This is a genomic window from Rhodopseudomonas palustris (assembly GCF_013415845.1).
In the GTDB taxonomy this organism is placed as follows: domain Bacteria; phylum Pseudomonadota; class Alphaproteobacteria; order Rhizobiales; family Xanthobacteraceae; genus Rhodopseudomonas; species Rhodopseudomonas palustris_F.
In genome coordinates, this window is record NZ_CP058907.1 from 4152615 (window position 1) to 4209695 (window position 57081).

Annotated in this window: 49 protein-coding genes and 2 pseudogenes (2 of these 51 running past the window's edge); 15 read left to right on the forward strand and 36 right to left on the reverse strand. The window is 65.9% G+C overall.

The annotated features are described in order from the left end of the window. The 10 genes from hpnP to hpaR all read right to left on the reverse strand — a co-directional run. Positions 1-1212 carry the 5' portion of a hopanoid C-2 methylase gene (gene hpnP / locus HZF03_RS18955; RefSeq protein WP_119018024.1) on the reverse strand. Its footprint begins 372 nt before the window's first position, so the window shows 1212 of its 1584 coding nt (coding positions 1-1212); its start codon is at positions 1210-1212; its stop codon lies off the left edge, out of view. Between the two features lie 227 nt (positions 1213-1439). Further along, complete coding sequence (locus HZF03_RS18960; protein ID WP_119018025.1) at positions 1440-2822, reverse strand: ethanolamine ammonia-lyase subunit EutB; 1383 nt, start codon at positions 2820-2822, stop codon at positions 1440-1442. A gap of 61 nt (positions 2823-2883) precedes the next feature. Further along, on the reverse strand, positions 2884-4587 hold the full coding sequence (locus tag HZF03_RS18965; RefSeq protein ID WP_119018026.1) for a methyl-accepting chemotaxis protein: 1704 nt from the start codon (positions 4585-4587) through the stop codon (positions 2884-2886). A gap of 53 nt (positions 4588-4640) precedes the next feature. Continuing rightward, positions 4641-5096: a cache domain-containing protein gene (locus HZF03_RS18970; protein ID WP_119018027.1), complete on the reverse strand. Its 456-nt coding sequence runs from the start codon at positions 5094-5096 to the stop codon at positions 4641-4643. A 203-nt stretch (positions 5097-5299) separates the two neighbouring features. Beyond that, the gene (locus HZF03_RS18975; RefSeq protein WP_011159290.1) at positions 5300-6178 is read right to left on the reverse strand and encodes a transglutaminase family protein; all 879 of its coding nucleotides are present in this window, start codon (positions 6176-6178) and stop codon (positions 5300-5302) included. Next, entirely contained in the window at positions 6175-8676 is a 2502-nt protein-coding gene (locus tag HZF03_RS18980) for a circularly permuted type 2 ATP-grasp protein (protein WP_119018028.1), read from the reverse strand. Before HZF03_RS18980 ends, HZF03_RS18975 begins: the two co-directional genes overlap by 4 nt. Positions 8677-8701: 25 nt before the next feature. After that, the gene (locus HZF03_RS18985) at positions 8702-12043 is read right to left on the reverse strand and encodes a transglutaminase family protein (protein ID WP_119018058.1); all 3342 of its coding nucleotides are present in this window, start codon (positions 12041-12043) and stop codon (positions 8702-8704) included. 305 nt (positions 12044-12348) lie between these two features. Then, entirely contained in the window at positions 12349-13125 is a 777-nt protein-coding gene (locus HZF03_RS18990) for an HpcH/HpaI aldolase family protein (RefSeq protein WP_104512650.1), read from the reverse strand. Between the two features lie 183 nt (positions 13126-13308). Further along, positions 13309-14394: a malate/lactate/ureidoglycolate dehydrogenase gene (locus HZF03_RS18995; protein ID WP_119018029.1), complete on the reverse strand. Its 1086-nt coding sequence runs from the start codon at positions 14392-14394 to the stop codon at positions 13309-13311. Positions 14395-14434: 40 nt separating this feature from the next. Next, positions 14435-14974: a homoprotocatechuate degradation operon regulator HpaR gene (gene hpaR, locus HZF03_RS19000; RefSeq protein ID WP_119018059.1), complete on the reverse strand. Its 540-nt coding sequence runs from the start codon at positions 14972-14974 to the stop codon at positions 14435-14437. Between the two features lie 245 nt (positions 14975-15219). Here hpaR and hpaH point away from each other — a divergent pair, with 245 nt between their 5' ends. From hpaH to HZF03_RS19030, 6 genes and pseudogenes are all read left to right on the forward strand, one after another. Next, the gene (gene hpaH, locus HZF03_RS19005) at positions 15220-16026 is read left to right on the forward strand and encodes a 2-oxo-hept-4-ene-1,7-dioate hydratase (RefSeq protein WP_104512652.1); all 807 of its coding nucleotides are present in this window, start codon (positions 15220-15222) and stop codon (positions 16024-16026) included. A gap of 20 nt (positions 16027-16046) precedes the next feature. Beyond that, positions 16047-16445, forward strand: coding sequence for a 5-carboxymethyl-2-hydroxymuconate Delta-isomerase (locus HZF03_RS19010; RefSeq protein WP_011159297.1), 399 nt, complete (start codon positions 16047-16049; stop codon positions 16443-16445). After that, positions 16438-17979 carry a 5-carboxymethyl-2-hydroxymuconate semialdehyde dehydrogenase gene (hpaE, locus tag HZF03_RS19015; RefSeq protein ID WP_119018030.1) on the forward strand — a complete coding sequence of 514 codons (1542 nt, stop codon included), beginning with the start codon at positions 16438-16440 and terminating at the stop codon, positions 17977-17979. The genes HZF03_RS19010 and hpaE overlap by 8 nt, the downstream gene beginning before the upstream one ends. A gap of 195 nt (positions 17980-18174) precedes the next feature. After that, positions 18175-19152, forward strand: coding sequence for a 3,4-dihydroxyphenylacetate 2,3-dioxygenase (gene hpaD, locus HZF03_RS19020; RefSeq protein WP_119018031.1), 978 nt, complete (start codon positions 18175-18177; stop codon positions 19150-19152). A gap of 154 nt (positions 19153-19306) precedes the next feature. Continuing rightward, positions 19307-20179, forward strand: a pseudogene (locus HZF03_RS19025) (fumarylacetoacetate hydrolase family protein). Positions 20180-20207: 28 nt separating this feature from the next. Further along, positions 20208-21833: a thiamine pyrophosphate-dependent enzyme gene (locus HZF03_RS19030; protein WP_119018033.1), complete on the forward strand. Its 1626-nt coding sequence runs from the start codon at positions 20208-20210 to the stop codon at positions 21831-21833. A 190-nt stretch (positions 21834-22023) separates the two neighbouring features. On the opposite strand, the gene paaE is transcribed toward HZF03_RS19030, so the two are convergent. The 5 genes from paaE to paaA all read right to left on the reverse strand — a co-directional run bounded on the left by paaE (position 22024) and on the right by paaA (position 25954). Continuing rightward, a complete protein-coding gene (gene paaE, locus HZF03_RS19035; protein WP_119018034.1) occupies positions 22024-23112 on the reverse strand; it encodes a 1,2-phenylacetyl-CoA epoxidase subunit PaaE in 1089 nt (362 codons plus the stop codon). A gap of 8 nt (positions 23113-23120) precedes the next feature. After that, positions 23121-23624, reverse strand: a complete 504-nt coding sequence (paaD, locus tag HZF03_RS19040; RefSeq protein WP_119018035.1) for a 1,2-phenylacetyl-CoA epoxidase subunit PaaD — start codon at positions 23622-23624, stop codon at positions 23121-23123. Continuing rightward, on the reverse strand, positions 23618-24394 hold the full coding sequence (gene paaC, locus HZF03_RS19045) for a 1,2-phenylacetyl-CoA epoxidase subunit PaaC (RefSeq protein ID WP_119018036.1): 777 nt from the start codon (positions 24392-24394) through the stop codon (positions 23618-23620). Before paaC ends, paaD begins: the two co-directional genes overlap by 7 nt. Positions 24395-24509: 115 nt before the next feature. Next, positions 24510-24797 (reverse strand): 1,2-phenylacetyl-CoA epoxidase subunit PaaB, encoded by a 288-nt coding sequence (gene paaB, locus HZF03_RS19050; protein ID WP_011159305.1) that lies wholly within the window; start codon positions 24795-24797, stop codon positions 24510-24512. Between the two features lie 173 nt (positions 24798-24970). Next, positions 24971-25954, reverse strand: a complete 984-nt coding sequence (gene paaA / locus HZF03_RS19055; RefSeq protein ID WP_104512658.1) for a 1,2-phenylacetyl-CoA epoxidase subunit PaaA — start codon at positions 25952-25954, stop codon at positions 24971-24973. A 122-nt stretch (positions 25955-26076) separates the two neighbouring features. On the opposite strand from paaA, the gene HZF03_RS19060 reads away from it, so the two are divergent. Beyond that, on the forward strand, positions 26077-26757 hold the full coding sequence (locus tag HZF03_RS19060; protein ID WP_119018037.1) for a TetR/AcrR family transcriptional regulator: 681 nt from the start codon (positions 26077-26079) through the stop codon (positions 26755-26757). A gap of 235 nt (positions 26758-26992) precedes the next feature. Here the strand turns inward: HZF03_RS19060 and HZF03_RS19065 are convergent, their stop codons facing one another. From HZF03_RS19065 to HZF03_RS19100, 8 genes are all read right to left on the reverse strand, one after another. Further along, a complete protein-coding gene (locus HZF03_RS19065) occupies positions 26993-27496 on the reverse strand; it encodes a phasin (protein ID WP_012497157.1) in 504 nt (167 codons plus the stop codon). 211 nt (positions 27497-27707) lie between these two features. Beyond that, complete coding sequence (locus HZF03_RS19070) at positions 27708-28028, reverse strand: hypothetical protein (protein WP_119018038.1); 321 nt, start codon at positions 28026-28028, stop codon at positions 27708-27710. A gap of 48 nt (positions 28029-28076) precedes the next feature. Next, positions 28077-28868, reverse strand: a complete 792-nt coding sequence (locus tag HZF03_RS19075; RefSeq protein WP_119018039.1) for an esterase/lipase family protein — start codon at positions 28866-28868, stop codon at positions 28077-28079. Between the two features lie 18 nt (positions 28869-28886). Beyond that, the gene (locus tag HZF03_RS19080) at positions 28887-29141 is read right to left on the reverse strand and encodes a DUF6489 family protein (RefSeq protein WP_011159311.1); all 255 of its coding nucleotides are present in this window, start codon (positions 29139-29141) and stop codon (positions 28887-28889) included. A gap of 90 nt (positions 29142-29231) precedes the next feature. After that, positions 29232-30485 carry an FAD-dependent oxidoreductase gene (locus HZF03_RS19085; RefSeq protein ID WP_104512661.1) on the reverse strand — a complete coding sequence of 418 codons (1254 nt, stop codon included), beginning with the start codon at positions 30483-30485 and terminating at the stop codon, positions 29232-29234. A 278-nt stretch (positions 30486-30763) separates the two neighbouring features. Beyond that, on the reverse strand, positions 30764-33868 hold the full coding sequence (locus tag HZF03_RS19090) for a MexW/MexI family multidrug efflux RND transporter permease subunit (RefSeq protein ID WP_011159313.1): 3105 nt from the start codon (positions 33866-33868) through the stop codon (positions 30764-30766). Between the two features lie 141 nt (positions 33869-34009). Continuing rightward, the gene (locus HZF03_RS19095) at positions 34010-35203 is read right to left on the reverse strand and encodes an efflux RND transporter periplasmic adaptor subunit (protein WP_011159314.1); all 1194 of its coding nucleotides are present in this window, start codon (positions 35201-35203) and stop codon (positions 34010-34012) included. A gap of 1 nt (position 35204) precedes the next feature. Continuing rightward, positions 35205-35906 (reverse strand): TetR/AcrR family transcriptional regulator, encoded by a 702-nt coding sequence (locus tag HZF03_RS19100; RefSeq protein ID WP_011159315.1) that lies wholly within the window; start codon positions 35904-35906, stop codon positions 35205-35207. A 219-nt stretch (positions 35907-36125) separates the two neighbouring features. Here HZF03_RS19100 and HZF03_RS19105 point away from each other — a divergent pair, with 219 nt between their 5' ends. Together HZF03_RS19105 and HZF03_RS19110 are read left to right on the forward strand one after the other, a co-directional pair. Then, entirely contained in the window at positions 36126-37346 is a 1221-nt protein-coding gene (locus HZF03_RS19105) for a cytochrome P450 (RefSeq protein WP_119018040.1), read from the forward strand. 171 nt (positions 37347-37517) lie between these two features. After that, positions 37518-39077, forward strand: a complete 1560-nt coding sequence (locus HZF03_RS19110) for a L,D-transpeptidase (protein WP_119018041.1) — start codon at positions 37518-37520, stop codon at positions 39075-39077. Positions 39078-39088: 11 nt separating this feature from the next. On the opposite strand, the gene HZF03_RS19115 is transcribed toward HZF03_RS19110, so the two are convergent. Beyond that, a complete protein-coding gene (locus HZF03_RS19115) occupies positions 39089-39961 on the reverse strand; it encodes a VOC family protein (RefSeq protein ID WP_119018042.1) in 873 nt (290 codons plus the stop codon). 334 nt (positions 39962-40295) lie between these two features. On the opposite strand from HZF03_RS19115, the gene HZF03_RS19120 reads away from it, so the two are divergent. Further along, entirely contained in the window at positions 40296-41189 is an 894-nt protein-coding gene (locus HZF03_RS19120) for a sugar kinase (RefSeq protein ID WP_119018043.1), read from the forward strand. A 103-nt stretch (positions 41190-41292) separates the two neighbouring features. Here HZF03_RS19120 and HZF03_RS19125 read toward each other — a convergent pair whose 3' ends face one another. The 3 genes from HZF03_RS19125 to HZF03_RS19135 all read right to left on the reverse strand — a co-directional run bounded on the left by HZF03_RS19125 (position 41293) and on the right by HZF03_RS19135 (position 45275). After that, positions 41293-42510, reverse strand: coding sequence for an NAD(P)/FAD-dependent oxidoreductase (locus tag HZF03_RS19125; protein WP_119018045.1), 1218 nt, complete (start codon positions 42508-42510; stop codon positions 41293-41295). 124 nt (positions 42511-42634) lie between these two features. Continuing rightward, positions 42635-44131, reverse strand: a complete 1497-nt coding sequence (locus HZF03_RS19130; RefSeq protein ID WP_119018046.1) for a glycosyltransferase family 39 protein — start codon at positions 44129-44131, stop codon at positions 42635-42637. A 7-nt stretch (positions 44132-44138) separates the two neighbouring features. Continuing rightward, positions 44139-45275, reverse strand: a complete 1137-nt coding sequence (locus HZF03_RS19135; RefSeq protein WP_119018060.1) for a glycosyltransferase — start codon at positions 45273-45275, stop codon at positions 44139-44141. A 252-nt stretch (positions 45276-45527) separates the two neighbouring features. Between HZF03_RS19135 and HZF03_RS19140 the strand changes: the two genes are divergently transcribed. The 3 genes from HZF03_RS19140 (at position 45528) to bcsS (ending at position 47738) form a co-directional block, all read left to right on the forward strand. Further along, positions 45528-46334, forward strand: coding sequence for a DUF72 domain-containing protein (locus HZF03_RS19140; protein WP_119018047.1), 807 nt, complete (start codon positions 45528-45530; stop codon positions 46332-46334). Positions 46335-46479: 145 nt separating this feature from the next. After that, a complete protein-coding gene (locus HZF03_RS19145; protein ID WP_011159324.1) occupies positions 46480-46737 on the forward strand; it encodes a hypothetical protein in 258 nt (85 codons plus the stop codon). A 143-nt stretch (positions 46738-46880) separates the two neighbouring features. Continuing rightward, a complete protein-coding gene (bcsS, locus tag HZF03_RS19150; protein ID WP_234832205.1) occupies positions 46881-47738 on the forward strand; it encodes a cellulose biosynthesis protein BcsS in 858 nt (285 codons plus the stop codon). A 32-nt stretch (positions 47739-47770) separates the two neighbouring features. Here bcsS and HZF03_RS19155 read toward each other — a convergent pair whose 3' ends face one another. From HZF03_RS19155 to HZF03_RS19175, 5 genes are all read right to left on the reverse strand, one after another. Continuing rightward, the gene (locus tag HZF03_RS19155; RefSeq protein ID WP_011159326.1) at positions 47771-48943 is read right to left on the reverse strand and encodes an ABC transporter permease; all 1173 of its coding nucleotides are present in this window, start codon (positions 48941-48943) and stop codon (positions 47771-47773) included. Beyond that, positions 48940-49893 carry an ABC transporter ATP-binding protein gene (locus tag HZF03_RS19160; RefSeq protein ID WP_119018049.1) on the reverse strand — a complete coding sequence of 318 codons (954 nt, stop codon included), beginning with the start codon at positions 49891-49893 and terminating at the stop codon, positions 48940-48942. The genes HZF03_RS19155 and HZF03_RS19160 overlap by 4 nt, the downstream gene beginning before the upstream one ends. After that, complete coding sequence (locus HZF03_RS19165; RefSeq protein WP_011159328.1) at positions 49890-50693, reverse strand: HlyD family secretion protein; 804 nt, start codon at positions 50691-50693, stop codon at positions 49890-49892. The genes HZF03_RS19160 and HZF03_RS19165 overlap by 4 nt, the downstream gene beginning before the upstream one ends. Beyond that, positions 50690-51406 carry a TetR/AcrR family transcriptional regulator gene (locus HZF03_RS19170; protein ID WP_119018050.1) on the reverse strand — a complete coding sequence of 239 codons (717 nt, stop codon included), beginning with the start codon at positions 51404-51406 and terminating at the stop codon, positions 50690-50692. The genes HZF03_RS19165 and HZF03_RS19170 overlap by 4 nt, the downstream gene beginning before the upstream one ends. A gap of 70 nt (positions 51407-51476) precedes the next feature. Next, entirely contained in the window at positions 51477-52616 is a 1140-nt protein-coding gene (locus HZF03_RS19175; protein ID WP_119018051.1) for a GGDEF domain-containing protein, read from the reverse strand. Positions 52617-52821: 205 nt separating this feature from the next. Here HZF03_RS19175 and HZF03_RS19180 point away from each other — a divergent pair, with 205 nt between their 5' ends. After that, entirely contained in the window at positions 52822-52998 is a 177-nt protein-coding gene (locus tag HZF03_RS19180) for a hypothetical protein (RefSeq protein ID WP_012497174.1), read from the forward strand. Positions 52999-53003: 5 nt separating this feature from the next. On the opposite strand, the pseudogene HZF03_RS19185 reads toward HZF03_RS19180, so the two are convergent. The 3 genes and pseudogenes from HZF03_RS19185 to HZF03_RS19195 all read right to left on the reverse strand — a co-directional run bounded on the left by HZF03_RS19185 (position 53004) and on the right by HZF03_RS19195 (position 54722). Next, positions 53004-53415, reverse strand: a pseudogene (locus HZF03_RS19185) (DUF2000 family protein). Positions 53416-53476: 61 nt separating this feature from the next. Further along, positions 53477-53821: a DUF4189 domain-containing protein gene (locus HZF03_RS19190; RefSeq protein WP_119018061.1), complete on the reverse strand. Its 345-nt coding sequence runs from the start codon at positions 53819-53821 to the stop codon at positions 53477-53479. A gap of 148 nt (positions 53822-53969) precedes the next feature. Beyond that, positions 53970-54722 (reverse strand): enoyl-CoA hydratase-related protein, encoded by a 753-nt coding sequence (locus HZF03_RS19195; protein ID WP_119018062.1) that lies wholly within the window; start codon positions 54720-54722, stop codon positions 53970-53972. Between the two features lie 99 nt (positions 54723-54821). On the opposite strand from HZF03_RS19195, the gene HZF03_RS19200 reads away from it, so the two are divergent. Then, positions 54822-55652, forward strand: coding sequence for a LysR family transcriptional regulator (locus HZF03_RS19200; RefSeq protein ID WP_119018052.1), 831 nt, complete (start codon positions 54822-54824; stop codon positions 55650-55652). An 11-nt stretch (positions 55653-55663) separates the two neighbouring features. On the opposite strand, the gene HZF03_RS19205 is transcribed toward HZF03_RS19200, so the two are convergent. Further along, positions 55664-57081, reverse strand: partial view of an NTP transferase domain-containing protein gene (locus tag HZF03_RS19205; protein WP_119018053.1) — the 3' portion only. 184 nt of this gene lie beyond the right edge of the window; only the last 1418 of its 1602 coding nucleotides appear in the window; its start codon lies beyond the right edge, outside the window; its stop codon occupies positions 55664-55666.

Consider the following 57081-nt stretch of genomic DNA (forward strand, 5'->3'; position numbering starts at 1 on the left):
CGCCACGACCTGGTCGTGCGGCAGCAGGAAGTCGACATTGGATTCGCGGCTGTCGTCGTGCACCAGCCGGCCTTCGCGTTGCAAGCGATCCCACAGCGGCGTCTTCGGCAGCGCCTGCAGCAGGTTGATGGTGAGCAGCGGAATCTGCGACTGCTCGATGAACTGCATCAAGAACTCACCGGTCTCCGGCGTATCGGTGTCCAGGCCGAGAATGATGCCCGACACCACTTCGATGCCGTAGCTCGATATCGTCCGCACGCCCTCGAGGATTGGGACCATCATGTTGTGGTCCTTATGCATCGCCTTCAGCGCGGTCGGGTCCGGCGTCTCGATGCCGACGAAGATCGTGCAGAAATACGCCTCGCGCATCAATTCGAGGATCTCGGGACGCTTGGCGATGTTCAGCGTCGCCTCGCAGGCGAGCTGCAGCTGAAAGCCAGTGCGCTTCTGCCATTCGACCAGATGCGGCAACAGGTCGAGCGCCGCCTTGCGGTTGCCGATGAAATTGTCGTCGACGAAATATACCGATCCGCGGATGCCGCATTCGATCATGCGGTCCAGCTCGGTGATGATCTGCTCCGGCGTTTTCAGCCGCGGGTTGCGGCCGTACAGGCCGGGGATATCGCAAAATTCGCACTGATACGGGCAACCCGAGGAGTACTGGATGCTGCCGAGCAGATATTTGCTGCATTCCGCTAGCTCGTAAGCCGGAATCGGAAACAGCGTCATGTCGAGGCGGTCTTCGGTGGTGAACACGACCTGTCGCTTCGGCCGCGTCACGTCGTGTGTCAGCTTCGCGATCAATTGATCGGTAGCGTCGCCGAGCTCGCCGACATGCAGATAGTCGAAATTCGGATAGTAGTCCGGGCAGGCGCTGACCGAGGGCCCGCCGAGCGCGACCGGCAGATCGAAATCATGCGCGCGCCGGCAAATGTCGTTCATCTGCTGCCGCTGGATGTGCATGCCGCTGACGAACACCGCGTCCGCCCAAGTGAAATCGTCCGCAGTGGCGGGGCGGATATTCTCGTCGACGAAGCGGACCGACCATTCGTCCGGCAAATAGGCGGCGATCACCAGCAGCCCCTGCGGCGGCATGAAGGCGGCAACGTCGTCCATCAATGGATAGGAGTGCTGAAAAGTACCGAAGGACTTGGTGTAGCGCGGGAAGACACACAGAATACGACGACTGGTCTGCCCGGATTCGGCTTTCATCGAACTTTCCCCGCGAACGTCACGCTGTCCGAGTTCGTTGCGGCGATCGCCCGCAGGGTTCGATCACCGGCCCCAAAAACGGCAAGTTCAATACAACTTCGCGACTCGCGACCGGTTCCCCACGGCTGCAAAAATCCCGCCCGATCGCGACCGTGATCCGCGATCTAATCACGACCACACTGGAGCGGCCAGAGTTTCTTTGATGGGTTTTCGCATCGAAGGGACGGTCAGGCGATCAGCCGCGCCGCGATTTCCGGCAGCAGGGCACCATCCGTCAGCGGGCGGTGATCGGAACCGGAAAAACCGGCACGGACAAGCCAATCGTCGAACTCCGGCGCGCGCTTCAGGCCGAACAGATCGCGGACGTACAACGCATCGTGAAACGAGGTCGACTGGTAGTTCAGCATCACGTCGTCGGCGCCCGGCACACCCATGATGAAATTGACGCCGGCAGCTGCGAGCAGCGTGAGCAGCGTGTCCATGTCGTCCTGATCCGCTTCGGCATGGTTGGTGTAGCAGATGTCGACCCCGAGCGGCAGGCCAAGCAGCTTGCCGCAGAAATGATCCTCGAGGCCAGCGCGCACGATCTGCTTGCCGTCGTACAGATATTCCGGACCGATGAAGCCGACCACGCTGTTGACCAGCAACGGAGAGAATGCCCGCGCCACCGCATAGGCCCGTGCCTCGCAGGTCTGCTGATCGACGCCGTGATGCGCATTCGCCGACAGCGCCGAGCCCTGCCCGGTCTCGAAATACATCACGTTGTCGCCGACCGTGCCGCGCTTCTGCGCCAGCGTCGCCTGATGGGCTTCGGCGAGCAGCGCCAGATCGATGCCGAAGCTGCGGTTGGCGGCTTCTGTGCCGGCGATCGACTGGAACGTCAGATCGACCGGCGCGCCCTGCTCGATCAGGCGCAGCGTGGTGGTGACGTGGGTCAGCACGCAACCCTGGGTCGGAATTGCCAGGTGCGCGATGATGTCGTCGAGCAGCCGCACCAATTGGCCGAGCACCGCCGGATCGTCGCTCGCCGGATTGATGCCGATGCAGGCGTCGCCGGCACCAAGCAGCAGGCCATCGATAATCGACGCGGTGATACCGCGGGCATCATCGAAAGGATGGTTGGGCTGCAGCCGCACACTCATCCGCCCAGGCAATCCGATGGTGTTGCGGAAGCGGGTGACCACGCTGCACTTCTTCGCCACCAGGATCAGATCCTGATTGCGCATCAGCTTCGACACCGCGGCGACCATCTCGGGCGTCAGGCCCGGCGCCAGCGCAGCCAGCGCCACAGGCGTCGCGGCGTCCGACAGCAGCCAGTCGCGGAAGCCGCCGACGGTGAGCGAGGCCACAGGCGCGAACGCCGCTGCGTCATGACGGTCCGCGATCAGCCGCGTCACCTCGTCGGCTTCGTACGGGATCACCATTTCGGAGAGAAATTGCCGCAGCGGCAGGTTCGCCAGCGCCATCCGCGCCGCCACCATCTGCTCGGCGCTGTCAGCCGCGATTCCGGCGAGGCGATCGCCGGAGCGCGGCGGGCTCGCCTTGGCGAGCAGGTCGCGCAGGTCATCGAACACGAACGAGACGTTGCCGATGCTGTGGCGATAGATCATGGCGTCCCCGGCACGGTGCTGCGATCGCAGAGCAGGCCGGAGGGTAGCAAAGGCGTGCGCGTCAGGCGACCCGCACGGTTGCGAGAAATTTAGCCACCTCGGCGCGCAGCCGGTTGTTTTCCTGGGACAGCAACTGCGCCGAGGTCAGGACCTCGTCCGACGCCGCGCCGGTGTCGGCGGCGCCGCGATTGACGTTGCCGATGCTGGCCGCAACCTGATTGGTGCCGATCGCCGCCTGCTGCACGCTGCGGGCGATCTCCTGGGTGGCGCTACCCTGCTCGCCGACAGACGCCGCGATGGTCGACGAGATATGAGCGATCTTGCCGATGGTACCGCCGATCTCCTTGATGGCGTCCACCGACTCCCGGGTCGCGGCCTGCATCTCGGCAATCTGCGCGCTGATTTCGTCAGTGGCTTTCGCGGTCTGCTCCGCCAGTGCCTTGACCTCCTGCGCCACCACGGCGAAACCGCGCCCCGCCTCGCCGGCACGGGCGGACTCGATGGTGGCGTTGAGTGCGAGCAGATTGGTCTGACCGGCAATGGTGGTGATCAACTGGGTCACGTCGCCGATCCGGTTGGCGGCCTGCGCCAACTTGGCGATCCGCGCGTCGGTCTGTTCGGCCTGCTGCACCGCTTCGTCCGCGATCTTGCGCGACTCGCTGACCTGGCGGCCGATCTCTTCGACCGACGCGGACATCTGCTCGGTTGCAGACGCCACCGATTGTACATTGGTTGAGGTCTGCGATGAGGCTGCCGCCACCATGGTGGCGAGCTGCTGGGTCTCAGCGCTGCCCTTGGCGAGCGCGCCGGCGGAGGCTTCGAGCGCTTGCGAGGCAACGCCGACCTGTTCGACGATCTGACCGACCGCGGCCTCGAAACCATCGGCAAGCTGATGCAGCTCGGCGCGGCGCGATTCAGCGGCGATCTGCTCCTGGCGCTGGCGTTCGGCCTGCTCGCGTTCGGCCTTGGCCACCGCCTGCACTTTGAACTCTTCGACCGCACGCGCCATCTGGCCGACCTCGTCGCCGCGGTCGAGCCCCGGCAACTGCACCCCGAAATTGCCGGCCGCAAGATCACGCATTGCGCCGGACATCGCCACCACCGGGCGGGCGATGCCGCGGCCGATCAGAAACGAGAACGCGATGCCGACCAGCGCGGCGGCCGCCACGATGCCGCCGAGCATCCATTGCTCGCGTTCAAGCGCAATGCCGGTGTGGGCGATCTCGCGATCGCGGCTGTCGTTGGTCGCCAGGATCAGGTCGCTCACCAATGAGTCGATATCGGTAAAACTCTTCTCGGCGCTCTTGATGAACAGGAGCGCCGAGCCGGCGTCGCCATCGGCCATCTCGACCGCGTTCTTGGCCTGCTTCTGATAGCCTACGACCGCGGCCTTGAGCTTCTGGAACGGCGGCTTGGCGGCGTCGGCGCCGAGCGCCTTTTCGACTTCGCCGAGCGAGGCCGGGATCTGCGCCAACGCCGCGGTAGTTTCCTTCATCACCTTGGTGAGCTTGGCCGCATCGGTCTCGTTGGCGGCAGTCGCCGCCATCCGATACAGCTTGGCGTGCGCGGTCCAGGCGGCGTTGTTGAGGTCGGAGGCGAGTTCAGAGAGCCGCACCGGCCCCGACACGAGCTTGTCGACGTTCTGCTGATTGTCGCGCAGCGACACCAGCGCGAAGGCGCCGATGCCGATCATCACCAGAACGAGGAATGCAGGGGCGAGCTGGACCTTCCACGACAATCCGAGTTTTTTGATCCAGCTTCCCATCTGCAACGTCCTGATTTCCACTCAACAGCGTTCGACGGTGCGACGCGCTGCCGTCAGAGTTTGTAGACGCCGGCGCAAACTGCGGTGTTGTCGAGCCGCTCGCAGTACATTTCCTTCGGTTCGACCTTCTTGCTGACCGGATTGACGAACTTGTAGTCCTGCCAGAACGACGGCTGCTTGGCGGCCATCTCGACCCGCTCCTTGACGTAGAGCTTGCCGTCGACGTCCTGCGCGTCGATCATGTCCTTGCCGATGAACTTGGCGTTGGCGCCGTGCGCAAGGACCTTGCCGTCGAGCTGATAGACCACGACGTAGAGGTCGTCTTTCACGAACGGGCCGGTCTTGTCGCTGATCACCACATAGGTCTTGTCGGCGCCATCGGCCTTGATCGCCTCGACGGCCTTCTTGACCATCGCGACGGCATCGTCCTTGCTGGCGCCGGCAAGCGCCGGGGCAGCAGCGAACGCCAGCGCGGCGGCAACCGCGACGGCGATCATCTTGTGGCTCATGGGAAATCTCCTCCTCGGAAAATGCTTCAGGCTCGGGAGCGCCGCCACGTTGACGAGCAAACGCGAATGTTGAGTTAAGCACCGCCCTAGGGTTGTTACCAGGCATCCAACTGGTGAACTGATAACTAAACGGCTGGAACTAATTCTCGGCTTGCGCAGCTCCGCAGACGGACGCCAGAGGCGCTCTGCGGCTGTCCGGTACGCTACTCGACCGGAATGACGTCGACCGCCACCGAGAGTTTCTGCCGGCGGGAACCGACGATGACGCCGTCGACCGGAGAAACGTCCGAGAAATCCCGGCCGACCGCCAGGACGATATGGTCGGTTCCGACCAGCAGGTCATTGGTGGGGTCGAAGCCGATCCAGCCGAGTTCGTTGCCGCACCACACCGAGACCCAGGCGTGGGTCGCATCGGCGCCCTGTAGCCGTTCCTGCCCCTCGGGCGGATAGGTCCGCAAATAACCGCTGACATAGGCAGCAGGCAGACCGAGACCGCGCAGGCCGGCGATCATCACATGCGCAAAGTCCTGGCAAACCCCGTGGCGCTTCTCGAACACTTCGGCCAGCGGAGTCGAAATCACCGTCGCCTTGGGATCGTAGCGGAATTCGGTGCGGATCCGCCGCATCAGTTCGGCGGTGCCGGCGAGCACGCCACGGCCGTGCGGGAAGCTCTGCGCCGCGTAGCGGGTCACCGCCGGCAGGATCGGCACCAGCGGGCTGGAAAACACGTAGCCGACCGGAGAGGACGCGCCGAGGCTCGGGCTGGTGAGCGCCGCATCACGGACCGGTTCCCAGGGCTGGCTGCCGGAGTCGCGCGGCGGCGGCTGCCGCGTCACTTCGACCCGTGACCGGCTGTCGATCCGCAGCAGCTTGTGTGGTGCCTCGATCACGATGCTCTCGGTGACCGTGCCGAAGAAGTCGGTGCGGGCGGTGCGGGCCGCCGGCCTCGGCTTGATCTCGATTGCATGCGACAGCAGCGACTGGCCGGGCTCTGAGATCGGCTTCAGCCGCAGCGAGCAGCGGGCGAAACTCACCTGGCTGCCGTAAGAATAGGTCGTGACGTGGCGAATGTCGTAGATCACGCCAGCCCCATCAGCTTTTCCGGCCGCATCGCGCTGGCGCCGTGCGGGAAGTAGTGCGAACCGACGGCCTCGGCGAGGCTGAGCAGATCCTGTTCCAGCGCGAACAACCACGACGCATCGATCGTCTCGACTTCAGCCGCTGTCAGTTTGGCCAAAGTGGAGACCGCCAGCCGCTGCGGCCGCTCGATCAGGCCGCCCTCATGCAGCGCCGGCAGGCTGGCGACGTGATCGCTGAGCTCTTCGACCTGGAACGCCACCGAGCGCGGATTGTAAGGATCGAGCACAGCGAGATCGCGCACCGGCGCCAGCAGCGGCGCCAACAGATAGCGCGACCGATAGGTGATCTGCGAATCCACCAGCGTCAGCAGCACGTCGAGGTCTTCGGCGGTGGCGCCGTCGCAGGAGAACTGCCGGGCGAAGCGTGCGGTGTTGACGGCGCGCTCGACACGGCGACCGATCCGCAGGAAGCGCCAGCCGGCGGCGCGGTTCATGTTTTCGTTCGACAGGCCGGAGAAGCTTGCCAACTCCTGAAGCGCGACTTCCGCAGCCTGAACCACCGCTTCTTCGCCCTCGACCGGGACGGCGAGCCTCGCCTCCATCTGGGTGATGACGTGCCAGGCATCCGGCGACAGCCGTTCGCGCAGCGACGAAGCGTTGCGCTGGGCGGCGCGGATCAGCGACAGCGCCGAGCCGAATTCATCCGGGCTTTGCAGCGCATCGGCGGCGATCTTGGCGGTCTGCGCACGCGGGCCGAGCGAGGTCGCGCCCCAGGCGATCAGCAGCCGCTGGATCTTCTCGATGGCGTGGTGCAGCGGCCCCTTGCCGGGATCGCGCTGCGGCGCGCTGAGCGCGCGCAGCAGCCGCAGCGTCGCCTCGGCGCGTTCGAGATAGCGGCCGAGCCAGAACAGATTGTCGGCGGCGCGGCTCGGCAGCACGCCGGTGATGCGCCGGATACGCACGCTGTCAACCGCAGGCAGCAGCGACGACGGCGCCACCGCATGATCGGCCACCACCCAGACGTCAGCGGCCCGGGCGCCCTCGCCCATCGACACCGCGCGCGAGTCGAGCCTGTCGGCGATCCGGCAGAAGCCGCCGGGCATCACCGCCCAGCCGTTTTCGGTCGCGGCGGCGAACACGCGCAGCACGAACGGCCGTGGCGCCAGCTTGCCGTCGTCCCACACCGGCGTGGTCGACAGCCGGACCTGCTCCTGCGCGACGTAATCGAGCCCGCGCGCCGCGATCGCATCGCGCAAATGATCGCGCACCACCGGCGGCAATTCGCCGGGCAGCACCGGGCCGTGATGCGAGAAGCCCGGCACGTTCTGGCCGTACGCGCCTTCGATGACGAACTCATCGAGCCGGTCGAGCACTTCCTCGCGCGCCGCCGTTTGGCCGCACCACCAGGTGGCGATGTGCGGCATCTTGAGGTCTTCGCCGAGCAGCCGGCGCGCCAGCGGCGGCAGGAAGCCGAGCAGCGAGCGCGCTTCGAGCACGCCGGAGCCCGGCATGTTGGCAACCACGACGCCGCTCTTGCGGATCACGTCGATCAGGCCGGCGACGCCGAGCTGCGACGAAGCATCGAGCTCCAGCGGATCGAGCGAATTGGCATCGACCCGGCGCAGCAGCACGTCGATCCGCTTCAGGCCGGCGACGGTGCGGATATGCAGACGATCATCGGCGACCGCGAGGTCGTCGCCTTCCACCAGCAGGAAGCCGAGATAGCGCGCCAATGTTGCGTGCTCGAAATACGTCTCGCTGAACCGGCCCGGCGTCAGCAAGCCAATGCGCGGTTCGTCGCGATCGGCCGTGGCGCGCAGGCTGTCGCGGAACGCTTCGAAGAACGAGGCGACGCGCTCGACATTCATCGATTTGTAGAGATCGTTGAAGGCGCGCGACAGCACCAGGCGGTTTTCCAGCGCGTAGCCGGCGCCGGACGGCGCCTGGGTGCGATCGCCGAGCACCCACCACTGCCCGTCCGGGCCGCGGCCGATGTCGGCGGCATAGAAGTGCAGATAGCGGCCGCCGGGCGGCTTCACTCCGACCATCGGCCGCAAGTAATCGGCGCTGCCGGCGATCGCGGCGGCCGGCAGCGCGCCGTCAGCGATCAATCGGCCGTCGCCGTAGATGTCCTGCAGCACGCCTTCCAGCAGCGTCGCGCGCTGGGCGATGCCGGCGGCGATCTGTTGCCACTCGCTCTCGCCGATCAGCAGCGGGACGTGGCTGAGCGGCCAGGCACGATCCACGGCGTCGCCCGGCGCCCGATAGGTGACGCCGGCATCGCGCAGATGCCGGTCGGCGGCGGCGAAGCGGCGCTCGATCTCGTCGGTCGACAAAGCTGCGAACGCGTCGAAATAACGACTCCACACCGCGCGCGGCTGGCCGTCGGCGCCGATGAATTCATCGGGGATACCGGGCAGGCGCACATAATCCCGGCTCCATTGCGCAACCTTGCGGTCACGCGGTCGAGCCTTCCGGGCCGGGCCGCCTTGCTGCGCCATTATCTCATCCCCCATACGGAATGATTCAATGCAGCAGTGGCGTGCGCAAGTCGAGGGTCAGCGGGAATTCAAGTGTGCGTTCTTCATGCGGCGGATCGATCCGGCCCGGGGTGTGGCCGTGATCCTGGAACCGGGCCAGCCGCCGGGCCTCGGCTTCGTACGAGTTCACCGGCTTGGTCTCGTAGGCGCGGCCGCCCGGATGGGCGACGTGATAGACGCAGCCGCCGAGCGAGCGGCCGTTCCAGGTGTCGACGATGTCGAACACCAGCGGCGCGTGCACCGGAATGGTCGGATGCAGCCCTGAGGCCGGCTGCCACGCCTTGAACCGCACCGCCGCCACCGCTTCGCCGGAGCGCGCGGTCGCCGTCATCGGCAGCCGGCGGCCGTTGCAGGTGATGACGTGGCGGCCCTCGACGAAGCCCTCGGCCTTGACCTGTAGCCGCTCGACCGAGGAATCGACAAAGCGCACCGTACCGCCCGCGGTCCCCTCTTCGCCCAGCACGTGCCACGGCTCCAACGCCTGCCGCACCTCCAATGTGACACCGCCGTGATACACGCTGCCGAACACGGGAAAACGAAACTCGAGCTGCGCGGTGAACCATTCCGGCTCGAACGCATAGCCGGCGCGCGCCAACTCGCCGAGCACGTCGCGAAAATCCTCCCACAAATAATGCGGCAGCATGAAGCGGTCGTGCAGCGCCGTGCCCCAGCGGACGAACTTGCCGGAGAGCGGCTCGCGCCACAGCATCGCGATCAGCGCGCGGATCAGAAGCTGCTGCGCGAGCGACATCCGCGGATCGGGCGGCATCTCGAGCGCGCGGAATTCGACCAGGCCGAGACGCCCGGTCGGACTATCCGGCGAGTACATCTTGTCGATGCAGATCTCGGCGCGATGGGTGTTGCCGGTGATATCGACCAGGATGTTGCGGAACAGCCGGTCGGCGAGCCACAGCGGGCCCTTGACGCCCGGCGGCGGCACCTGGTTCAGCGCGATTTCGAGTTCATACAGCGAATCGTGCCGCGCCTCGTCGATCCGCGGCGCCTGGCTGGTCGGGCCGATGAACATCCCGGAGAACAGATAGGACAGCGACGGATGCCGCTGCCAGAACAGCACCAGACTCTTGAGCAGATCCGGCCTTCTCAAGAACGGAGAGTCCGCGGGGCTGGCGCCGCCGACCACGACGTGGTTGCCGCCGCCGGTGCCGGTGTGGCGGCCGTCGATCAGGAAGCGGTTGGCGCCGAGCCGCACCTGCGCGGCGTCCTCATACAGGCCGAAGGTTGTCCGCACAGCCTCGCGCCAGCTCGAGGCCGGCTGAATGTTGACTTCGATCACGCCGGGGTCGGGCGTCACCTTGATGACATCGATGCGCGGATCGTAAGGCGGCGGATAGCCTTCGATGTGGACCCGGATCTGCATCTCTTCGGCGGTGGCTTCGACCGCGGCAATCAGTTCGAGATAATCCTCGATGGTTTCGGTCGGCGGCATGAAGGCGCAGAGCACGCCCTCGCGCAGCTCGATCGACATCGCGGTGCGCACGCCTCCTTTGCGCAGCTTCTGCTCCTCGACCGGCTGACTTGTCGTCGCCTCGCCCGCCGACTGTTCGAACACCGGCATCTGCTCGCGCTCGGGATCGGCATCGTTCGCCGGCGGCGGCGCGAACAGCGGCAGCGCGCCGCGCGGCTCCAAGGGATCGCGCGGCACGATGAACGGATAGTCGTCTTCCGGAATGTGCGGCAGCGACGAAATCGGCAGCCGGAAGCCGAGCGGCGAGTCGCCCGGCAGCAGGAACAGATTGCCTCGCCGCAGTTTCCAGCGCTCGCTGCGCCAACGCTTCTTCTGCGCCGGCGTCGCTTCCGCATTCCACGCCTGGATCGGCAGCACGAAACCGCGCGGCGTATTCAACCCAGTGTCGAACACCCGCGCCATCCGGGCACGCTCTTCCGGATCGGACAGCTTGTTATCCTGCGGATCGACATTCGGCGGCAGCGCGGCTTCCTTCTGCAGCCAGTGGTTCGGATCCTCATAGGCCGGCAGCACGTAGTCGGTGTCGATGCCGAGCCGCTTCGCGGTGCCGATCGCGAACTGCTCGGCTTCCTCGACCTTCGCCGGCCGCTGGCCGACCACCGGCGCGATCAGATCCGCATTGTTCCAGATCGGCACGCCGTCCTTGCGCCAATACAGACCGAAGGCCCAGCGCGGCAGGCTTTCGCCCGGATACCATTTGCCCTGGCCGAAATGCAGCAGGCCGCCGGGTGCGAACCGCGTGCGCAGGCGCCGGATCAGATCGTCCGCCAGCATCCGCTTGGCGCCGCCGACCGCGGCGACGTTCCACTCCGGCGATTCCAGATCGTCGATCGACACGAAGGTCGGCTCGCCGCCCATCGTCAGCCGCACGTCGTGCGCGACCAGATCGGCATCGACCTTTTCGCCGAGCGCATCCAGCCTCGCCCAGGATTCGTCGGAGAACGGCATGGTGATCCGCGGCGCTTCGCGGATGCGCTCGACCCGCATGTCGAATTTGAAATCGACATTGGCGAAGCCGACCACACCGGATATCGGCGCCGCCGTGCGATAATGCGGCGTGGCGGCGACCGGGATGTGGCCCTCGCCCGCAAGCAATCCCGAAGTCACGTCGAAGCCGACCCAGCCGGCGCCGGGCAGGTACACTTCGGCCCAGGCGTGCAGATCGGTGAAGTCGTGCGTGGCGCCCTTCGGGCCGTCGAGCGACTCGATGTCGGGGCGAAGCTGGATCAAGTAACCGGACACGAACCGCGCCGCGAGACCGAGATGCCGCAGCGTCTGGATCAGCAGCCACGCCGAGTCGCGGCACGAGCCGGCGCCTTTGGCCAGCGTCTCCTCTGGCGTCTGCACCCCCGGTTCCATCCGGATGATGTAGTTGACCCGCTCGCGCAGTTTGGCGTTGAGGTCGACCAGGAAGTTGACGGTGCTTTCCGCTTCACGCGGAATCGAATCGAGATAGGCTTTGAACAGCGGCCCCGGCTCGGTCGTCGCCAGATATGGCGCCAGCTCGTGCTGCAGGTCGCCGGTATATGAGAACGGGAAGCTCTCGGCGTAGCTCTCGACGAAGAAGTCGAACGGGTTGATCACCGTCATCGCCGCGGTGAAATCGACCTCGATCTTGAGTTCGTCCGCCTTCTCAGGAAACACGAACCGCGCCAGCCAGTTGCCCTGCGGGTCCTGCTGCCAATTGATGAAGTGGTTCGCCGGCGTGACCTTCAGCGAATACGACAGAATCGGCGTCCGCGTATGCGGCGCCGGACGCAGCCGGATGGTCTGAGGACCGATGTCGACCAGACGGTCGTATTTGTAATGCGTGACGTGATGAAGGGCGACATAGATCGACACAAGGGCAGCTCCGGCATTGAATTTGAGCAGAACACCGGAGCTCGGGGCGATCAAGCGCTAACAAAGGGCAAGGGCTGCTTAAGTATGGGGCGGAGCCCGGCTGCGTAGAGGGTCGTCATCGCCCGCGCAGACGGGCGACCCAGTCTCGCACCGAATCGAAGCTTTCTCTGCAACGCTCCTTGCAGAATCTCTCGTTCGTCATTCCGGGATGCGCCCTCTTGGGCGCAGGCCCGGAATCCATATTCCCGGCGGAGGTTATGGATTCCGGGCTCGCGCTTCGCGCGCCCCGGAATGACGACGGTTCTTCACGCCTTGCCGCCCGAGTTTTTCCGCGTCTCGGCGACCCAGCTGCGGGCGCCGATCGCCATGATGCCGCTGTCGTTGAGCAGCGTCACCAGTTTGAAGCCGAGCGCGATGTTGCGGGCGGCGCCTTCCGGGCCGGAGCAATGGATGCCCGGATACAGGCCGCGCTTGTCGCATTCCTTGAGCAGCTTGTCGTAGATCTTCAGGATCTCCGGCTCGTCGCGGTCGAGCTTCGGCACCAGGCCGTAGGAGAAGCCGAGATCGCTGGGCCCGATATACACGCCGGCAATGCCTTCGACGTCGAGGATCGCCTCCATGTTCTCGACCGCGGTGCGGGTCTCGATCATCGGGATGCACAGCGTCTCGTCGTTCGCGGTCGCCTGATAGTTTCCGGACGAGCCGTAGAGACCGGCACGGATCGGACCGTTACTGCGGGTGCCGCGCGGCGGGTACTTGCAATACTGGACGAAGTTTTCAGCTTCCTCCTTGGTATTCACCATCGGGCAGATCACCCCGTAGGCGCCGCCGTCCAGCACCTTGCCGATGATGCCCGGCTCGTTCCACGGCACCCGCACCATCGGCGTCACCGGATGCGCCTGCATCGCCTGGAAACAGGTGACCATCGATTGATAGTCCTGCACGCCGTGCTGGATATCGACCGTGACGCTGTCGAACCCGCACTGTGCCATCACCTCGGCCGAGAACCCCGACGGAATCGCCAGCCAGCCATTGACCACGACTTTGCCGTCGGCCCAGAGTTGTTTCACCTTGTTTGCCATTGTCAGTCCTTGCGCGCTATCAGATTGACTAAATTACTAGTACACGGCGTCATCGCCGGGCTTGCCCCGCCTGCGGGGCCGAAGCCCCTTCGGCGCGGCGAAGGCCCGGCGATCCATCGTCACGAAGAAGGATGGATGCGCGGGTCAAGCCCGCGCATGACGATCGGAATTGTTGCGATCGCCTCACGCCGTCGCCGCCTGGATCGCGGCTTCGTCGACGCCGACTTCGCGCGCGGTGGCGACGATGGCGGCCCAGGTGTCATCGGGGAGCGGAACGCCGTTCCTGGTCCGCTCGGCGCGGGTGGCGGTTTCGGGATCGCCGGGGATCAACACCTGATCGACGCCGGCGACCGTCTTGGAGCTTTTGAAGAAGTCGATGTAGCGGGTGACTTCGGCATCGAAGACGTGCGCCGGATCGATGCGCTTCGGATCGACATAGATCGAGAACATGCCGTTGGCGAATGGCCGGTCTGGGCCGGTGGCGCCGTTGCCGGTGAGCGCGCCGCCGAGCAGTTCGCAGATCAGCGCCAGCCCCGAGCCCTTGTGTTCGCCGAAAGCGCGGATCGCCCCTCGGCCGTTGGCGTGGTTGATCGGGCCGTCCTTCTCGTGCGGGCCGTACAGCGTCGCCGGATCTTCGCTCAAAGAGCCGTCGGCATTGATCAGCGCGCCTTGCGGCAGCTTCTTGCCGCCGCGCGCCGCGACCAGCACCTTGCCTTCGGCGACGATCGAGGTGGCAAGATCGAGCACCACCGGCGGCGCGTCCGGGCGCGGGATGCCGACGCAATAAGGCGCAGTGGACAATCGGCGTTCAACGCCGCCGAACGGCGCGACCAGGATCGAGCCCGCCGCGGTGACGAAGTGAATCGAGACCAAGCCTTCAGCGGCGGCCATCTCGGCCCAGTCTCCGATCCGGCCGATGTGACCGGCGTTCTTCAGCGCCACCGCCGACAGCCCCTGCGCCTTGCACTTGTCGATGCCGATCCGCACCGCCTGCGGGCCCACAGTCTGGCCGTAGCCGAACTTGCCGTCGACCACTGCGAGCGACGGCAGATCGACCGGGACGTCGACGGTCTGGTCCGGATGCACCGCGCCGGCGTTGCGCCAGCGGATGTAGACCGGCACGCGGATGACGCCGTGGCTGTCGTGGCCTGTGAGATTAGCGGTGGTGAGATACGAGCCGATCCGCCGCGCCTCTTCCTTGGACGAGCCCGCACGCTCAAACACCTGGGCGACGAAATCGATCAGCCGATCGACCTGCACCGTCACCATGTCGGCGCACTCCTGCGGCCAGCGGTCATCTGCTGTTGGGTCATTCGTCGTCTCCTCCCGGCACCGCGGCCTTCGCCTGCGGTCGAACTTTGCGGCCGCGAGTTGAGCGAGATTCCTGATCGCTGTCCACCGCGCTTCCGGCATGGCGCACCGGCATCGCCATCAGGCTCGCCTCCAACGCGCGCAGCAGTTCCTGCAGTTCGGCGAGCCTGGCACCGCCGGTCCGCCGCGTGATTTCGGCGTAGATTGCTTCCGAGAACGGCGCGACCGTCTCGATCAGCTTCAACCCCTTGGCGGTGATCGACACCATGCTACGGCGCTGGTCGTCCTTGGCGAGTTTACGTGCCACCAGCTTGCGGGCCTCGAGATCACGCAGCATCCGCGACAGGCTGGGGCCGAGCAGGAAGGCGCTGTGCGCCAGCTCGGTGACTTCGATCGCATCGACCGCCGTGAGCGCGCGCAGGATGCGCCATTGCTGCTCGCTGAGACCGTGGGCGCGCAGCAGCGGGCGGAAGTGCCGCATCACCGCCTCGCGGCCACGCAGCAGCAGCATCGGCAGCGAGCGCGAGAACTCGCGCATCGGCAGTTCTTTGTTCTGCGCCGCCCCTTCACCGTCCTCGCGAAGCACCTCGCGCCGAAGCGATCCCGCCTTGGGGCCTGCCGCAGGCTTGCTGCGCTTCGCTCGTAATGAGGGGGGAGAAGTCTTTTGCATCGCAATAAGCACGGTTTGGATTTGAGCCTCATCATTTAACATGTTAATCAGTTTACGCGCGAGCGTTTTTGTCGGCGCCGACGCAGGGATGGAAATCAAGGCGGAAGCCCAACATGGCGTTGTCGAACAACGAAATTCGCGCCGCGGCCGAGCGGCTGCAGCAGGCCGAGACAACCAAGGTGCAGATCCGCCAGCTGTCGCTGGATCATCCGGCGATCACGATTCCCGACGCCTACGCAATCCAGGGCGCCTGGATCGAGATCAAGCAGGCTGCGGGCCGACGCGTGCGCGGCCACAAGATCGGGCTGACCTCGAAGGCGATGCAGGGCCAGCTCGGCATCGATGAGCCGGACAGCGGCATTCTGCTCGACGACATGTTCTTTGGTGACGGCGGCATCGTGCCGACCGATCGCTTCATCGCGACGCGCGTCGAAGCCGAACTCGCCTTCGTCATCAAGCATCGCCTCGCCGGTCCGCATTGCACGATCTTCGACGTGCTGAACGCCACTGATTTCGTGGTGCCGGCACTGGAGATCCTCGATACCCGCGTACAGCGCGTCGATCCTGAGACCAAGGCGACGCGGAAGATCTATGACACCATCGCCGACAACGCGGCGAATGCCGGCATCGTGCTCGGCGGCCGGCCGATCCGGCCGCTCGACACCGACCTGCGCTGGATCGGCGCGCTCGCTTACAAGAACGGTCAGCTCGAGGAGACCGGCCTCGCCGCAGGCGTGCTCAACCATCCGGCGACCGCGGTGGCGTGGCTCGCCAACAAAATCGCGCCGCAGGGCCTGGCGCTGGAGCCAGGCCAGATCGTGCTGGCCGGCTCGTTCATTCGCGCGATCGAGACGGCGAAGGGTGATACGATCCAGGCCGACTACGGGCCCTACGGCACCGTGAGTTGTTACTTCGGGTAACGAGCCGAAGCGAGGGATCCATGCCGCATTTCACCATCGAATATTCCGCCAATCTCGACGACAAGCTCGACATCGCCGAGGTCGTCGAACTTGTTCGCAGCACCGCGATTGAAACCGGGATCTTTCCGGTTGGCGGGGTGCGGGTCCGCGCGATCCGCTGCGAGCATTATGCGATCGCCGACGGCCGGCCGGGCTTCGCCTTCATGGCGATGCTGCTGCGGCTCGGCGAAGGCCGCGACCTCGCCGCCCGCAAGCGCGCCGGCGATCACATCTTCGCCCAGCTCTCGCACTACCTTGATCCGCTGTTCGGCGACGAGGGCTTCGCGCTGTCGTTCGACATGGTGGTCAACGACAACGAGACGAGCTGGAAGCGCAACTCGATCCACGACCTGTTGATCGCCGAGGCCCGCCATGGCTGATGCCGCTACGCCCCCTTCCGGATTTCAGGCCAATCTCGACCGTGCCGCGCCGCTGCTGAAGCAGCTCAAGGCCGATGGCATCGGCCATCTGATCGGCGGCGAGATCGTCGCAGCCTCATCCGGCGAAGTGTTCGAGACGGCCTCGCCGATCGACAATTCGGTGCTGGCGCAGGTGGCGCGCGGCACGGCGGCGGACATCGACCGCGCCGCCAAGGCAGCTAAGGCTGCGTTTCCGGCGTGGCGTGACATGGCGCCCGCCAAGCGGCGCAAGCTGCTACACACAATCGCTGATGCGATCGAGGCGCGCGCCGACGACATCGCCGTGCTGGAATGCATCGACACCGGTCAGGCGCATCGCTTCATGGCCAAGGCCGCGATCCGCGCCGCCGAAAACTTCCGGTTCTTCGCCGACAAATGCGCTGAGGCGCGCGACGGCCTGAACACGCCGAGCGACGAGCATTGGAACGTCTCGACCCGGGTGCCGATCGGTCCGGTCGGCGTGATCACGCCGTGGAATACGCCGTTCATGCTGTCGACCTGGAAGATCGCCCCCGCGCTCGCTGCCGGCTGCACCGTGGTGCACAAGCCGGCCGAGTGGTCGCCGGTGACCGCCGACATGCTGGCGCGCATCTGCAAGGACGCCGGGCTGCCGGACGGCGTGCTCAACACCGTGCACGGTTTCGGCGAAGAGGCCGGCAAGGCGCTGACCGAACATCCAGCCATCAAGGCGATCGCCTTCGTCGGCGAAACCGCCACCGGCGCCGCGATCATGGCGCAGGGCGCGCCGACGCTGAAGCGGGTGCATTTCGAGCTCGGCGGCAAGAACCCGGTGATCGTGTTTGGCGACGCCGATCTCGATCGCGCGCTCGATGCCGTGGTGTTCATGATCTACTCGCTGAACGGCGAGCGCTGCACCTCGTCGAGCCGGCTGCTGGTGCAATCCTCGATCGCCGACAGCTTCATCGAAAAGCTGGCCGCACGTGTACGCGCCCTCAAGGTCGGCCACCCGCTCGATCCGGCCACCGAAGTCGGTCCGCTGATCCATCAGCGCCATCTCGACAAGGTCTGCTCCTATGTCGACGTCGCCCGGAAGGACGGCGCCACCATCGCGGTCGGCGGCGAACCGTTCGATGGCCCCGGCGGCGGGCACTATGTAAAGCCGACACTGGTGACCAATGCGCGCAGCGACATGCAGGTGGCACAGGACGAAGTATTTGGCCCATTCCTCACCGTGATCCCGTTCAAGGATGAAGCCGAGGCGATTCAAATCGCCAACGACGTCCGCTACGGACTCACCGGCTATGTCTGGACCGCCGACATGGGCCGCGCCTTGCGCGTCGCCGAGGCGCTCGAAGCCGGGATGATCTGGCTGAACTCGGAAAACGTCCGCCATTTGCCGACCCCGTTCGGCGGCATGAAGCAGTCCGGCATCGGCCGCGACGGCGGCGACTACTCGTTCGAGTTCTACATGGAGACCAAGCACGTCTCTCTGGCCCGCGGCACGCACAAGATTCAGAAGCTGGGGGCGGTGTAGTGCAAAGCTTTCCCACGCGTCATTCCGGGGCGCTCGCGCAGCGAGCGAACCCGGAATCCATACTCCCTGTGAACGCTGTCGTGCACAGTCGCGGACACAGGGGTTATGGATTCCGGGTTCGCGCCTGACGGTGCGCCCCGGAATGACGAGATTTGATGCTGTGAACGAACAACAGGACGATCCGAGGACTCGCCAATGCCGGTGCCGCAACACGTGTTCGATCCGCCGTTCAACATCGTCCGCGCCAGCCATGTGGTGCTCGACGTCGTCGATCTGAACAAAAGCGTCGAGTTCTACGACAACATCATCGGCCTGCATGTCGAAGATCGCGACGACACCACCGCTTACTTGCGCGGCTGTGAGGAGCATCAGCATCATTCGTTGGTGCTGCGCAAAGCGGACGCGCCGGCCGCGGCACGGCTCGGCTTCAAGGTCGGCAATGAAGACGACCTCGACAAGGCCGGCAGCTTCTTTGCCGAGAACGGGCTGATCTACAGCTTCGTCGATCGCCCGTTCCAGGGCCGCACCCTGCACGTCACCGATCCGTTCGGCTATCGGCTCGAACTGTACGCAACAATGGAAAAGCGGCCGCATCTGCTCCGCCGCTACGAGCGTTACAAGGGCTGCCATCCGCAGCGGCTCGACCATTTCAACGTGTTCGCGGCCGAAACCCAGGATACGGTCGACTTCTATGCCCGGCTCGGCTTCCGCCTCACCGAATACGCCGAGGAAGACGGCGACAGCGGGCGCATCGCCGCCGCGTGGATGCACCGCAAAGGCAACGTTCACGACTTCGCACTGACCAACGGAAGCGGCCCGCGGCTGCACCATTTCGCCTATTGGGTGCCCGGCCCGCTCAACATCATCCATCTCTGCGACGTGATGGCGTCGAGCGGCCTGGCGCTGGAGCGCGGCCCCGGTCGCCACGGCATCTCCAACGCCTTCTTCCTCTATGTTCGCGATCCGGACGGCCACCGCATCGAGCTGTACTGCAGCGACTACCAGACCATGGACCACGACCACGAGCCGCTCCGCTGGTCGCTGCGCGACCCGCGCCGCCAGACCCTATGGGGCGCGCCTGCGCCGAGGTCCTGGTTCGAGCAGGGCTCGCCGTTCCTCGGCCAGGAGGTCCGCGAACCGGCCTTCGTAGCCGATGTGGTGATTGCGGATTGAGCCTCGGATGCGCACACTCAAACCATGAAACTCGTCATTCCGGGGCGCTCGCGAAAGCGAGCGAACCCGGAATCCAGAAGTTCAGAGCACCTCGGGATTCCGGGTTCGCGCCGGACGGCGCGCCCCGGAATGACGGCATCAAAGGCTGATCACCATGCCCACTCCTCGCCTCGCCACCTTCACCGTCAACGGCCTCACCCGCTACGGCGCGGTGTGTGATCATGGGGTGGTCGATCTGTCGGCCCGCCATGCCAACGACTATCCGACCCTGCGCGAGGTGATCGCGGCCGGCGCGCTGCAGCGGATCGTTGACGAGGCCGACCACACCGCACCCGACTTCGCGCGCGACGCGGTGAAGCTTCAGCCGCCGATCCCGCAGCCGGAAAAGATCATCTGCGTCGGCGTCAACTATCCGGACCGCAACGCCGAATATAAGGACGGCAGCGAGACGCCGAAGTTTCCGTCGATGTTCATGCGCACGCCGCGCTCTTTCGTCGGCCACGGCACGCCGCTGGTGCGGCCGAAGGCGTCGAAGCTGCTGGACTACGAGGGCGAGCTGACGCTGGTGATCGGCCAGGGCGGCCGGCACATCGCCGAGGCCGACGCACTGAATCATGTCGCCGCGATCACGCTGTGCAACGAGGGCACGATCCGCGACTGAGTGCGGCACGCCAAGTTCAACGTGACCCAAGGCAAGAACTTCGACCACACCGGCAGCCTGGGACCGTGGCTGGTGCCCTACACGAATGAAGCGCAGATCGCCGACATCCGCCTCACCACGCGCGTCAACGGCGAGACGCGACAGGACGATCGCACCTCGCGGATGATCTTCAGCTTCCGCTATCTGATCGCCTACATCTCGACCTTCACCACGCTGGTGCCGGGCGATCTGATCGTCACCGGCACGCCGGCCGGCGCCGGCGCCCGCGCCGAACCGCCGGTGTATCTGAAGCCCGGCGATATCATCGAGGTCGAGGCCGACGGCATCGGCACCTTGCGCAACGGCGTGATCGACGAAGCCGAGTAATTCCTCCCAGCAAGCAGCGGATATCCAGATGAGCATCATGACCGGCGGCGAAGCCATCGTGCAGGGCCTCGTCGCGCACGGCGTCGACACCGTGTTCGGCCTGCCCGGCGCGCAGATCTACGGCCTGTTCGACGGCTTCGCCAAGGCGCAACTGAAGGTGATCGGCGCGCGGCACGAGCAGGCCTGCGGCTATATGGCATTCGGCTACGCCCGCGCCTCCGGCAAACCCGGCGTGTTCAGCGTCGTGCCCGGCCCCGGCGTGCTCAACGCCGGCGCAGCGCTGCTCACCGCGTTCGGCTGCAACGAGCCGGTGATGTGCCTCACCGGCCAGGTGCCGAGCGCATATCTCGGCAAGGGCCGCGGCCATCTGCACGAGATGCCGGATCAACTGGCGACGCTGCGCAGCTTCATCAAATGGGCCGAGCGGATCGAATATCCGGGCAACGCGCCAGCGCTGGTGGCGCGCGCCTTCCAGGAGATGATGAGCGGCCGCCGCGGACCTGTGGCGCTGGAAATGCCGTGGGAGGTGTTCACGCAAACCGCCGAGACCGGCGCGGCGCAGAAGCTCGATCCGATCGCACCACCCGCCCCCGATCCGGATCGCATCGCCGCCGCGGCGAAGCTGATCACGGCCAGCAAGACACCGATGATCTTCGTCGGCTCCGGCGCGCTGGAGGCCGGCGACGAGATCCTCGAACTCGCCGAGATGATCGACGCGCCGGTGGTGGCGTTCCGCTCCGGCCGCGGCATCGTCAGCAACCGGCACGAACTCGGGCTGACGTTCGCAGCGGCCTACCAGCTGTGGCCGCACACCGACCTGATCATCGGCATCGGCACCCGCATGGAGCTGCCGACCACCTTCCGCTGGCCGTTCCGCCCCGAGGGGCTGAAGTCGGTGCGGATCGACATCGATCCGGCGGAGATGCGGCGGTTCGCGCCGGACGCGGCGATCGTGTCGGATTCGAAAGCTGGCGCCCGCGCGCTGGCCGATGCGGTGAGCAAGGCGGGCTATTCAAAGACGAAAGGCCGCCGCGAGGCGATCCGCGCCGCCACGGCGAAGACGCAGCAGGACATCCAGGCGATCCAGCCGCAGATGTCGTACTTGAAGATCCTGCGCGAGGTGCTGCCGGACGATGCGATCGTCACCGACGAGCTGTCGCAGGTCGGCTTCGCCTCCTGGTACGGTTTCCCGATCTATCAACCGCGCACCTTCCTCACTTCCGGCTATCAGGGCACGCTCGGCTCGGGCTTTCCGACCGCGCTCGGCGCCAAGGTGGCGTGCCCGGACAAACCGGTGGTGGCGATCACCGGCGACGGCGGCTTCATGTTCGGCGTGCAAGAGCTTGCCACCGCGGTCCAATACAACATCGGCGTGGTGACGCTGGTGTTCGACAATTCCGCCTACGGCAACGTCCGCCGCGACCAGGTCAATCTGTTCGACGGCCGCGTGGTGGCGTCCGATCTGGTCAATCCGGATTTCGTCAAGCTCGCCGATTCGTTCGGCGTCGGCGCCGCGCGCGTGACCTCGCCCGACCATTTCCGGCCCGCGCTGGAAAAAGCGCTCGCCGCCGGCGGCCCGCAGCTGATCGCGATCGACGTCCCGCGCGACAGCGAAGCCAGCCCGTGGCCGTTCATTCATCCGGCGAAGCCGTAGGAAGCCCCCCGTCATTCCGGATTGCGCGCACAGCGCGCAAGTCCGGAATCCATATCCCCTGTGCTTGTGACCGAGCACCGCGGGTCGACCGCTTTGGTTCACCACGTTTGCCGGGAGTATAGATTCCGGGCTCGCCGCTACGCGGCGCCCCGGAATGACGAATGGAGAGGTGAGTGCGCGTCACCTCCGATCACAGATGATCGTAGTCCACCACCACGCGATCGGTGGTCGGTTTGGCCTGACAGGTGAGCACGAAGCCGGCGGCGAGTTCCCAGGGCTCCAGCGAGTAGTTCAGGTCCATCTTGGCTTCGCCCTCGACCAGCTTGGCGCGGCAGGTCGAGCACATCCCGCCCTTGCAGGCGAATGGCAGGTCGACGCCGGCGCGGAGCGCAGCATCGAGGATGGCTTCGCCTTCCGCGACCGGCACCTCGCGGCGCTTGCCGTCGATGATCAGCGACGCGATCGCTCTTGGCGGCGCACCCGGCTCGACCACCGCCTTCGGCCGCGGCTTGCCGCCAAGCCCTGAAACGAAGCGCTCGACATGGATGCGCTCTGCGGCGATACCGAGGTCGCGGCAAGTGGTCTCGACGTCGTCGCTCATCCCGGTCGGGCCGCAGATGAAGACGTGATCGACGCTTGCCGCCGGCACCATCGCGGTGAGTAGCAGCCGCACCTTGTCGCGGTCGAGCCGGCCCTGCATCACCGGCACGTCCTGCTCTTCCTGCGACAGCACATGAAACACCGCGAGCCGGTCGAGGTAGCGGTCCTTCAACGTCTCCAGAGACTCGCGAAACAGGATCTGATCGGTGGTGCGGTTGCCGTAGAATAGGAAGAACCGGCTGCCCGGCTCGCGCACCAGCACGCCTTTGATCAGTGACAGGATCGGGGTGATGCCGCTGCCGGCGGCGAAGCCCACATAGGTACGCGTCTCCTCCACGGCATGCAGCGCACCGAACCTGCCGGTCGGCGTCATCACCTCGATGGTGTCGCCGGCTTTCAACTCTTCGGTTGCCCACACCGAGAATGCGCCGCCGTCGACCTTCTTCACCGCGATCCGCAGCTCGCCGTCGTCCGGTCCGGAGCAGATCGAATACGATCGCCGCACCTCCTCGCCGTCCATCGTGGTGCGCAGCGTCAGATACTGGCCCGGCACGAACTGATAGGCGCTCGCCAGCTCCGGCGGGACCGTGAAGCTGAGCGAGATCGCATCCCGCCCTTCGCGGCGCAGGTCGGCAATGGTCAGCGGATGAAATCGCGGAATACTGGCGGAGATGTTCATGGCGGCGCTCAATGGCACTTGAAGTAATCGAATGGTTCGCGGCAGCTCTTGCAGCGCCACAGCGCCTTGCACGAAGTCGAGCCGAATTCAGACAGCTGCTCGGTGTCGGTCGAGCCGCATTGCGGGCAGGCGATTTCCAGGGTGCCGAACAGCGCGCGGCGGGAGCCGGTCGCCTGCGGCGGGGCGATGCCGTAGTCCTTCAGCTTGGCGCGGCCCGCCTCGCTCATCCAATCGGTGGTCCAGGCCGGCGCCAGCACGGTGGTGACCCGCGCCTGCGCGATGCCGGCACGCGCCAGCGCGGTCTCGATCTCCAGCGCGATCATGTTCATCGCCGGACACCCGGAATAGGTCGGGGTGATCGCAACCTCGACGCTGCCGTGCTCGACCCGCACCTCGCGCAGCACGCCGAGATCGACGATGGTAAGAACCGGGATTTCCGGATCGCACACCGTCGCGGCGGCATCCCAGGCGCGCTGTCGCAGCTCGGCGTCGCTGCCCGTCAGCGTCACCATGTCAGCCCCGGATAGGTCCGCTGCATGTGCTGCAGCTCGGCGAGCAGCCGGCCGAGATGCTCGGTGTGACGGCCGCTGCGGCCGCCCTGCTGCATCCACGGATTGCTCGGTGCCGTCAGCATCGCTTCGCGCAGCACCGTGTCGATTGTGCTCTGCCAAGTGGCGCGCAGGCTCGCCGGATCGACCGCGATGCCGGTTTCGATCAGCCGGCGCTCGGCATTGTCGGTCTCGAAGAGCTCGCCGGTGAATGCCCACAGCGCTTCTACCGCATCCTGCGCGCGGGCGTGGCTTTCATCGGTGCCGTCGCCGAGCCGGATCATCCACTCGGCGGCATGGCGGAGATGATAGGCGCTTTCCTTTTCCGACTTGGCGGCAATCGCGGCGAGCGTGGCGTCGGATGATTGCATCATCGCGCGCCAATACGGGTCGGCGAACGCCGAGTAGAACAGCTGCCGCGCGATGGTGCGGGCAAAATCGCCGTTCGGCTGCTCGACCAGCAGCAGATTCTGGTACTGCCTTTCCTCGCGCAAGTACGCGAGCTGATCCTCGCCGCGGCCCTGCCCCTCGACCTGTCCGGCATAGCTGTACAGCTCGCGCGCCTGCCCGATCAGGTCGAGCGCGATGTTGGACAGCGCCATGTCCTCTTCCAGCATCGGCGCATGCCCGCACCATTCCGACAGCCGATGACCGAGCACGAGCGCATCATCGGCGCGGCGCAGCGTGGTGGTGAACAGCGGGGTGTCGGTCAGTTCGATCGAGGCGGCGGGCATATCAATCAATGTCCTGTTAGCACGACGATAAATCGCCGCGCGGCGGGCGGTCTCCCTCTCCCCGCGCGCAGGGAGAGGTTAGTCTGTGCTCGGCGCGGACGCCTGCAGCCGCTCACTACATATGCCCGACTTCGTCGGGCACTTCGTAGAACGTCGGATGGCGATAGATCTTGGACTCCGCCGGCTCGAACAGCATGCCGGCCTCGGCCGGATCGCTCGCGGTGATCGCGTTCGACGGCACCACCCAGATCGACAGGCCTTCGCCGCGGCGCGTGTAGATGTCGCGCGCCGCCTGCAGCGCCAGCGTGGCGTCGGCGGCGTGCAGCGAGCCGACGTGCTTGTGCGCGAGGCCGTTGCGGCTGCGGATGAAAACCTCCCACAGCTGCGTGTTCGGCGTGGTCATATGTCGTTTCCTCCTCGTCTTCCTCTCCCCGAGTGCGGGGAGAGGGTCGGAATGAGGGGGCGTCTCCGCGAGTCGCGACTGCTCGGCCGCGTCGAGACTCCCCTCACCCGGATTGCTGCGCAATCCGACCTCTCCCCGCGCGCGGGGATAGGTTAGAAATTCCGCGGTCGTTGTTACGCCGCCAGTTTCTTCTTGCGTTTCTCAGCGTAGGCAGCGGCCGCCTCGCGCACCCAGGCGCCGTCGTCGTGGGCCTTGCGCCGCGCCGCCATGCGGTCGCGGTTGCACGGGCCGTTGCCGGCGAGCACCTGCTTGAACTCGTCCCAAGGAATTTCGCCGTACTCCCAATGCCCGGTCGCGTCGTTCTTCTTCAGATCGGGATCGGGAAGCGTCAGGCCGAGATAGTGCGCCTGCGGCACCGTGGCATCGACGAATTTCTGTCGCAGTTCGTCGTTGGAGAAACGCTTGATCTTCCACTTGGTCGAGGTGTCGCTGTGCTGGCTGGCCTGATCGGGCGGGCCGAACATCATCAGGCACGGCCACCACCAGCGGTTCAGCGCGTCCTGCGCCAGCGCCTTCTGCTCGGCCGACCCCTTGGCCAGCGTCAGCATGATCTCGTAGCCCTGGCGCTGGTGGAACGACTCCTCCTTGCAGACGCGGATCATCGCGCGCGCATACGGCCCGTAGGAGCAGCGGCACAGCGGGATCTGGTTCATGATCGCGGCGCCGTCGACCAGCCAGCCGATCGCGCCGATATCGGCCCAGGTCAGCGTCGGATAGTTGAAGATCGACGAGTACTTCGCCTTGCCGCTGAGCAGCTGATCGACCAGCTCCTCGCGCGAGGCGCCGAGCGTTTCGGCGGCGGCGTAGAGATACAGGCCGTGCCCACACTCGTCCTGGACCTTGGCGAGCAGCGCTGCCTTGCGCCGCAGCGTCGGCGCGCGGGTGATCCAGTTGCCTTCGGGCAGCATACCGACGACTTCGGAATGCGCGTGCTGGGAGATCTGTCGGACCAACGTCTTGCGATACGCCGCCGGCATCCAATCGTTCGGCTCGATCCGCTCCTCGGCATCGATCCGCGCCTGGAAACGCGCGGCGCGCTCGGCGTCCTCGATGGTCCGCTCGTCACCGTCCGACACATTCAGTGCCTGGGTGTACATGGCGATCTCCTCCGGCGTTGTTGGAAATATAATTGACCAATTGGACGGTCAATGCAAGTGTCGGAACCAGACACCCGTGGTGCGCCGCAGCGCAACCTCGGCCGATAGGAATCGAACACATCATGGCGCGCACGCGAGCCACCGACTACGACGATAAACGCCGCGGCATTCTCAGCCGTTCCGCACGGCTATTCGCCGAACACGGCTACACCGGCACTTCGATCACCATGATCGCCGACGCCTGCGGCGTCTCGAAGGCGCTGATGTATCACTACTACCCGTCGAAGGATGCGGTGCTGTTCGATCTGCTCGAGGATCACCTGCAGCATCTGGTGACGGTGGTCGACGCCGCCGCGCAGGGCGAAAGCGATCCGAGCGACCGGCTGTTCGCGATCGCGGCGGCGCTGCTCGAAGCCTATCGCGGCGCCGATGCCGAACATCAGGTGCAGATTTCCAGCCTGAAGCTGCTGCCGCCGGAGCAGCAGGAGACGCTCAAGGCGCTGGAGCGCAAACTGGTGGTGTCGATGTCGGACGCGATCGCCGCCGCGATTCCGGCCGCAGCCGCCAAGCCGGAACTGCTGAAGCCGCTGACGATGTCGCTGTTCGGCATGCTGAACTGGCACTATTTGTGGTTCCGCGAAGGCAAGGGCCTGTCGCGCGAAACCTACGCGCAGATGGTGACGACGCTGATGATCGCCGGCGCCGAACAGGCGATCGACGCGATCACCGAACCGCCGGCCAAAGCCGAGCGCGCAGCGACGCGGAAGAAGAGCGAGCGGGCGGCGGTGGCGCGACGGGCGTAGTTCGCACAGTTTCCCCTCCCCGAGTCATTCCGCGGCGCGCAGCGCGAACCCCGAATCTCAGCAACGCAAAACAACCTCGGGATTCCGGGTTCGCTCGCTTTCGCGAGCGCCCCGGAATGACGGAGGCGAGGCCGACGGGTTGCCCCAAAAAAAGAAAGGCCCGCGTAAGCGGGCCGAGGTCGGGAGGAACGTCGAGCCTCGATCGTACGAGGCTCGGGGTCGTCAGCAGCGGAAGTTACGCCGACTTGCTGAAGGTCTTGGTGAAGTTGTCCTGCACCGACTTGGCGCTGTCGCTGACCAGCTTGCCGAAGTACTCGGTGGCCGACTTGGCGCGCGACACCAGCACCTCACCCTGCGAACGCGCAAGGTCGGACTGGATCTGGAACGCCTCGTTGACCGATTTCGCCGACGCCAGCTTGTCGATGCCGGAGAAGAACGCTTCGGTGTCCTGATAGATCGCCTGCTGGATGTTGCGGGTGATCTTGGCAGCTTCGCTCACCGAGTTGGCGACGGTTTCCTCGATCGCCGAAGTCACCTTCTCCGAACCGGCGTGGAAATCCGCGGCCTTCTCCTTGGCGGTGCCAGCGGCACGCTTGACGAAGTCGCGGGCGGCTTCCGGAACCTCGAGGGTCTGGAAGTTCTTGAACGCGTCGGTCACCGGCTGAAACGCCTGCTTGACGCTGTCGGCGACCGTTTCGGCCGCCTGGGTGTAGCTCTCGTGATTAGCAGCATCGGTCATCTGAAATCTCCATCCTCGTCTGAGCCATGGTCTTCCCGTCCGACCTGCGGCCCGGGCAGGTAAAATATGACATAAACCATGCTGCATTGCAATATCATTGCCGCAATGCAACACGAGATCGCCTATAAGCCATTGATATAAAAATGAATTTAAACGGATCGGACACAATCAGAACGTGTTGAATGTCGGCCATACCCCGACATTCAGGACGTCAGGCCGATCCCTTCGGCTTGCCGGACTTCCCCGGCTGGACCGCCGCCGCGAGTCCGTCCAGCCGCCGCTCGACCTCGGCCAGCCGGGCGTTGAATTCCTGCATCTGCGCCCGCGACGGCAGATTCATACCGGCCAGATATTTGTCCATCATGTCGGCGAACTGCTTGTGCGCCTCGGCGGAGACGCCGCCGACCTGCTGCGCCACCTTGCCGAGCTCCGGCGACGCCAGCGCTTGGTTGGCGAAGGCCGCAAAGCCCTTGCTCATTTCGCCGAACATCGTCTGCCACGCCGCTGCCGGATCGTTGTCCTTGTCGGCCATTGCCCTCTCCCCTCTTGTCATCCGCACGGCACACCGCGCGACGACCTTTTAGCGGTTCGGCGGGGCGTAGGCGAAGCCAAATAGACCGGAGCGATCGAACGGTGTGAAGACGCCCTCCGGCTGCGCCAGCCGGTCGGCGATCGCCCACAGCACCGCGGCGTTGACGATCAGGCCGATATGGCTGGCGAGCACCACCTCGATGTTCTCGGCGCGCGGCGACGGCGCCAGCTGCGAGGTGCGCCAGTTCACGATGCCGTCGGTGCGTGAGTAGATCGACGTAGTCGGCACCGGCATTTCGCCACCGAGCGGTTCGAGATCTTCGAGGTGAACCTCGGTCAGTTCCTCGCCCGACAGCTTCTCGTAGATCCGCTTGGCATTGGTGGCGGTGACGTCACCGGTGAACGGACTGCCGAGGGTGATGATGTCACGCACCACCTCCGGCGCATGCAGCGCGAGGTCGCGCGCATAGACGCCGCCGAGGCTCCAGCCGACCAGGCTGACCTTGCGGCCGGTCGCCTCATGAACGGCAGCGAGCCGGTCGCGCAGGCGGGCGCGCATCCGGTAGATGCCGCCGAGATTGCGGCCGAGCTCCCAGGCGAACACCTGATAGCCGAGCTGCTTGAGATAGCGCCGCATCGGCGCAGTCGACAGGTCGCTCGCGAGCAGTCCGGGCAGCACCAGCACCGGATGGCCATCGCCGCGCGGCGCCTGCAGCAGCAGCGGCGACAGCAGCAGGCTGGCGTTGAATTCGAAGAAGCTGCGCGCCTCGGCGAGCAGCAGCGCGACGCTCGGCGGCTTCAGCCGCTCGCGATTCTGGCTGGCGCCGCGGTCGGCGGGCATCGCGTCTCCAATGATCGGTTATTTCTTGTCCTTGGTCAGCGCGCTGCCGAGGCCGGTCATGGAAATGAACATCTCGCCGAATCGTTCCGCGAGCTTGGGATCGAAGGTGAACCAGGTCTTCATCAACGCCTCGGGCGAGACCTTCTCGATGTTCGACAGCATCTGCTCCTGCAGCTTGTCCATCACCGCGGTCTGCATGGGCTGCACGTCGGGAAGTCCGAAGAACTGCCGCGCTTCCTCCGGCGTGCAATCGATCTCGACGTTGACTTTCATGGCCGCTCCACAGTCCTGCATTGACGCATCAAGCAGTATCGCCGCGACTGGCGCTGCGATGCAAGCGATCCGACACGACGGTGTGAGGCTTCAACCGAAGCGTTCGGCTGAGAACGGTCGCGGATCGGTCAGCGGCTGTTCACCGGTCATCATCTCGGCGAGCAGCCGTCCGGTGACCGGGCCGAGCGTCAGGCCATGATGCTGGTGGCCGAAATCGAACCACAGGCCGGGATGGCGCGGCGCGCGGCCGATCAGCGGCAGCATGTCCGGCAGGCACGGCCGTGCGCCCATCCACGGCTGCGGCTCGATGGTGTCGCCGAGCGGGAACAGCGCGCGCGCCACCGGCAGCGTCTGCGCGATCTGCACCGGCGACGGCGGCGCATCGCGTCGCGCGAACTCGGCGCCAGTCGTGAGGCGAATGCCGCGATTCATCGGCGCCAGCAGATAGCCGCGATCAGCGTCGAGCACCGCGTGCTGCAGGCTGGCATTGCCGCGCGGCGTCAGATGGACGTGGTAGCCGCGCTTGACGCCGAGCGGGAAGCGATAGCCGAGCGGCTTGAACACCAGGTCCGACCACGGCCCCATCGCCACCACCGCTTCGCGTGCGGTGACGATTCCAAGCTCGGTCGCAACCCGCCAGCCGCCCTCTTCCTGCTGCAGCGTGCGCGCGTCGCCTTTGACGAAGCGGCCGCCGCGCCGGGAGAACAACGCCGCGTAGGCTTTGACCAGACCGCCCGGATCGGGGATCGAGCCGGGCTCCAACCAGTGGATCGCCCCGGCAAAATCGCCGGTGAGGTTCGGCTCGCGTTCGGCGATTCCGGCACGATCGAGCACGTCGGCGACGACGCCGAACTGCCGCGCCCGTTCGAGATCGCCGAGCGCCTTGGCAAAGCTTTTCGGCGAACGAAACAGCTTGATCCAGCCGGTCTTGCGCAGGAGCTCGGGCACGCCCGCGTCGGCGATCAGCGCCTCGTGCTCGGCGAGGCTGCGCCGGATCAGCGGCAACGCGGCCTGCGCGGTCTGCGCCGCGCGGCGCGGTGACGAGGCGAGGAAATACCGCACCAGCCAGGGCAGGAATTCGGGAATGCCGGAGAGCTGATAGTGCGCGTCGGCCGAACCGTTCAGCGCGTAGCGCAGCAGATGGCCAGGATCGCGCGGAAACATATAGGGAAACACCGAGGCGCATTCGATCAGCCCGGCGTTGCCGTAGCTGGTCTCGTCACCTGCCGTGCCGTTGCGGTCGACAAGAACCACATCCCGGCCGCGGCGCTGCAAGTGCAGGGCTGCGCAGACACCGACAATGCCCGCGCCGAGCACCACGACATCGGTCTCGTTCCGCTTCATGGTTCCGAGTTAAGCGCATCGGTGCGAATTCGCAAATGCCAAACCGCATTTGCAATGGTGCCATAACGGCGCGGCGGAACTGACGCCGCGCGTTGCAAACAGCGTCGTCATTCGACGCTCAAACGCCGGGCAACGCGCTCTCTTTCGCATCATTGCGACAGAACAGATTCACGAGGTCGCATCACAGATGTCGCCGCGATGACGAATCGCACCCGCAAAAAGGAAAATGGCGGGCCGATCGGCCCGCCATTGGTTGGTCGGAATGTCTCAGCCCCGGCTCAGCTCGGCTTCAGCGCCGGCGAGCCGTGCTCCATCTCGTAGTCCTCGATCTGCTTGGCGCGATCGGACTCCAGCGCGGCGCGGTGATCGGTACCGATCGCCACATACACAGCCGGCAGCACGAACAACGTGAACAGCGTGCCGATCATCATGCCCGAGACCACGACGAGACCGATCGAGAACCGGCTTGCCGCGCCTGCGCCCGAAGCGGTGAGCAGCGGCAGCAGGCCGGTCACCATCGCGGCCGTGGTCATCAGGATCGGCCGGAGCCGCACCCGCGCCGACTGTTCGATCGCAGTGCGCTTGTCGAGCGCCTCCTTGATCTGCAGCTCGCGCGCAAACTCGACCATCAGGATGCCGTGCTTACTGATCAGGCCGACCAGGGTGAGCAGACCGACCTGGGTATAGATGTTGATCGTCGCCACGCCGAAGAACAGCGGGATCAACGCACCCGAGATCGCCATCGGCACCGAGATCATGATCACCAGCGGGTCACGCAAGCTTTCGAACTGCGCGGCGAGCACCAGGAAGATGATGATCAGCGCGAAGCCGAAGGTGATGGCGAGCTGGTTGCCTTCCTGCACGTACTGCCGCGCGTCGGCGAGGTAGTCGTGGCTGAAGCCGGACGGCAGGTTCTTGGCCTGCTGTTCGAGGAAGTCGACCGCCTGACCGACGGTGACGCCCGGCATCGGCACCGCCTGGAAGGTGGCGGAGTTGAGCTGGTTGAAGTGCGACAACGCGTTCGGATCGGTGGCGGTCTCGATCGTCACCAACGTCGACAGCGGCACCTGCTGCCCGCTGGCGCTCGGCACGTAGAAGCCGTCGAGCGACTGCGGGGTCAAACGGTCGGCGCGCGGCACCTGCGGGATCACCTGATACGACCGGCCTTCGAGGTTGAAGCGGTTGACGTAGTTGCCACCCAGCAGCGTCGCCAGCGTGGTGCCGAGCCGCTGCATGTTGATGCCGAGGTCGCTCGCCTTGGTGCGGTCGATGGTCACCCGCACCACCGGCTGGTTGAAGTCGAGGTCGCTGTCGGCGACGATGAACAGGCCGCTCTTGCGCGCCGCGTCCTTCAGCTTGACCATCTCCTCGTAGACGGCGCGGAAGCCGGCCGTGGAGTTGATCACCATCTGGATCGGCAGGCCGCCCGGACCGCCGGGCAGCGGCGGCAGGTTGAAGGCGAAGGCGTTGACGCCTTCGATCTTGCTCAGTTCCTTCTGCACCAGCGGCTTCAGCTGCATCGCGGTCCGCTTGCGCTCGTCCCACGGCTTCAGCAGCATGCCCGCGATGCCGTTGTTCGGGCCCGAGGTGCCGTTCAGGATGAAGCGCAGGTCGGTCTCGGGGAAGCTGGCATAGGCCTTGTCGAGCTTCTCGCCGTAATAGTTGGCGTAGTCGATGTTGGCGTATTTCGGCGCCTTGGTCACCGCGAACACGATGCCCTGGTCTTCTTCCGGCGCCAGCTCCTTGGAGGTGTGCGTGTACATGAAGCCGACCAGGCCGAGGATCACCACGGCGAACAGACCGGTGATCGGACGGTAGTCGAGCGAGCGGTCGAGCTGCCGGCCATACCAGCGGGTGATCGAGCTGAACACGTGGTCGACCTTGCGGGCGAACCAGCCCTGGCTCTCCTGGTGCTTGAGCAGCACCGAGCACATCATCGGCGACAGCGTCAGCGCGATGATGCCGGACACGATCACCGAGCCGGCGAGCGTGAAGGCGAATTCGCGAAACAGTGCACCGGTCAGACCGCCGAGGAAGCCGATCGGCGCGTACACCGCCGCCAGCGTGATGGTCATCGAGATCACCGGACCGACGATCTCGCGGGCGCCGATCAGCGAGGCCTGAACCGGACTTTTCCCCTCCTCCAGATGGCGGTGGATGTTCTCCACCACCACGATGGCGTCGTCGACCACGAGGCCGATCGCCAGCACCATCGCCAGCAGCGTCAGGAGGTTGATCGAAAAGCCCATCGCCAGCATCGCGGTGCAGACACCGATCAGCGACAACGGAATCGTCACCACCGGGATGATGACCGAGCGGAACGAGGCGAGGAACAGGAAGATCACCACGATCACGATGCCGACCGCTTCGATCAGCGTCTTCTCCACCTCGTCGATCGACGAGCGGATGAACTTGGTCGAGTCGTAGGCGACCTTCATGCTCATCGACGGCGGCAGGTTGCGTTCGATCTCGGGGAACAGCGCCCGCACGCCGGTGACGATGTTGAGCGGGTTGCCCTGCGGGGTGGCCTGCACGCCGATGAAGATCGCGCGCTCGCCGGAGAACGCCACGCTGCTGTCGGTGCTCTGCGCCGCCAGTTCGACGGTGGCGACGTCCTCCATCCGCACGAAGCCGCCGCCCTGCGCCTTGACGATCATCCGTTTGAATTGATCGACGTTCTGCAGGTCGGTGTTGGTGGTGATGTTGGAGACGGTCAGATAGCCCTTGGTCTGACCGGCCGCCGCCTGGAAGTTGTTGGCCTGGATCGCGGCCGTGATGTCGTTCGCCGAGACGCCGCGACCGGCCATCCTTATCGGATCGAGCCAGATCCGCATCGCGAACGTTTGGCCGCCGAGAATGTCGGCGGAGGCGACGCCATCGACGGTGGACAGCACCGGCTGCACCACGCGCGTCAGATAGTCGGAGATCGCCGACCCCGACAGCTCGTTGCTGGCGAAGCCGATATACATCACCGCCGTGGTCTGACCGGTGGATTTGACGATCACCGGGTCGTTGGCTTCCTTCGGGATCAGGTATTTGACCGAATTCACCTTCGCCAGCACTTCGGTGAGCGCCTGGTTGGGATCGAAGTTGAGCTTGACGTAAACCGTGATCAGGCTCTGCCCTTGGGTCGACGACGAGGTGATGTAGTCGACGCCTTCGGCCGAAGCGACCGCCTGCTCCAGCGGCGTGGTGATGAAGCCCTGCATCAGATCCGGCGACGCGCCCGGATACGCCGTGGTGATGGTGACCACGGTATTGGACAGCTTCGGATACTGGCGGATCGGCAGCGTCATCGCGGCGCGAAAGCCGATCAGCAGGATCAGCATGCTGACCACCAGCGACAGCACCGGGCGCTTGATGAAGATGTCTGTGAGGACCATACGGACGCTCCGTGGCGCACACCCGTCGCGCCTTGCGCGGCCGAGCTGCGGTTGAGTTGTCCCCGGACGGCGACGATCGCCGGCCGGACCTATTCAATGGCGAGCGGGCCGCGCCGAAGGGCGCAGCCGGCGCTCCGGCTATTAGTAACGCGGCGGCGTCTTCGGCTGCGGCGGAGGCGGATCGGTCGAGATCGCAACCGCGGCACCCGACTGCAGCTTGAGCTGGCCGACCGCGACGACGCGATCACCCGCTTTCAAACCGGTCTGGATCACGGTGCGGCCGTCGATGCGGTCACCGGTGCGCACGAAGGTCCGCACCGCCGAAAGCTTGGCCTTGCCGTCCTCGCCCTTCTCTTCCTTGATCAGGAAGACCGAGTCTCCGTACAGCGTGTAGTCGACCGCAGTCTCCGGCACGGTGACGACCGCCGGCTTATCCGGCAGCACCACGATGGTGGTGGCGAACATGCCCGGCCGCAGCACGTGCCCCGGATTGTCGAGCGTCGCCTGCACCCGGATGTTGCGGGTGTCGGACGAGATCTGCGGCTCGATCGTGGTGATCTTGCCGTCGAACACCCGGCCCGGATAGGCATCGACCTTCAGCCGCACGGCCTGACCGACAGCCAGCGTGCCGGAGTCTTTTTCCGTCACGGTGATGTTGGCATAGACCTGCGACAGGTCGGTGAGCGTCACGATCTGGGTGCCGGCGCTGAGATACTGGCCGACTTCGACGTGGCGCACGCCGAGCACGCCGTCGAACGGTGCTCGCACCTTCTTCTGCGAGATCAGCGCTTCGGTCTTGGCGATGCCGGCATTGGCCTGATCGTAAGCGGCCTGCGCCGAGTCCACCGTCGCCTGCGGGCCGAACTGCCGCGCGGCGAGCTGCTTGGCGCGATCGAGCGACAGCTCGGCAACCTTGGCCTGCGCCCGGTAGTTCGCCAGATCGGCCTGCTCGGTTTCGTCGAACAGCTTGACCAGCAGCGTGCCCTGCTTCACCTCCGAACCAGCCTGAAACAGGATGTCGGTGATGCGGCCGGAGACGTCGGAGGTGACGTTGACCTGATGCACGGCAGCCAGATCGCCGACCGCGGTCAACAGATTGGGCAGCACTTCGGTCTTCGCCTCGGCGACCGTCACCGTGATCGGCGGCGGTTTGTTGTTGGCGAAGAACTGCGCAATCATATGGTTGCGGAAAGCGTTGAAGCCGACCAGGCCGCCGACCAGCAGCGCCAGCAGCAATCCGACGATGATGAACCAGCGCACCGTCCGCACCGGGCGCGGGCGGGGCTTCTCGCTGGAGCTCCGCGCCGACGGCGGAGTTTCTGTCGCAAGCGTCATGTCATGCACTTTCTGTCGTTTCCGCCTTTATCCGGCCCGGCGACAATTCGCGGTCGAGATGGGCGGCAATTACGGCTTCGTTCAGACCAATTCCACGTAGGATGAATTCACACATCTGGCGCTCGTGACTCGCGGCATCGCCGTAGCTCAGGCACGGCACCGACGGCAGCCGCGCCAGCGCCGCCATCAGCAAGGTGTGGTGGGCGAACCAGAACAGGTTCATCGGTTCGTTGCCGATCCGCACCGCGTCGCCCGCTTCCACCGCCCGCTCCAGCGACGACACGAAGGTCCGCCCGATCAGCCCGGCGACCTTCTCGTACACCAGACGGGCAAACTCGCCGTCATCGAGCTGGCTCGAGACCAACAGCCGCAGCCGCTGGTCCTCTTCCTGCTCCGGCTGATCGGAGGCATGCAGGAAGTGCTCCACCATCTCCCGCACCAGCACCACCAGCGTCTGGGTCGAGGGCTCGGCGCCGAGCAGGTCCATCAAGGCCGGATCGGCTTCACGCTCGCACGCCAGGATCTCGGCATACAGCGCCGCCTTGCTCGGGAAATGCTTGAACAGCAACCCTTCCGAGATCGACGCGGCGGCCGCGACGCTCTTGGTGGTGGTCCCTGCAAAGCCATTCCGGGCAAAGCAACGCTTGGCTGCGCCCAGGATCAATTCCCGGCGCAAGTCGCTGGTCATGCGCAGTGAAGTCATCTTGTGAGTAGGCACTCACCTTTGCAATTGTCAATCGGGATCGCTGCGACGCACTAAATCGTGAGTGTTGAGGAAGCCGCCCTAGCGGCCGGCCCCGGCCCACGGACCGGGCGCATGACATGCGTCGCCCCGGTTCCCGCCGCAAGACCTGACCCGCAGATTTCCCGACCGTTTCGGCAACGTCGTAAATCGCCTATAGACGTAAAAAACGGGAATGACATGGAAACGGCCCCAGCAGAGCTCGCGGAAGCGTTCGATCTCGCACGTCTGACGCCCGACTTTTATGACAACCCCTATCCGACCTACCACGCGCTACGAGCACACCAGCCGGTCAAGCGGCTGGCGAGTGGCGGCTATTTCCTGACCCGCTACGACGATCTGGTCGCGGTCTATAAGAACACCACGCTGTTCTCGTCCGACAAGAAACGCGAATTCGCGCCGAAATACGGCGATTCGCTGCTGTTCGAGCACCACACCACCAGCCTGGTGTTCAACGATCCGCCGTCGCACACCCGCGTCCGCCGCCTGATCATGGGGGCGCTGACGCCGCGGGCGATCGCCGGCATGGAGCCGGGCCTGATCGCGCTGGTCGACCGGCTGCTGGATGCGATGGCCGCCAAAGGCCGCGTCGATCTGATCGAGGACTTTGCCGCGGCGATCCCGATCGAGGTGATCGGCAACCTGCTCGGCGTGCCGCACGACGAACGCGGGCCGCTGCGCGGCTGGTCGCTGGCGATCCTCGGGGCGCTTGAGCCGGTGATCGGGCCGGAGGCATTCGCGCTCGGCAATGAGGCGGTGGCGGAGTTTCTCGGCTATCTCGACACCCTGATCGCCCGCCGCACCGCCCAGCCCGGCGATCCGGAGCGCGACGTGCTGACGCGGCTGATCCAGGGCGAGACCGGCGGCGAGAAGCTGACCGCCAAGGAGCTGCTGCACAACTGCATCTTCCTGCTCAACGCCGGACACGAGACCACCACCAACCTGATCGGCAACGGCCTGGTGACGCTGGCGACCATTCCCGATCAGAAGCAGCGGCTGATCGCCGAGCCCGCGCTGATCAAGACCGCGGTCGAAGAAATCCTGCGCTACGAAAGCTCCAACCAGCTCGGCAACCGCATCACCACCACTGAGGTCGAGATCGGCGGCATCACCATGCCGGCCAACACGTCGCTGACACTGTGCATCGGCGCCGCCAATCGCGATCCGGCGCAGTTTGCCGATCCCGACCGGTTCGACGTGTCGCGCAGCCCGAACCGGCATCTCGCCTTCGCGTCGGGTCCGCATCAATGCGCCGGCATGGCGCTGGCGCGGCTCGAAGGCGCGATCGCGCTGTCGCGGTTTCTCGCGCGCTTCCCGGACTACGTCCTCGACGGCCCGCCGCAGCGTGGTGGCCGGGTCCGGTTCCGCGGTTACCTCAGCGTCCCCTGCCGGCTCGGTTAGCGCCGGCCGCTCCATCGCGCCGCCGCATTGTGCTGCGAGGTCTCACCCCCGACAGCCTTCGTTGCTTCGCCTCGGCGTGCAACCGGTAGCGGCGCGTTGTGATTTCGATGATCATGGTGTGCAGAGATTCGTCCGGTCCGTGGGGCCCAGAACGATCACGAGCGAGGCGTAGTGAACCGACCGACGATCATGCATGGCGCCTCACGGCGCTTCAGGACGCCCGCCCTCCTCACCCTGGCGACGCTGCTCGGCGTTGCAGCCCCGGCGCCTGACGCCGACGCCAAACGGGCGCGCCCGGCGGCGACCACCGAGGCGACCGCGCCACGCGAAGCCGGCGAGCCGATCATGGCGATCGTCTCGATCAAGGGCCAGCGGGTGACGCTGTACGACTCCGAAGGCTGGATCTATCGCGCGCCGGTCTCGACCGGCACCACCGGCCGCGAAACCCCGGCCGGCGTGTTTGCCGTGGTCGAGAAGGACAAGGACCACCGCTCGACGATGTACGACGACGCCTGGATGCCGAACATGCAGCGCATCACCTGGAACGGCGTCGCGCTGCACGGCGGACCGCTGCCGGGCTATCCGGCATCGCATGGCTGCGTCCGGATGCCGTACGAGTTCGCCGAGAAGCTGTTCGACAAGACCCGGATCGGGATGCGGGTGATCGTGTCGCCGGAGGACGTCGAGCCGGCCGATATCAGCCATCCGGTACTGTTCTCGCCGAATGCCGAGGCGCTGGCCGCCGCGCCGACGCGCGCCGAGATCGCGGTCCGCGAGGCCGAGCAGGCCGCGCAGGCGGCCGATGAAGCCAAGGCCGCCGCGACCGCAGCCGCCCGCGCGGTGAAACCGCTCAAGGACACCTTACGCAAACTGGAGCGCGCCAAGGCGCGGGCCGAGGCGGCGCTGAAGGCGGCCGACAAGGTGCTGGTCGCCGCCAGCACGGACGAGGCCAAGGCCAAGGCGGAACAACGGCAGCAACAGGCGGCACAGCAACTCGGCGAAGCCACCACCCAACTCGAGACGGCCAAAGCCGACGCGGACGCCAAGCATGCCGCCGCAGCCGCCACCAAGGAGGCTGCGAAGGCCGCCGCGGCGAAGAAGGCCGAGACGGCGAAGCTGGCGACCGACGCCAAGCTCGCGCAGGAGCCGGTGTCGATCTACATCAGCCGCTCGACCCAGAAGCTCTACGTCCGCCGCAACACCCGCAAGCCGCTGCCCGACGGCGGCGAATTGTTCGACTTCTCGATCGAGGTGCCGGTGATGATCCGCGATCCGGAGCGGCCGATCGGCACGCACATCTTCACCGCGATGGCGCGCAACGACGCCGGCCTGCGCTGGAGCGCGGTGACGATCGAAAGCGTCGATGATGCCAAGAGCGCGCTCGACCGCGTCACGATCCCGCCGGAGGTGCTGGAGCGGATCGGCCCGACCGCGCTGCCGCGCTCCTCGATCATCATCTCCGATGAGCCGCTGAGCGCAGAGACTAACTACCGCACCGAATTCGTCGCGGTGCTGAGCGACCAGCCGCAGGGCGGCTTCATCACCCGCAAGCCCACCAGCAGCGACGTTCCGGTGGCCAGCAGTGATGACTGGAACGATGGTGGCTTCGGCTTCTTCTTCCAGCCGAGGGAGCAACGCGTCCCTGCGCAGTCCCGGCGCGGCCGCTACGGCGAAGGCTATTACCGCCAGCCGCAAGACTACTACCGCCAGGAGCAGCCGGGTTGGTGGTAGCGCGTGCCGCGCTACGCACCTTCCTCCGCCGCTTCGTCGAGAGCTTGGGCCGGCGTCCTTTGCACCAGCAGGGTCGGAATCCGGCGGGTGCCGCTGCGCACCGTGACGACACGGGTGTCGGCGTGACGTCCGGCCCGTGAAGCGGTGACGGTCAGGCCGGCGGCCAGCAGCCGCTCGCGCGCCGCCTCGACATCGTCGACACGCCAGCCGACGCCCCACAGCTTGTCATTCTTGGCGTCCGAGCCCGCAACCGGCCTGTGCACCACCTCGATCCTGAGATCGCCGCAGTGAAACGACATCAGCCGCCCCCAGTCCTGCTGCGAGCGGTCCAGCGCCATGTCGAGCCCGAGCCTGGCGCCGTAAAGCGCTGCGGCGCGATCCGGATCGGAGGTCGAGATCACCAGATGATCCAGGCCGACCACCGGCGCCGGCCCGGTCACTTGTGAGTGCGGCCGCTCGGAGCCGAGCTGGAGGAAGAACATCCGCACGCCGCGGGTGGTCTCGGTCGCGGTCCGGGTCCTTTTCCACGTCAGCGTCGCGCCGGTGACGCGGTCGCGGCCTTCGACGTCGGCGACCGGCGTCGGCTGCAGCGCCACCCGATCCAGCCGATAGCGCGCAGCTGCCGCGTCGGCGACCCGGAAGCACAGGCTGGCGATCCCCTCGCCCTGCAGCTTGATCAGGGTGCGCAGCCGCTCCGCGGACTGCGAGGTGCCGGCCGGAGCCATGAATTCCAGCGACATGTTGTCGAAGGTAAACAGAACGTTGTCGGAGCCCTCGTCGCCCCCGCGCCAGGCCGGCGCACGCGCCAGCAGCGTCTCATAGGTCGCGACCGCCTCGCCCAGATCGCTGACCAGGACGACGAGATGATCGATGGCGGTGATCATGGACGTTCCCCCGCAAGCACGCCGCCCCACGCAGTGATTTGCCGCACGATGCTATCGGGTTTGCCGCGCCGGTTCATCGGCGCGCAATCCCCGGGCGATGCCGAGGTGCCGCAGCCACTGGACGTGCCATAAGCCGCTCGCTCGCACGCGACTGCCACCCTCGCCTCCCTGATCGCGCCTGCCCGGAACAAGGCAGCGCGCGCGCCGTTATGACTGGATTTTCGGCGAAACCGCTGTCGTATCAGTTGTGACCCTGCGGAAAATTTTAGCGAATGCACTGCGAACGGCAATGCTATGCTGACGCGCCGGAACAGGTCGCAGCCTCGGGACTCTCATGCACGCACTCTTCATCGGACAGACCTATATCGACGTCACCTTCATCACCGACCATCTGCCGACCGGCGACGAAAAGCACGTGGCATCCGACTACGCGGTGTCGTTCGGCGGCAACGCGGTGACCGCGGCGTTCTGCTGCGCCAAGCTCGGGATCGTGCCCGACCTGATCGCCACCGTCGCCAACGACTGGCTCGGACGGATGTTTCAGGACATGAGCGCGAAATACGGCATCGAGATTCATCCGCGCAAGGTCGCGTCGTCGTCGCTGTCCTTTATCATGCCGAAGGACGGCAAGCGCGCCATCGTCCGCTGCCGCGACGACGAACACATCCATCCGTTTCCGCTGCTCAATCTCGGCCCTTGCCGCGCCCTGCATGTCGACGGCCACCAGCCCGATGCGGCGATCCATTACGCCAAGCTGTGCCGCGAGGCCGGCATCCTGACCTCGCTCGACGGCGGCGGCCTGCGCACCAACACCCACGAGCTGTTGGAGTTCATCGACGTCGCGATCGTCGCCGAGCGACTGTGCGAGCAGATGGACATGACGCCGGAGAAGATGCTCGACTATCTGAAGTCGCGAGGCTGTCGGGTCGGCGGCGTCACCCTCGGTGAGCGTGGCCTGTATTGGTACGACGAGGCCGGCACGGTCCGCACGCTGCCGGCGCTGCCGATCCCGCGCGAGCGGGTGATCGACACCAACGGCGCCGGCGACGTGTTCCACGGCGCCTATGTGTTCTCGTACCTGAACAACCCCGCGCAGAGCTGGCAGCACCACTTCGAATTCGCCCGCGCCGCCTCGACCTTCAAGATCCAGAAGCTCGGCAACGAAGCCGGCCTGCCGACGGTCGCGGATATCGAAGCCGTCAAGCGCGAGTTCGCGGCAGTCGCGTGAAGCCCTGCGACGTCGTTGCGAGGAGCGAAGTGACGAAGCAATCCAGTTCAGTACCCAGGGCCTCTGGATTGCTTCGCTTCGCTCGCAATGACGACAGACCGCCTTATGCCGCCGCCTTCTTCAGGTCGAAGCTGAGATCGGCGGCCTGTTCGGGCGTCACCGATTTGTCGAGGGGGAGGATCTTGCGGCCGAACACGTGATCGGCGGCGCGGTTGACCGACTCGATGCCGATCAGCTTGCCGGCCTTGTAGCAGAACGCCGAGAACGACCGCTCGGGGACGCTGCCGCGGATCACCACCTGATCGAACCCGGCGGTCAACCCGACGATCTGCAGCTTGTCGTCGCCCTGATCGGACCAGAACCACGGATAGCCGTCATATGGTTTGGCATCGCCGGTGAGACGCGCAGCGACGCAGCGCGCCTGATCGGTGGCGTTCTGCACCGACTCCACCCGCATCGTCTCGCCGAACCGAACGCTCTCGAACAGCGCGCAGTCGCCGATCGCCGAGATGTGCGGATCGCTGGTGAGAAGCTGCCGGTTGACGATGATGCCGGCGGCGGTCGGCAGGCCGGCGGCGGCGGCGATCTCGACGTTCGGAATCACGCCGACGCCGACCACGACGAGATCGCAGGGCAACGTGCTGCCGTCGCTCAGGACGACTCCGGTGACGCGGTCACCCTCGGCGTCGATTTCGGTGGCACGAACGCCGTAGTGCATCCGGATGCCAGCCGCGCTGTGGCGGTCGTGGAAGTAGCTGGAGATCTCCGGCGTCACCACGCGCGCCATCACCCGCGGCGCCAGTTCGACGACGTCGACCTCGAGTCCCTTGGCCCGCGCCGTCGCGGCAAACTCGAGACCAATGAAGCCGGCGCCGATCACCACGACATGCTTCTTGTCCGGCATCCGCTGCCGCAGCACTTCGCTCTCGTCGAGCGTGCGCAAGTAAAGCACGTCCGGCAGCGACGCGTTGGGCACGTCGAGCATCCGGTTGCGGGCGCCGGTGGCGAGCACGAGGTGGCCGTACTCGATCGCGGTGCCGGAGGCGAGCAGCAGCTTGCGGCCCTCGCGGTCGATCGACACCATGCGGTCGGAAATCAGCTCGATCGCCTGATCCTGGAAGAACTTCTCCGGACGAAACATCAGCGAGTTCGGATCGCCGCCGCTCTTGAGATACGCCTTCGACAGCGGCGGGCGCTGATACGGCAGATGCTTCTCGTCATTGATCAGCGCGATGCGCCCGGCGTACTTCGCCTGGCGCAGTGATACGGCGACCTGAAATCCGGCGTGTCCGGCTCCAGCAATCAAGACCGTGTCGTTCATCGTTGAGCTCGTCGTGTGAGGGAAACAGCGCGGCGGACGCGCGGGAGGTGGGGATCGGCCCCAGCCTCTAGCACACTCAGCCACCGCCGGTCAGCACGTTTGCCCGGGCGACTGCCCCACCGCATCAATAGATCGGCGGCCGCAGATCGAGGATCTGCCCCTTGGGATCCGACAGCATATCGAGCGCCACCGCATCGACCAACAGCGGACCACGCGAGCGGGTGACCGCACCGACCCGCTCGACCCTGCCGAACGCGCCCTGCAGATCCGGCCGGGCCGCGGCGTTGTCGACGCCGACCAGCAGCAGCGGCCCCGCCAATTGCTGGGCCGTCGGCGCCGGCGCCGCGAGCCAGCGGAAACGTTCACCGCGCTGAACCACGCAGGTGCCGGGCGGCAGATAGAACGCCAGCCAACCAGTGGTGCCGTAATCGTCGGTCAGCACGCAGCTCGCGCCGATCCGCCGCCGCACTTGATCGATCTCAGCGACCATCTGCGGCACACCAACGCCGACCGAGCGTACCGTCGCATCGCGCCGATAGCCGGTCAGCGCACCGGTGTTCACCTGGACCACCACCAGCGCGAACAACACCGCGCCGGTCGACACCGCCCAGCGCCGGCAAACCGTAACCACGCGCGCGATGCCGGGCGTCCAGTGCGGATAGGCCGCGCCCACCGCGGCCGCGAGCGCGAACGCCGGATACAGCGGGCTCAGCCAGTTCGCCTCGACCCGGTCGTGCAGCGCCTGCCAGGCGAAATACAGCGCGATCGTCCACACCGTCGCGGCGACCAGCACGCGCGAGGCCGCCGGGCCGGTGCTGCGCTTGCCGAGCGCGATCAGTCCCATCACGCCGAGCACGAACACAAACGGCGTCGCCAACACGAACTGGGTCGGGATCAGCTCCGCGAGGAAATGCGGCTCGAACCCGCCGAGCTTGGCGCGGCCGAACTGCTTGACGAAGGAAATCCACTCATGCTGCGCGTTCCAGATCACCACCGGCGAGAACAGCGCGAACGCGACGATGCCGCCAAGATACGGCCAAGGCGACAGCAGCCAGCGCCGCAACGCCGGCACCCAGAGCAGCCAGATCAGGATGGCGGGGCCGAAGAACAGCGCGGTGTATTTCGACAGCAGCGCCAGCCCGACCGCGACGCCGACCGCAAGCCACCACACGCCCCTGCCCGTCGCCGCGACTTCGGCCAATGCGAGCAGCACGAAGCTGGACGCCACCAGCAGCGGCGCGTCCGGCGTGACAATGGTGGTGCCGGCCGACACCATCATGGTGGCGTTGAGCAGCACGGTTGCGGTGGCGGCGATGCGTTCGTCGTCGAACAGCAGAACGGCGGCGCGCCACACCGCCCAGCTCATCGGCAGCGCCAGCAGGATCGACACGAGACGGACACCAAACTCGGTGTCGCCGGCGATCAGCGTGCCGAGCTTGATCACCACCGCCACCATCGGCGGGTGATCGAAATAGCTGAGCGCGAGATTCTTCGACCAGGTCCAGTAATACGCCTCGTCGAAGGTCAGTGGCGTGACCGCGGCGGCGATGAGCCGAAGCGCAACCAGTCCAACCACGACCAAAATCGTGGCGACGGCGGGACGCCGCATCGCGTCGCTCATCGGCCGGTCATCGCTTGCGCCAGACGAACAGGCCGGACATCGCGTAGTTCCACACCACGCCCATCAGCGCACCGGCCGCGCCTGCCAACCACCAGGTGATGTGCTCGTTGTAGACCGCGAAAGCGACGCCGACATTGGCCAGCAGACCGACGCCGCACACCAGATAGAACAGCAGCAGGCCACGGACGATCGCGAAGCCTTTGAGCCGCTGGTCGCGATAGGTCAGGAAATTGTTGAGGATGAAGTTGCTGGTCATCGCCACCAGAGCGGCGGCGCCCTGCGCCTCGGCGAACGGCTGCTCGAACAGCTTCAGCACCACGAACAGCGTGACGAAGTGCACCACCACGCCGGTGGAGCCGACCAGCGCGAACAGGATGAAACGCAGCGACAGCACGTCATGGCTGAACTTCGCCAGCACCAGGCCGAGGAAATCCAGCGCCACCATCGAGTCGAGCTTGCTCTCGCCGTGCAGCCGCGAGCCGAAGGTAAACGGCACCTCGACGATGCGCAGGCTACCGCGCGCGGTCGCGATCACGTCGAGCAGGATCTTGAAGCCCTGGGTCGAGAGCTCCGGCGCAAGCTGTTCGAAGCGGTCGCGGCGGATCATGAAGAAGCCGCTCATCGGGTCGGCGACCTCGATCTTGAGCGCCTTCTGGGCGACCTGGGTGGCGATCGCGCTGATCCCGGCACGCTGCCGATCAAAGCTATCGGCGCTGCCGCCTTCGATATAGCGGCTGCCGATCACGAGATCGGCGGCGTTGCTCTCCAGCAGAGACAGCATCTTGGCGAGCTGGGTTTCGTCGTGCTGCAGATCGGCGTCCATGACGGCGGCGAACGGGGCACCGGAGGCGAGGATGCCTTCGATGCAGGCGCCCGACAGGCCGCGGCGGCCGATCCGCCGGATGCAGCGGGCGCGCGGATCGCGGCGCGCCATTTCGCGGACCACCTGCCAGGTGCCGTCGGGGGAATTGTCGTCGACGAAAATGACCTCCCAGGCCACGCCGGCAAGCGCTGCTTCCAGCTTGCGGAACAGCAGTTCGACATTGTCGCGTTCATTGAAGGTCGGGACGACCACCGAGAGCTGCAGCGGAACCGCCGCAGGCTGGGCACGGGTCGCGACCGCGGCTGGGCTGGCATCGATCATCGCGCCATGCGTATAGCGGCGCACCCGCGCTCTGCCAAGGCGAGCCCCGGTCGATTTGGATCAGAAATGTACTGAAATCGGGTGGCTACGGTGGCCCAAAAAGGTCAACGACCACGAACAACAGGTGCGCGTACATCCGGCGCTCCCTACTATTCAGTGGTCGTCTCGGCGTCGCACGCTCCGGATCGAAGCATCGACGTCGCCGTTGCAACCAAGATAGGAACGGGGTGCAACTTTCGCAAGGGGGGAGACATGAAGAAAGCTCAGGCAGGCGACATCCGGATCGGCATCGGCGGCTGGACCTACGAGCCGTGGCGCGGAGTGTTCTATCCGGACAAGTTGCCGCAGCGGCGGGAGCTTGAATACGCCGCCTCCAAGCTGACCTCGATCGAGATCAACGGCACCTTCTATGGCTCGCAGAAGCCGGAGAGTTTCCGCAAATGGGCCAGCGAGGTCCCGGACGACTTCGTGTTTTCGCTGAAGGGACCGCGGTTCGCGACCAACCGAAAAGTGCTGGCGGAAGCCGGCGAAAGTATTGAACGATTCTACCATTCAGGCGTGCTCGAACTCGGAGACCGGCTCGGTCCAGTGCTGTGGCAGTTCGCGCCGACCAAGAAGTACGACGAAGCCGACTTCGGCAAATTCCTCGAGCTGCTGCCGCGGGAGATCGACGGCCGCAAGCTGCGGCATGTCGTCGAAGTTCGTCATGACAGTTTCAAGACGCCGGCGTTCATTGCGCTGCTGCGCGAGCACAACATTCCGGTCGTGTACTCCGAGCACGCGACCTATCCTGAGATCGCCGACGTCACAGGTGATTTCGTCTATGCACGGCTGCAAAAAGGCAAGGATGAGATCGCCACCGGCTATCCGCAGAAGGCGCTTTCGGCATGGGCCAAGCGGCTGCAACTCTGGGCCGGCGGCGGCGAGCCCGACGATCTGCCGAAGGTCGACGCGTCGGCGGCAAAGCCGCACAAGCGCGACGTGTTTGCCTATGTGATTCACGAAGGCAAGGTGCGCGCGCCCGCTGCCGCGATGGAACTGATCAAACTCGTCGGCTAAATTGCGACGGTACACCGCCAACTGAGCGGACGTGCCGCGCGACATTGCGTCACCGCAAGGCGTTGCGGCCGATCAATAGGTTAGCTGAAGGTGCCGGGCTAGGCTCGCGCACATGTACTACATCAACAAAAGGATCCGTTTTCGGATGGACAAGATCGACTTCATGAACGGACAGATCAAGGCGCTGGTCAACTTCGCCAATGCGCTGATCAAGTCGCATCCGTCGCCGGCGATTCTGCGCCACCATTTCGAAACCAAGGCCCGCGCCGCCCCACACGCACCACAGGGCCTGTCCCTGTCCGAGGCTTACATCGACGGCATGGCCGATATCGATCGTCAGCTTGCGGTGGCGCTCGAGCACGCCATTGCGAGCCGCGACCAACATGATCCGCAGCCGGACTAATCCCATCGACAACCCTACAACGCACTAGACAGCCACCACAACCATAGCTCTAATACGTAGAATTTATCGCGTATTGGTTGCTTACCTGAGTAGTGGCGATGCGTTGCGTCTGGGTGGTAGGCGCGTTTAGCCTTTTTGCGATCTTGATCGCGCGAGCCGGCTGCGCCGCCGCCCAGACGTTCGATCCCGCCCTCGACGAGCCTGAGCTCGAACTTCCGGAGCCGTCCTCGTTTGATCTCGGCACTGTCGGTCCGCCGGACATCGCGAGTGTCGACGCCAATGACGACGAGGGACTAAGCGGCGACCTGTCGGCGGGACGAAACAACTTCTCTCCTCTGGCCGACTTGGCAGCCGACCGGTTCAGCGGCGGACAAGGACATGGGTCGCTGCTGTTCGGCGGCTACGATCTGTGGCGCAACGGCGCATCGCTGTACGGCGGCTTCGAATGGTTCGGCGGCGGCGCGGCCGAGAATGGCCCGGTGGTCCGGCTGATGCTGTCGGAAGCGCTGGAGCGTTACCAGGCGGGGCGTTTCACCTATATCAACGACATCTCCCGCGCCTCAGTGCTGGCGGGATGGCGTTTCAAATCCGGCGCGTTCGAGTTGAAGATCCTCGCCGGCCCCGATCTCGAGAACCGCGCTTCGATGCCCGATTTCCGCGAGCAACGTTGGCGCGGCACCCATGGCGGCGTGCGCATCGCAGTGGAGAGTTGGGCCGAGCCGACGCCGGAGACCATGCTGTCCTCATCGTTCTACGCCACCACCGTCGCGGGCAGTTACGGCGCCAGGCTGGCCGCCGGCTGGCGAATGTTCGACGCGTTCTGGCTCGGGCCGGAGATGTCCGGCTCCTCCGATGAGTTCAGCCGGCAGACCCGGATCGGACTCCATCTCACCGGCTTCGAGGTCGCGGCGATGGAATGGTCGGCGGCTGCCGGCTACGTCCGCGACAGCTACGGCCGCAGCGGCATCTACAGCCGCCTCGGCGCGTCGCTGAGGCGGTAGCAGACCCCATACGATCGCGAACGCTGAGCCGATCAATCGAGCGTGCGGCGGAATCGGGTGACGGCGATCGTCATCGCGATCAACATCAACGTCAGCAGCGCGACGGCGTCGTATTGCAGATTCTCCAGCGTCGAGCCCTTCAGCATGATCGCGCGGACGATGCGCAGGTAATGCGTCAGTGGCAGACACTCGCCGATGTACTGCGCCCAGATCGGCATCCCGGCGAACGGAAACATGAAGCCGGACAGCAGGATCGACGGCAGGAAGAACATCATCGACGCCTGCATCGCCTGCAGTTGGTTCTGCACCAGCGTCGAGAAGGTGTAGCCGATCGCGAGGTTCGTGGTGATGAACAGCGTCGACAACAGCGCCAGCATCGCCAGGCTACCGCGCAGCGGCACGCCGAACAGCAGCACACCGATGCCGAGGATCAGCGACGCCTGAATGAAGCCGACACCGACATACGGCAGGATCTTGCCGAGCATCACCTCGACCGGGGTGATCGGCATCGACAGCAGGTTCTCCATGGTGCCGCGCTCGATCTCGCGGGTCACCGACAGCGCAGTGAAGATCAGCATGGTCATGGTCAGGATGGTGCCGACCAGACCAGGCACGATGTTGAGCCGTGACGAGGCGGCCGGATTGTAGCGGGCGTGGGCGCGGATCTCGAACGGCGGATTGGCGGGGTCGCCGCCGACGCGGTCGTGCATCAGCGCGGTCTGCACGATCTGTCCGAGTGCCGATAGCGCCGAGCCGGCCGCAACCGGATCGGTGGCATCAGCTGCGACCAGGATCGCCGGCTTCTCGCCCCGCCGCACCGCGCGTTCAAAGCCACGCGGGATTTCGACCCCGAACAGCACACGCCCCGACAGCAATAGATCGTCGAACTCGGCGACGCTATGTACTTCACGGGTGAACTTGAAGTACGCGGTGTTCTCCAGGGCTTTCAGGATGGAGCGGCCGAGGTCGGAATCCTCCTGCAGCAGCACCGCGGTCGGCAGATGCCGCGGCGTGGTGTTGATGGCGTAGCCGAACAGCAGAAGTTGCATCACCGGGATCACGATGATCATCGCGAAGGTCAGCCGGTCGCGCTTGAGCTGGATCAGCTCCTTGACCAGCATCGCGTAGGTGCGGCGCAGGAAGCCGAACCGCGGCTCCTTGATCGGCGCGCCAGGCTTCGGCGCATCGGCACCAACTGCGGTCATTGGAAGTTGTCCTTCGACCGGCTCATCAGCTCGATGAACACATCCTCGAGCGACGGCGCGCCGTGCTGCCAGGTCTGCCGCGGATCGTTGCGATACGGCGCCAGCGTCTGATCGAGCGCGGCCTGGTCACGCCCGGAGACGTGCAGGCTGGTGCCGAACGGTGCCACCATGTCGACGCCCGGCTTGCCGGCGAGTTCGTGTGCCAGCGGGCCGAGGCCTTCGCCGGTGGCGACCCACGTGGTGAGTTTCGAGCCCGCGATCACCTGATCGACGGTGCCGTGCGCCAGCAGATGGCCGTAGGCTATATAAGCGATTTCGTGACAGCGCTCGGCCTCGTCCATGTAGTGGGTCGAGACCAGCACGGTGAGACCTTCAGCGGCGAGCGCGTGAATCTCGTTCCAGAAGTCTCGGCGCGCTTTCGGGTCGACGCCGGCGGTCGGTTCGTCGAGCAGCAGCAACTGCGGGTTCGGCAGCGTGCAGGCACCGAGCGCGAGCCGCTGCTTCCAGCCGCCGGAGAGTTCGCCGGCAAGCTGCTCCTCGCGGCCTGACAGGCCGAGCCGCTTGATCATCTCGCGCGCCGCGCCGCGCGCATCGGGCACGCCGTACAGCCGCGCGACGAATTCGAGATTCTCGCGCACCGACAGGTCCTGATACAGGCTGAAGCGCTGCGTCATGTAGCCGACTCGACGCTTGATCTTGGCGGCATCGGTACGGATATCGAAACCGAGACAGCTGCCCTCGCCGCGGTCCGGCGTCAGCAGACCGCACAGCATCCGGATCGTCGTGGTCTTGCCGGAGCCGTTGGGGCCGAGAAAGCCGTAGATCGAACCGCGCTTCACCTGCATCGACAGGTCGTACACCACCTCGCGGCCGTTGAACGACTTGGTGAGGCCGCGAACATCGATCGCGATGTCGCGCGCATCCGCCGCGAGGGTCGGCGCGGCGGTCATGGCTTGCTGGCCGCCACCGGCGAAGGCGCCGCGGCCGCCGGCGGCAAATACACGCTGACCGGCTGGCCGACCCGCAGGCTCACGGGTTTGTTGGGCCGCGCCTGGATCAGATAGACGAGCTTGTTGCGCTCATCGAGGCTGTAGATGACCGGCGGCGTGTACTCCGCCGTGGTCGAAATGAAATAGATCTCGGCCGACAGATCCGCCGCGCAGTTATCGCATGTCACCCGCACCTTCTCGCCGATCGCCAGCTTCGGCAGCTCCGGCTCCGGCACATAGAACCGGATCTTCATGTTGCCCGGCGGCAGGATCGACAGCACCGGCTTCTGCGCCGCCACCATCTCGCCTTCGCGGAAATAGATCTGCTGCACCGTGCCGGTCACCGGCGCGCGGATTTCGCGGCGTGCCAGCCGCGTCTTCGAGGTCTCCACACGCGCTTCCGCGACGCGCAGGGTCGAGATCGCGGCATCGAGATTGGCCTGAGTGCCGGAACCGGTCTTCGACAGCGATTGGGCGCGGTCGAAGGTCTGCTTGGCGTTGGCGAGCGTCGCAAGATTCTGATTGAGATCGGCCTGCTGCAGGTCGTCGTCGAGCGTGTAGATCAGCTCGCCGGTCTTCGCCTCGTCGCCTTCGCGCACCTTGAGCTTAGTGATGCGGCCGGATTCGTCCGGGCTGACGAAAATCAGATCGGCCTCGACCCAGCCCTGATAACCGGGATCGTTGCCCTTGCCGCAGCTTGCGAGCGCCAGCGCGAGTAGCGCCGCGGCGCAGCCGCGCAGAATGAGCGAGGGTCGCGTCATGACGCCGTCCTTTCGCCGAAGATCAGATCGAGATGCGCGCGCAGCATCGCCTGGACGTCGAGCGGCGCGAACCGGCCGAACAGGCCCTGCCAAATCACCGAGAGCACCACCGGCGCGACCGCGAGCTGCGGAAACTGCGTCAGCGCCGCAGAACTGATTTCGCCGCGGGCGACGCCGAGCTCCAGGATGCGGCGGATGCCGGCGACGCCGGGCTCGACCACGTTGCGGTAGTGGAATTCCGCCAGCGACGGAAACCGCGTGCCCTCCGCCATCACCAGCCGCAAAATCTCGCCGCGCCGGGTCTGCGCGACGTCGTTCACGAAGGCGTCGGCGAAGGCTTCGAGCATCTGCCGCGCCGAGACGCCGGGCGACGGCTGCGCCGTCAGCCGCTGCATCGTCGGCACCAGCGCGGTGCGCACCAGCTCCTGAAACATCGCCTCTTTGTCGGTGAAGTGCAGATAGATCGTGCCCTTGGCAACGCCGGCACGCTTGGCGACGTCATCGATCCGGGTCGCCGCGAAGCCGCGCGCGGTGAACTCGTCGAGCGCCGCCTCGATGATCGCGGCGCGCCGTTCCGCCGCCTTGGCGGCGCGGGTCGAGATCGCCTCGTTTTCCGAGGCTGGCTTGGCCGCTGACGCAGAGCCGCGGGCCGCGGCGGCCCGCTTCGCAGCGACGGGAGCAGAAACCGAAGGAGCAGTTGAGGCGCGCTTCATTTTCACATTATGACTGACCGGTCAGTCATAATCAAGATCTGCGCGCTCCGCCCTTTGGCGGGTGGGCCGTTCAGGCGCTGACGCGATTCCGGCCGGCGCGTTTGGCGCGATACAGGGATTGGTCGGCGCGCTGAATCGCATCCGCCAGCGTTTCGGCCGGTACAGGGGGCGCGATGCCGACGCTGATCGTCACGACACGCCCCTGGCCAAGACCGGGATGCGGGATCTGCAGGTCGCTGACTGCATGACACAGCCGCTCCGCCGTCTCGCGCAACTCGGCCTCATCGAGCCCGGGCAGCACCACGGCGAATTCCTCGCCGCCATAGCGCACCACCACGTCGCAGGAGCGCAGGTTGCGGCGAACGGCAGTGACGATCTGCTGCAGGCAGCTATCACCGGCGGCGTGACCGCCGTGATCGTTGAACAGCTTGAAGTGGTCGACGTCGATCATCAGCACGCTTTGCCCGAGCGACGGCACGAGCGAGGCTGTCTCCTGCTCGATCAGCTCGTCCAGATAGCGGCGGTTGAACACGCCGGTCAGCGGGTCCGTCGTCGAGAGCCTTCCGAGTGCGGCGTTGGCCTGGCGGAGTTCCTGCTTCAGCAGTGCGTCGCGGCGGCGGATCTGTTGCAGTTCGGCGATCTGCGCGTCCTTGCGCTGCCGGGCGCGCAACGCGATCACACAGGTGACGAGGCACAGCCCGACCAGATCGATATTGGACCAGGCCGGCGGCCACCGCAGACCGGAGACGACGATCAGAGTGTAGAGCGCCGCCGCCGCGATGGTCATGATCCTGGTCGCACGCCACGGCAGTGCCGACACCAGCGTGCCGGCGAAAATCACGAACAGCGCCGCCATCATGTAGCGCCCGGCGAACGGCTCCGGCGCGAACTGCCCGATCGCCGTCACCGACAGCGCGAAGGCCACGACCGCGGTGGCCTGAGCAGCCGTCTGTAACGGCCGATCAGCAGGCCGACGATTGAGCGCGAGCGCAAGCAGCACCAGCGGCGTCACCACCAGCAGACGGAGGCCGAGGGCCAGCGCCAGATGCTGCGGGTCTAATGCGAAAACGTCGATCGTGAGGGCGGCGATGTTGACGAGCAGTGTCCCGATCAGGAAACGCCGCCGCGCACCGGCGCCACGCATCGGATGCTCGGAGTCCTGCGCATCGGAGGCTCGGCGGTCGTTGTCGGCGGGGAACTGATCGGTCACGCTCTGGTCCGTAGAATCGGCGATATCGCCGCTCCCGTTATTGGGCTCTCGCCCGCTTATGTCGCGTTGATGCAGGACATCCGCCCACGGTTTCGAGCTGCAATGCCTAATGACAGACTAAGCCTCTCCCGACGAGGCTAACGATCGGGAACAGCCGACAGCATCCGGGATTGTCCTGACAGAAACCTTTTCAGGGAGAGAACAGATGTCGACGGAATGGCTTTGGGGTATCGGAATTATCGTACTCGGCATCGCGATCGCCTACGCCGTGATGCGCAACCGGACGCGCAGCGCCGCCGAGAAGCAGATGACCGAGACGGCAGCGAAGCAAAACTACCGTACCGAAGATCTCCGCGAACGGCCACGGCCGATGCCGGAGTAGTGTGCTCAGGCATGGAATTTGAGACCGTCGAGGATCTTGTCGACCACCTTGCGATCGGCCCGGACAGCCAAGCCGACCAACGGCAGATCGGCCCGCGCGACCGCCTTCACCGCTTCGCGGTTGGCTGCGTCGTGCGTGGTCTTGAACATCGCTTCGGTGTAGATCGCCGGCTTGACGTTGCGGGCGAGCGCCCGCTCCAGCGCGCGCGATAATCCGGGTCCATCGGCACCGTAAACCAGGATCGGCTGACCGATCAGCGGATGATACGGCGTGCCGCTGCCGTCCTGATACGGTTCGCCGATGCACTCCGGGAACGCCGCGGCGATGCCGGAGGTAAGAAACGCCGCAACGTTCAGCTTCTGCCAGGCTTCGAGATCGGTGCGGGATCACGAGCGCGATCTTGGTATCGAACTGCATACACTGCTGATACCGCGACGTCCCTGCCCTGTCAGTTCACGATCGTCTCAGGACAGCCCGCTCAGCCCTTGGCGTCGCACGCCCAGGCGCGGATCACGCATTCCTTGCCGCCGTATTCGTAGCAGCGCCGGGTCGCGGCGTTGAGCGAAGAGGAAATCCTCGATTCGACCGCATAGCCGTGAGCGCCGCAGGGGTTGCTCATGTCGACGGCCAGCGCCGCACAGGCCCGGCGCATCGTCAGCATGGTGCACTCGCCCTTGCAGCGCTGCCGCGCCGCGGCGATCGCGGCCGCCTCCGCCGGATAGTCAAAGGCTTGGCCGTAAGCGCCGCATTTGCCGACCGCCAACGCACCAGCAGCATTGGCTGGCGCAATGAGATGCAAACACGCGATCCAAACAACCGCCATCAGCGCGGCTTTCCGCCACGCGGCAATCAATAATCGCAACGTCCCCTCCCCCGAGGTTCAACCCGGGTTCCAAATTATCTGGACGGCCGTTTCAACTTGGTGAACGAAGCGCAAATCGTCCGCGGTGGGTTTGACCGAGGCGCGCGCCTCAGCGGGGCGGACTTCGCCGCGTCAGAAAACGATCGAGCCGCGGCTGTAGTTCGCCGGTCGCAAAGCTGAGGTGAAACAGCCGCCGCTCCAGCGCCAGCCCATCCGCGAGCCCGACCGAGGCCGCACGATCGACGGCCTGCTTGGAGAATCGCACCGCCTGCGCCGGATGCGCTGCGATCAGCATGGCCGCCTCGCAGGCGGCTTGGTAAGCTTCGCCGTCTTCAACCACGCGGCTGATCAGCCCGATCCGCTCGGCCTCGCTCGCGGAGATCAGACGGCCGGTCAGGATCAGATCCATCGCGCAGGCCCGGCCCACCGCTCGTGCCAGCCGCTGCGTGCCACCACCGCCCGATAGCGTACCGAGCGCGATCTCCGGGTGACCGAACCTCGCGCCGCTGCCGGCGATGACCAGGTCGCACATCTCGATCAACTCGCAGCCGCCACCGATCGCGTAACCTTCGACCGCCGCGATCAGCGGCTTGGCGCAGGTGGCCAGCCGGTCGCAGCAGCCGGAAAACTCCTCGGCCAGCACCGTGGCGAGATCGATGCCGCGCATCTCAGCGATGTCGGCGCCGGCGCAGAACACCTCGCGGCCGGAGAGCACGATCGCGGCGATCGCGGCATCACGTTCCAGCTCATCGAGCGCGGCGGCCAGCGCCCTGATCATTTCTCGCGACATCGCGTTGCGGGCCTCCGGCCGGTTCAGCGTGACGATGCCGACGGCTCCCTGACGATCGACTTCCACCACCATGCTGGCTTCTCCCTTGCTGCCGCGGCGCCGGCGCAGATCTAGCCGCCCAGGCCAGATCTGGTAAAATCGATCGTTTTTGAAGATCGATTGGATTTTCCGATGAATGTGCAGCACCTGCGCTACTTTCTGGCCGTGATGCAGGCCGGCTCTGTGTCGCGCGCCGCCGGTGAACTCGGCATCACCCAGCCGACGCTGTCGCAGGCACTGAAAGGGCTGGAGCGAGAATTCGGCACGCCGCTGTTCGCGCCGGATGGACGCGGCATCCGCGCCCTGCCGAACGCAAAGCGGCTCGAGGCCAAAGTGCGCACGGCACTGCAGACACTGGCGGAGGCAAAGCGCGAACTAAGCGGACCGGCACCAGCACGGCTGAAGCTCGGCGTGCTGCCGAGCCTCGCTGCCGACTGGCTGCCACGACTGCTGCCTGCCGATGGTGATGCAATCGAACTGATCGAAGCGTCGGCCGACGAGCTCGAAAAACTGGTCGCGAGCGGCGGGCTCGATCTGGCGCTGTCGGTCACGCCGCACCGCAATCTGCACCGCAAGCTGCTGCTGAGCGAGCCGTTCCGGTTGTTCGTCGGACCTGATCATCCGTGGTCGGGCCGCCGTACCGTGTCGTTGGCCGAACTCGACGGACAACCTTTCGTGTTGCGTCAGGGCTGCGAACTCATCGGCACCGGCCGGCGGTTGCTCAGCACTGCAGGCGTGCGGTTTCGTATCGTCGCCAAGACGCGGCAGGAATCCACCGCAGCCGCGCTGGTCGCTGCGGGTCTCGGCTGCACGCTGGCGCCGGCAAGCTGGGGCGGCGCCCCCCTGCGAGCGCTCGACGTTGGCGGACTGACGCTGCAGCGCGATGTCACGCTGATCTGGAAACAACCTGCCGGCGCCAAGGCGGCGGCAAAGCTCGCGACGCGGCTGCAGGCCCGAGGTTGATGCGCGGCCGCTTAGCCGCGCCGCGCCTGATCGAGCGCTTGCGGGGTGTCGATGTCGAGGAACGCCGCTTCGCCTTCGACCGGCACTTCGGTCACCGCTTCGCCATGCTTGGCGATCAGATGCCGTGCGCCGACATCGCCGCCGAGCGTCATCAGCTCGGCAAAGAACCGCCGCGACCACAGCACCGGATTGCCGCGGCGTCCCTCGGCGACCGGGACCACGATCAGCGCGCCGCGATCGGGATCGAACGCGGTGATCATCCGGTCGATCAAGGCCGCATCGATCAGCGGCATGTCGCCGAGGCAGACGATCGCGCCGTCGGCATCCTCGCCCAGCGCCGCGATGCCGGCCTTCACCGACGACGCGATGCCTTGGGCGAAGTCGGGATTGTGCACGAAGGTGAGATCGAGCCCGTGCAGCGCCGCTTCGACCTCGCCGGCCTGATGGCCGGTGACGACGATGGTGCGCGCGGCCTGCGAGGCCAGCGCCTGCTCGGCGACGATGTGTACCAGCGGCTTGCCGTTGAGGTCGGCGAGTAGCTTGTTCGGCCCGCCCATCCGCGTGCCGCGCCCGGCGGCAAGCACGATCGCCGCGACATTGCGGCCACTTTCGGCGACCGGCACCCGCGGCTGCGGCCGCGTCACGATTTCCATCAGCAGGCCGCCGACCCCCATCGCGGTGATATCAGCGCGCGTGACAGTAAGCCCGGCGAGCAGCCGCATCAGCACCCAATCGAAACCGTTCTCGACCGGCGAGCGCGCACAGCCCGGCGCGCCGAGCAGCGGCACGCCCGAGACCGCGCCGACCAGCAGCAGATTGCCCGGGTCGACCGGCATGCCGAAATGCGAAATCGTGCCGCCGATCGCGCCGATCGCCGCCGGGATGACATCGCGGCGGTCGGCGATCGCAGAGGCGCCGAAAACGATCACCATCTCGGCGCCGAGCCCAACAAGCTCTTGGATCGCAGCCGACAGCGCAGCCTCTTCATGGGCGACGCGGCGCTCGGCGATGATCTCTGCGCCGGCCGGCGCCAGCCGCTCGGCTGTGACGCGCAGCGTCTTGTCGATCACCTTCGGGGCGAGGCCGGAAAGCAGCGTAGACACCACGCCGACGCGCTTGATCACATAAGGCGCGACCCGCAGCGCGCCGCCCAGCGCCGCCGCCACCGCGGCGTCGCGCAGGCGGCCTTCGACACCGAACGGGATCAGCTTGACGGTGGCGACCATCTCGCCTTCGACCACCGGCTTGAACGCCGGCAGCGTCGCGAGCGTAATCGCCTCATCGACGGCGTTGACGCGATCGACCACGGCACGATCGATCACCAGCACGCCGGTCCGTGCCGCGAACAGATTGGCGCGGCCGGTGAAAGCACGGTCGACCGTCACGCCATCGCCGGCGACCGCGCCTGCCACATCCGCGGCCGCGACAT

Bases quoted from the DNA above. Each gene is read 5' to 3' on its own strand.
- HZF03_RS19075 (WP_119018039.1), bottom strand. From the start codon at position 28,868: ATGCCCGCCGACCGCGGCGCCAGCCAGAATCGCGAGCGGCTGAAGCCG.
- HZF03_RS19070 (WP_119018038.1), bottom strand. From the start codon at position 28,028: ATGGCCGACAAGGACAACGATCCGGCAGCGGCGTGGCAGACGATGTTC.
- hpaH (WP_104512652.1), top strand. From the start codon at position 15,220: ATGGCGTTGTCGAACAACGAAATTCGCGCCGCGGCCGAGCGGCTGCAG.
- HZF03_RS18980 (WP_119018028.1), bottom strand. From the start codon at position 8,676: ATGGCGCAGCAAGGCGGCCCGGCCCGGAAGGCTCGACCGCGTGACCGC.
- paaC (WP_119018036.1), bottom strand. From the start codon at position 24,394: ATGCCCGCCGCCTCGATCGAACTGACCGACACCCCGCTGTTCACCACC.
- HZF03_RS19080 (WP_011159311.1), bottom strand. From the start codon at position 29,141: ATGAAAGTCAACGTCGAGATCGATTGCACGCCGGAGGAAGCGCGGCAG.
- HZF03_RS19085 (WP_104512661.1), bottom strand. From the start codon at position 30,485: ATGAAGCGGAACGAGACCGATGTCGTGGTGCTCGGCGCGGGCATTGTC.
- HZF03_RS19100 (WP_011159315.1), bottom strand. From the start codon at position 35,906: ATGACTTCACTGCGCATGACCAGCGACTTGCGCCGGGAATTGATCCTG.
- HZF03_RS19165 (WP_011159328.1), bottom strand. From the start codon at position 50,693: ATGACGCGACCCTCGCTCATTCTGCGCGGCTGCGCCGCGGCGCTACTC.
- HZF03_RS19105 (WP_119018040.1), top strand. From the start codon at position 36,126: ATGGAAACGGCCCCAGCAGAGCTCGCGGAAGCGTTCGATCTCGCACGT.
- HZF03_RS18990 (WP_104512650.1), bottom strand. From the start codon at position 13,125: ATGGCAAACAAGGTGAAACAACTCTGGGCCGACGGCAAAGTCGTGGTC.
- HZF03_RS19060 (WP_119018037.1), top strand. From the start codon at position 26,077: ATGGCGCGCACGCGAGCCACCGACTACGACGATAAACGCCGCGGCATT.
- paaE (WP_119018034.1), bottom strand. From the start codon at position 23,112: ATGAACATCTCCGCCAGTATTCCGCGATTTCATCCGCTGACCATTGCC.
- HZF03_RS19090 (WP_011159313.1), bottom strand. From the start codon at position 33,868: ATGGTCCTCACAGACATCTTCATCAAGCGCCCGGTGCTGTCGCTGGTG.
- HZF03_RS19095 (WP_011159314.1), bottom strand. From the start codon at position 35,203: ATGACGCTTGCGACAGAAACTCCGCCGTCGGCGCGGAGCTCCAGCGAG.
- HZF03_RS19125 (WP_119018045.1), bottom strand. From the start codon at position 42,510: ATGAACGACACGGTCTTGATTGCTGGAGCCGGACACGCCGGATTTCAG.
- HZF03_RS19065 (WP_012497157.1), bottom strand. From the start codon at position 27,496: ATGACCGATGCTGCTAATCACGAGAGCTACACCCAGGCGGCCGAAACG.
- HZF03_RS19140 (WP_119018047.1), top strand. From the start codon at position 45,528: ATGAAGAAAGCTCAGGCAGGCGACATCCGGATCGGCATCGGCGGCTGG.
- HZF03_RS19145 (WP_011159324.1), top strand. From the start codon at position 46,480: ATGGACAAGATCGACTTCATGAACGGACAGATCAAGGCGCTGGTCAAC.
- paaD (WP_119018035.1), bottom strand. From the start codon at position 23,624: ATGGTGACGCTGACGGGCAGCGACGCCGAGCTGCGACAGCGCGCCTGG.
- HZF03_RS18970 (WP_119018027.1), bottom strand. From the start codon at position 5,096: ATGAGCCACAAGATGATCGCCGTCGCGGTTGCCGCCGCGCTGGCGTTC.
- HZF03_RS19195 (WP_119018062.1), bottom strand. From the start codon at position 54,722: ATGGTGGTGGAAGTCGATCGTCAGGGAGCCGTCGGCATCGTCACGCTG.
- HZF03_RS19160 (WP_119018049.1), bottom strand. From the start codon at position 49,893: ATGACCGCCGCGCCGACCCTCGCGGCGGATGCGCGCGACATCGCGATC.
- paaB (WP_011159305.1), bottom strand. From the start codon at position 24,797: ATGACCACGCCGAACACGCAGCTGTGGGAGGTTTTCATCCGCAGCCGC.
- HZF03_RS19130 (WP_119018046.1), bottom strand. From the start codon at position 44,131: ATGAGCGACGCGATGCGGCGTCCCGCCGTCGCCACGATTTTGGTCGTG.
- HZF03_RS19120 (WP_119018043.1), top strand. From the start codon at position 40,296: ATGCACGCACTCTTCATCGGACAGACCTATATCGACGTCACCTTCATC.
- HZF03_RS19190 (WP_119018061.1), bottom strand. From the start codon at position 53,821: ATGGCGGTTGTTTGGATCGCGTGTTTGCATCTCATTGCGCCAGCCAAT.
- HZF03_RS19010 (WP_011159297.1), top strand. From the start codon at position 16,047: ATGCCGCATTTCACCATCGAATATTCCGCCAATCTCGACGACAAGCTC.
- hpaD (WP_119018031.1), top strand. From the start codon at position 18,175: ATGCCGGTGCCGCAACACGTGTTCGATCCGCCGTTCAACATCGTCCGC.
- HZF03_RS18965 (WP_119018026.1), bottom strand. From the start codon at position 4,587: ATGGGAAGCTGGATCAAAAAACTCGGATTGTCGTGGAAGGTCCAGCTC.
- HZF03_RS19170 (WP_119018050.1), bottom strand. From the start codon at position 51,406: ATGAAGCGCGCCTCAACTGCTCCTTCGGTTTCTGCTCCCGTCGCTGCG.
- HZF03_RS18995 (WP_119018029.1), bottom strand. From the start codon at position 14,394: ATGGTGACGGTGCAGGTCGATCGGCTGATCGATTTCGTCGCCCAGGTG.
- HZF03_RS19180 (WP_012497174.1), top strand. From the start codon at position 52,822: ATGTCGACGGAATGGCTTTGGGGTATCGGAATTATCGTACTCGGCATC.
- HZF03_RS18960 (WP_119018025.1), bottom strand. From the start codon at position 2,822: ATGATCTATCGCCACAGCATCGGCAACGTCTCGTTCGTGTTCGATGAC.
- HZF03_RS19115 (WP_119018042.1), bottom strand. From the start codon at position 39,961: ATGATCACCGCCATCGATCATCTCGTCGTCCTGGTCAGCGATCTGGGC.
- paaA (WP_104512658.1), bottom strand. From the start codon at position 25,954: ATGTACACCCAGGCACTGAATGTGTCGGACGGTGACGAGCGGACCATC.
- hpaR (WP_119018059.1), bottom strand. From the start codon at position 14,974: ATGCGCGAGTTCTCGCGCTCGCTGCCGATGCTGCTGCTGCGTGGCCGC.
- HZF03_RS19135 (WP_119018060.1), bottom strand. From the start codon at position 45,275: ATGATCGATGCCAGCCCAGCCGCGGTCGCGACCCGTGCCCAGCCTGCG.
- hpaE (WP_119018030.1), top strand. From the start codon at position 16,438: ATGGCTGATGCCGCTACGCCCCCTTCCGGATTTCAGGCCAATCTCGAC.
- HZF03_RS19155 (WP_011159326.1), bottom strand. From the start codon at position 48,943: ATGACCGCAGTTGGTGCCGATGCGCCGAAGCCTGGCGCGCCGATCAAG.
- HZF03_RS19030 (WP_119018033.1), top strand. From the start codon at position 20,208: ATGAGCATCATGACCGGCGGCGAAGCCATCGTGCAGGGCCTCGTCGCG.
- HZF03_RS19200 (WP_119018052.1), top strand. From the start codon at position 54,822: ATGAATGTGCAGCACCTGCGCTACTTTCTGGCCGTGATGCAGGCCGGC.